Origin of the sequence: Escherichia sp. F1, assembly GCF_046764225.1 — a bacterium.
Taxonomy (GTDB): domain Bacteria; phylum Pseudomonadota; class Gammaproteobacteria; order Enterobacterales; family Enterobacteriaceae; genus Escherichia; species Escherichia coli.
On record NZ_CP177202.1, the window covers coordinates 3,793,719 to 3,851,389 of the forward strand.

49 protein-coding genes, 1 tRNA gene and 4 pseudogenes (2 of these 54 cut by a window edge) are annotated in these 57,671 nt (G+C 49.7%); 33 read left to right on the forward strand and 21 right to left on the reverse strand.

Going from position 1 to position 57,671, the window contains the following annotated elements; all coding sequences use genetic code 11:
• The 4 genes from ACK8NJ_RS18240 to rclR all read right to left on the reverse strand — a co-directional run.
• Positions 1–308: the 5' portion of a LutC/YkgG family protein gene (locus ACK8NJ_RS18240; RefSeq protein WP_024216461.1), read on the reverse strand. The gene continues 388 nt to the left of window position 1, outside the view; 308 of the gene's 696 nt are visible here — the first part of the coding sequence; the start codon lies at positions 306–308; the stop codon falls past the left edge of the window.
• Complete coding sequence (locus ACK8NJ_RS18245) at positions 301–1,728, reverse strand: LutB/LldF family L-lactate oxidation iron-sulfur protein (RefSeq protein WP_000023924.1); 1,428 nt, start codon at positions 1,726–1,728, stop codon at positions 301–303. The genes ACK8NJ_RS18240 and ACK8NJ_RS18245 overlap by 8 nt, the downstream gene beginning before the upstream one ends.
• A 10-nt stretch (positions 1,729–1,738) precedes the next feature.
• On the reverse strand, positions 1,739–2,458 hold the full coding sequence (locus tag ACK8NJ_RS18250; RefSeq protein WP_411961858.1) for a (Fe-S)-binding protein: 720 nt from the start codon (positions 2,456–2,458) through the stop codon (positions 1,739–1,741).
• A gap of 525 nt (positions 2,459–2,983) precedes the next feature.
• Positions 2,984–3,838 carry a reactive chlorine-specific transcriptional regulator RclR gene (gene rclR, locus ACK8NJ_RS18255; RefSeq protein ID WP_411961859.1) on the reverse strand — a complete coding sequence of 285 codons (855 nt, stop codon included), beginning with the start codon at positions 3,836–3,838 and terminating at the stop codon, positions 2,984–2,986.
• A 225-nt stretch (positions 3,839–4,063) separates the two neighbouring features.
• Here rclR and rclA point away from each other — a divergent pair, with 225 nt between their 5' ends.
• The 3 genes from rclA to rclC all read left to right on the forward strand — a co-directional run bounded on the left by rclA (position 4,064) and on the right by rclC (position 6,339).
• Positions 4,064–5,389 (forward strand): reactive chlorine resistance oxidoreductase RclA, encoded by a 1,326-nt coding sequence (gene rclA / locus ACK8NJ_RS18260; RefSeq protein ID WP_411961860.1) that lies wholly within the window; start codon positions 4,064–4,066, stop codon positions 5,387–5,389.
• A gap of 108 nt (positions 5,390–5,497) precedes the next feature.
• The gene (gene rclB, locus ACK8NJ_RS18265) at positions 5,498–5,734 is read left to right on the forward strand and encodes a reactive chlorine resistance periplasmic protein RclB (RefSeq protein WP_000474084.1); all 237 of its coding nucleotides are present in this window, start codon (positions 5,498–5,500) and stop codon (positions 5,732–5,734) included.
• Positions 5,735–5,745: 11 nt separating this feature from the next.
• On the forward strand, positions 5,746–6,339 hold the full coding sequence (gene rclC / locus ACK8NJ_RS18270) for a reactive chlorine species resistance protein RclC (protein ID WP_001306921.1): 594 nt from the start codon (positions 5,746–5,748) through the stop codon (positions 6,337–6,339).
• 159 nt (positions 6,340–6,498) lie between these two features.
• On the opposite strand, the gene ACK8NJ_RS18275 is transcribed toward rclC, so the two are convergent.
• Positions 6,499–7,368, reverse strand: a complete 870-nt coding sequence (locus ACK8NJ_RS18275) for an aldo/keto reductase (RefSeq protein ID WP_048970461.1) — start codon at positions 7,366–7,368, stop codon at positions 6,499–6,501.
• Positions 7,369–7,615: 247 nt separating this feature from the next.
• Here ACK8NJ_RS18275 and ACK8NJ_RS18280 point away from each other — a divergent pair, with 247 nt between their 5' ends.
• Positions 7,616–8,473 carry a helix-turn-helix domain-containing protein gene (locus tag ACK8NJ_RS18280; protein ID WP_001558643.1) on the forward strand — a complete coding sequence of 286 codons (858 nt, stop codon included), beginning with the start codon at positions 7,616–7,618 and terminating at the stop codon, positions 8,471–8,473.
• A 119-nt stretch (positions 8,474–8,592) separates the two neighbouring features.
• On the opposite strand, the gene fdeC is transcribed toward ACK8NJ_RS18280, so the two are convergent.
• The gene (gene fdeC, locus ACK8NJ_RS18285) at positions 8,593–12,846 is read right to left on the reverse strand and encodes an inverse autotransporter adhesin FdeC (RefSeq protein ID WP_411961861.1); all 4,254 of its coding nucleotides are present in this window, start codon (positions 12,844–12,846) and stop codon (positions 8,593–8,595) included.
• A 565-nt stretch (positions 12,847–13,411) separates the two neighbouring features.
• Between fdeC and ACK8NJ_RS18290 the strand changes: the two genes are divergently transcribed.
• A complete protein-coding gene (locus ACK8NJ_RS18290; protein WP_411961862.1) occupies positions 13,412–14,263 on the forward strand; it encodes an aldo/keto reductase in 852 nt (283 codons plus the stop codon).
• A gap of 26 nt (positions 14,264–14,289) precedes the next feature.
• Positions 14,290–15,279, forward strand: coding sequence for an aldo/keto reductase (locus ACK8NJ_RS18295; RefSeq protein ID WP_089703838.1), 990 nt, complete (start codon positions 14,290–14,292; stop codon positions 15,277–15,279).
• 30 nt (positions 15,280–15,309) lie between these two features.
• Here the strand turns inward: ACK8NJ_RS18295 and ACK8NJ_RS18300 are convergent, their stop codons facing one another.
• Both ACK8NJ_RS18300 and ACK8NJ_RS18305 read right to left on the reverse strand, forming a co-directional pair.
• Positions 15,310–16,203 (reverse strand): LysR family transcriptional regulator, encoded by an 894-nt coding sequence (locus tag ACK8NJ_RS18300; protein ID WP_000910713.1) that lies wholly within the window; start codon positions 16,201–16,203, stop codon positions 15,310–15,312.
• 199 nt (positions 16,204–16,402) lie between these two features.
• Positions 16,403–17,329, reverse strand: coding sequence for a LysR family transcriptional regulator (locus tag ACK8NJ_RS18305; protein ID WP_247792809.1), 927 nt, complete (start codon positions 17,327–17,329; stop codon positions 16,403–16,405).
• Between the two features lie 156 nt (positions 17,330–17,485).
• On the opposite strand from ACK8NJ_RS18305, the gene ACK8NJ_RS18310 reads away from it, so the two are divergent.
• The 5 genes from ACK8NJ_RS18310 (at position 17,486) to ykgO (ending at position 21,135) form a co-directional block, all read left to right on the forward strand.
• Positions 17,486–18,406 (forward strand): alpha/beta hydrolase, encoded by a 921-nt coding sequence (locus ACK8NJ_RS18310; RefSeq protein ID WP_000860029.1) that lies wholly within the window; start codon positions 17,486–17,488, stop codon positions 18,404–18,406.
• A 244-nt stretch (positions 18,407–18,650) separates the two neighbouring features.
• Positions 18,651–19,793 carry an NADH-dependent flavin oxidoreductase gene (locus ACK8NJ_RS18315; RefSeq protein WP_411961863.1) on the forward strand — a complete coding sequence of 381 codons (1,143 nt, stop codon included), beginning with the start codon at positions 18,651–18,653 and terminating at the stop codon, positions 19,791–19,793.
• Positions 19,794–20,266: 473 nt separating this feature from the next.
• Positions 20,267–20,368, forward strand: a complete 102-nt coding sequence (ykgR, locus tag ACK8NJ_RS18320; protein WP_000662258.1) for a small membrane protein YkgR — start codon at positions 20,267–20,269, stop codon at positions 20,366–20,368.
• Between the two features lie 363 nt (positions 20,369–20,731).
• Positions 20,732–20,995 carry a type B 50S ribosomal protein L31 gene (locus ACK8NJ_RS18325; protein WP_000803997.1) on the forward strand — a complete coding sequence of 88 codons (264 nt, stop codon included), beginning with the start codon at positions 20,732–20,734 and terminating at the stop codon, positions 20,993–20,995.
• The gene (ykgO, locus tag ACK8NJ_RS18330) at positions 20,995–21,135 is read left to right on the forward strand and encodes a type B 50S ribosomal protein L36 (protein ID WP_000866436.1); all 141 of its coding nucleotides are present in this window, start codon (positions 20,995–20,997) and stop codon (positions 21,133–21,135) included. The genes ACK8NJ_RS18325 and ykgO overlap by 1 nt, the downstream gene beginning before the upstream one ends.
• Positions 21,136–21,169: 34 nt before the next feature.
• Here ykgO and ykgL read toward each other — a convergent pair.
• A pseudogene (ykgL, locus tag ACK8NJ_RS18335) lies at positions 21,170–21,395 on the reverse strand (protein YkgL).
• Between the two features lie 823 nt (positions 21,396–22,218).
• Here ykgL and ecpR point away from each other — a divergent pair.
• The 7 genes from ecpR to ACK8NJ_RS18370 all read left to right on the forward strand — a co-directional run bounded on the left by ecpR (position 22,219) and on the right by ACK8NJ_RS18370 (position 29,653).
• Positions 22,219–22,761: an ECP biosynthesis operon DNA-binding transcriptional regulator EcpR gene (gene ecpR / locus ACK8NJ_RS18340; RefSeq protein ID WP_001305433.1), complete on the forward strand. Its 543-nt coding sequence runs from the start codon at positions 22,219–22,221 to the stop codon at positions 22,759–22,761.
• A 74-nt stretch (positions 22,762–22,835) separates the two neighbouring features.
• Positions 22,836–23,423, forward strand: a complete 588-nt coding sequence (gene ecpA / locus ACK8NJ_RS18345; RefSeq protein WP_000730982.1) for a common pilus major fimbrillin subunit EcpA — start codon at positions 22,836–22,838, stop codon at positions 23,421–23,423.
• 56 nt (positions 23,424–23,479) lie between these two features.
• Positions 23,480–24,148: a fimbrial chaperone EcpB gene (gene ecpB / locus ACK8NJ_RS18350; RefSeq protein WP_001366495.1), complete on the forward strand. Its 669-nt coding sequence runs from the start codon at positions 23,480–23,482 to the stop codon at positions 24,146–24,148.
• 25 nt (positions 24,149–24,173) lie between these two features.
• On the forward strand, positions 24,174–26,699 hold the full coding sequence (ecpC, locus tag ACK8NJ_RS18355) for a fimbrial usher EcpC (protein WP_411961864.1): 2,526 nt from the start codon (positions 24,174–24,176) through the stop codon (positions 26,697–26,699).
• Positions 26,689–28,332 carry a fimbrial adhesin EcpD gene (gene ecpD, locus ACK8NJ_RS18360; protein WP_001314501.1) on the forward strand — a complete coding sequence of 548 codons (1,644 nt, stop codon included), beginning with the start codon at positions 26,689–26,691 and terminating at the stop codon, positions 28,330–28,332. The genes ecpC and ecpD overlap by 11 nt, the downstream gene beginning before the upstream one ends.
• Entirely contained in the window at positions 28,301–29,011 is a 711-nt protein-coding gene (gene ecpE, locus ACK8NJ_RS18365; protein WP_328115049.1) for a fimbrial chaperone EcpE, read from the forward strand. The genes ecpD and ecpE overlap by 32 nt, the downstream gene beginning before the upstream one ends.
• 312 nt (positions 29,012–29,323) lie before the next feature.
• Complete coding sequence (locus tag ACK8NJ_RS18370) at positions 29,324–29,653, forward strand: YkgJ family cysteine cluster protein (RefSeq protein WP_001303809.1); 330 nt, start codon at positions 29,324–29,326, stop codon at positions 29,651–29,653.
• 248 nt (positions 29,654–29,901) lie between these two features.
• Here the strand turns inward: ACK8NJ_RS18370 and ACK8NJ_RS18375 are convergent, their stop codons facing one another.
• Positions 29,902–30,516 carry a YagU family protein gene (locus tag ACK8NJ_RS18375; RefSeq protein WP_001019920.1) on the reverse strand — a complete coding sequence of 205 codons (615 nt, stop codon included), beginning with the start codon at positions 30,514–30,516 and terminating at the stop codon, positions 29,902–29,904.
• Positions 30,517–30,921: 405 nt separating this feature from the next.
• Between ACK8NJ_RS18375 and paoA the strand changes: the two genes are divergently transcribed.
• The 4 genes from paoA to paoD are packed head-to-tail and all read left to right on the forward strand — an operon-like array spanning position 30,922 to position 35,725.
• Entirely contained in the window at positions 30,922–31,611 is a 690-nt protein-coding gene (gene paoA, locus ACK8NJ_RS18380; protein ID WP_001589762.1) for an aldehyde dehydrogenase iron-sulfur subunit PaoA, read from the forward strand.
• Positions 31,608–32,564 carry an aldehyde oxidoreductase FAD-binding subunit PaoB gene (gene paoB, locus ACK8NJ_RS18385; protein WP_087890993.1) on the forward strand — a complete coding sequence of 319 codons (957 nt, stop codon included), beginning with the start codon at positions 31,608–31,610 and terminating at the stop codon, positions 32,562–32,564. Before paoA ends, paoB begins: the two co-directional genes overlap by 4 nt.
• Positions 32,561–34,759 carry an aldehyde oxidoreductase molybdenum-binding subunit PaoC gene (gene paoC / locus ACK8NJ_RS18390; RefSeq protein WP_411961865.1) on the forward strand — a complete coding sequence of 733 codons (2,199 nt, stop codon included), beginning with the start codon at positions 32,561–32,563 and terminating at the stop codon, positions 34,757–34,759. Before paoB ends, paoC begins: the two co-directional genes overlap by 4 nt.
• 9 nt (positions 34,760–34,768) lie before the next feature.
• Complete coding sequence (paoD, locus tag ACK8NJ_RS18395; RefSeq protein WP_000122398.1) at positions 34,769–35,725, forward strand: molybdenum cofactor insertion chaperone PaoD; 957 nt, start codon at positions 34,769–34,771, stop codon at positions 35,723–35,725.
• Between the two features lie 179 nt (positions 35,726–35,904).
• On the opposite strand, the gene ACK8NJ_RS18400 is transcribed toward paoD, so the two are convergent.
• Positions 35,905–37,032: an MFS transporter gene (locus ACK8NJ_RS18400; RefSeq protein ID WP_000171074.1), complete on the reverse strand. Its 1,128-nt coding sequence runs from the start codon at positions 37,030–37,032 to the stop codon at positions 35,905–35,907.
• 141 nt (positions 37,033–37,173) lie between these two features.
• Positions 37,174–38,232 (reverse strand): alpha/beta hydrolase, encoded by a 1,059-nt coding sequence (locus tag ACK8NJ_RS18405; protein WP_001586705.1) that lies wholly within the window; start codon positions 38,230–38,232, stop codon positions 37,174–37,176.
• Positions 38,233–38,496: 264 nt separating this feature from the next.
• Between ACK8NJ_RS18405 and ACK8NJ_RS18410 the strand changes: the two genes are divergently transcribed.
• Both ACK8NJ_RS18410 and ACK8NJ_RS18415 read left to right on the forward strand, forming a co-directional pair.
• The gene (locus ACK8NJ_RS18410) at positions 38,497–39,381 is read left to right on the forward strand and encodes a LysR family transcriptional regulator (protein ID WP_001119037.1); all 885 of its coding nucleotides are present in this window, start codon (positions 38,497–38,499) and stop codon (positions 39,379–39,381) included.
• A 211-nt stretch (positions 39,382–39,592) separates the two neighbouring features.
• Positions 39,593–39,661: pseudogene (locus tag ACK8NJ_RS18415) on the forward strand (hypothetical protein); the annotation flags it as partial.
• 153 nt (positions 39,662–39,814) lie between these two features.
• On the opposite strand, the gene ACK8NJ_RS18420 reads toward ACK8NJ_RS18415, so the two are convergent.
• Together ACK8NJ_RS18420 and ACK8NJ_RS18425 are read right to left on the reverse strand one after the other, a co-directional pair.
• Positions 39,815–40,735 carry a nucleotidyl transferase AbiEii/AbiGii toxin family protein gene (locus tag ACK8NJ_RS18420; protein WP_000365806.1) on the reverse strand — a complete coding sequence of 307 codons (921 nt, stop codon included), beginning with the start codon at positions 40,733–40,735 and terminating at the stop codon, positions 39,815–39,817.
• Positions 40,722–41,504 carry a type IV toxin-antitoxin system AbiEi family antitoxin domain-containing protein gene (locus ACK8NJ_RS18425; protein WP_411961866.1) on the reverse strand — a complete coding sequence of 261 codons (783 nt, stop codon included), beginning with the start codon at positions 41,502–41,504 and terminating at the stop codon, positions 40,722–40,724. Before ACK8NJ_RS18425 ends, ACK8NJ_RS18420 begins: the two co-directional genes overlap by 14 nt.
• 283 nt (positions 41,505–41,787) lie before the next feature.
• Here ACK8NJ_RS18425 and ACK8NJ_RS18430 point away from each other — a divergent pair, with 283 nt between their 5' ends.
• The 6 genes and pseudogenes from ACK8NJ_RS18430 to ACK8NJ_RS18455 form a co-directional block, all read left to right on the forward strand.
• Positions 41,788–44,886 (forward strand): type I restriction endonuclease subunit R, encoded by a 3,099-nt coding sequence (locus tag ACK8NJ_RS18430; protein WP_411961867.1) that lies wholly within the window; start codon positions 41,788–41,790, stop codon positions 44,884–44,886.
• On the forward strand, positions 44,880–46,517 hold the full coding sequence (locus tag ACK8NJ_RS18435; RefSeq protein ID WP_411961868.1) for an HsdM family class I SAM-dependent methyltransferase: 1,638 nt from the start codon (positions 44,880–44,882) through the stop codon (positions 46,515–46,517). Before ACK8NJ_RS18430 ends, ACK8NJ_RS18435 begins: the two co-directional genes overlap by 7 nt.
• Positions 46,507–47,775 carry a restriction endonuclease subunit S gene (locus tag ACK8NJ_RS18440; RefSeq protein WP_411961869.1) on the forward strand — a complete coding sequence of 423 codons (1,269 nt, stop codon included), beginning with the start codon at positions 46,507–46,509 and terminating at the stop codon, positions 47,773–47,775. Before ACK8NJ_RS18435 ends, ACK8NJ_RS18440 begins: the two co-directional genes overlap by 11 nt.
• A gap of 340 nt (positions 47,776–48,115) precedes the next feature.
• Entirely contained in the window at positions 48,116–48,586 is a 471-nt protein-coding gene (locus ACK8NJ_RS18445) for a hypothetical protein (protein WP_411961870.1), read from the forward strand.
• A pseudogene (locus ACK8NJ_RS18450) lies at positions 48,583–48,685 on the forward strand (helix-turn-helix domain-containing protein). The gene ACK8NJ_RS18445 and the pseudogene ACK8NJ_RS18450 overlap by 4 nt, the downstream one beginning before the upstream one ends.
• Before the next feature lie 46 nt (positions 48,686–48,731).
• Positions 48,732–48,934 (forward strand): annotated as a pseudogene (locus ACK8NJ_RS18455) (integrase); the annotation flags it as partial.
• 14 nt (positions 48,935–48,948) lie between these two features.
• On the opposite strand, the gene ACK8NJ_RS18460 reads toward ACK8NJ_RS18455, so the two are convergent.
• From ACK8NJ_RS18460 to proB, 3 genes are all read right to left on the reverse strand, one after another.
• Positions 48,949–49,024 (reverse strand) — tRNA-Thr (locus ACK8NJ_RS18460).
• Between the two features lie 114 nt (positions 49,025–49,138).
• On the reverse strand, positions 49,139–50,392 hold the full coding sequence (gene proA / locus ACK8NJ_RS18465) for a glutamate-5-semialdehyde dehydrogenase (protein ID WP_247840799.1): 1,254 nt from the start codon (positions 50,390–50,392) through the stop codon (positions 49,139–49,141).
• Between the two features lie 11 nt (positions 50,393–50,403).
• On the reverse strand, positions 50,404–51,507 hold the full coding sequence (proB, locus tag ACK8NJ_RS18470; protein WP_001285288.1) for a glutamate 5-kinase: 1,104 nt from the start codon (positions 51,505–51,507) through the stop codon (positions 50,404–50,406).
• A 287-nt stretch (positions 51,508–51,794) separates the two neighbouring features.
• Here proB and phoE point away from each other — a divergent pair, with 287 nt between their 5' ends.
• Positions 51,795–52,850, forward strand: coding sequence for a phosphoporin PhoE (phoE, locus tag ACK8NJ_RS18475; protein WP_000749881.1), 1,056 nt, complete (start codon positions 51,795–51,797; stop codon positions 52,848–52,850).
• Between the two features lie 38 nt (positions 52,851–52,888).
• On the opposite strand, the gene crl is transcribed toward phoE, so the two are convergent.
• The 3 genes from crl to gpt form a co-directional block, all read right to left on the reverse strand.
• Complete coding sequence (crl, locus tag ACK8NJ_RS18480) at positions 52,889–53,290, reverse strand: sigma factor-binding protein Crl (RefSeq protein ID WP_000174681.1); 402 nt, start codon at positions 53,288–53,290, stop codon at positions 52,889–52,891.
• A 57-nt stretch (positions 53,291–53,347) separates the two neighbouring features.
• Positions 53,348–54,592 (reverse strand): esterase FrsA, encoded by a 1,245-nt coding sequence (gene frsA, locus ACK8NJ_RS18485; RefSeq protein WP_328115035.1) that lies wholly within the window; start codon positions 54,590–54,592, stop codon positions 53,348–53,350.
• A 91-nt stretch (positions 54,593–54,683) separates the two neighbouring features.
• On the reverse strand, positions 54,684–55,142 hold the full coding sequence (gpt, locus tag ACK8NJ_RS18490) for a xanthine phosphoribosyltransferase (protein WP_001291990.1): 459 nt from the start codon (positions 55,140–55,142) through the stop codon (positions 54,684–54,686).
• Between the two features lie 260 nt (positions 55,143–55,402).
• On the opposite strand from gpt, the gene pepD reads away from it, so the two are divergent.
• Both pepD and ACK8NJ_RS18500 read left to right on the forward strand, forming a co-directional pair.
• A complete protein-coding gene (gene pepD, locus ACK8NJ_RS18495; protein WP_001293009.1) occupies positions 55,403–56,860 on the forward strand; it encodes a cytosol nonspecific dipeptidase in 1,458 nt (485 codons plus the stop codon).
• Between the two features lie 47 nt (positions 56,861–56,907).
• Positions 56,908–57,150 (forward strand): hypothetical protein, encoded by a 243-nt coding sequence (locus tag ACK8NJ_RS18500; protein ID WP_032157404.1) that lies wholly within the window; start codon positions 56,908–56,910, stop codon positions 57,148–57,150.
• Between the two features lie 16 nt (positions 57,151–57,166).
• Here the strand turns inward: ACK8NJ_RS18500 and ACK8NJ_RS18505 are convergent, their stop codons facing one another.
• A protein-coding gene (locus tag ACK8NJ_RS18505; protein WP_328115033.1) for a metal-dependent hydrolase crosses the window boundary here: on the reverse strand, positions 57,167–57,671 show its 3' portion. It continues 5 nt past the right edge of the window; 505 of the gene's 510 nt are visible here — the last part of the coding sequence; its start codon lies off the right edge, out of view; it ends in the stop codon at positions 57,167–57,169.

Sequence of the window (57,671 nt, forward strand, 5' to 3'; positions counted from 1 at the left end):
AAACGTTCGCTAATCCCCAATTCCTCCAGCCTCGTGTCACCGCTAATCACGACCGACTGATCTCCCAGCTCTTTACACAGACGTATTGCAGCTTCTGCCGCCTTCGCCTCGCTGGTCAGCTCACAGCGCGTCAACATAACATCGCTGGCAAACTGAATAAACGCGTCACAGCGCTGCTGTTGGGTAAGTTGGGTAAGCCGCTCGTTAGCATAGTTGTTAAGCGGCGCATCTTCTGCTTGCGGTTCAAGTCGCAGCGGGCGACCCAGTGCCTGAGCAACGTTATTCAAAAATTCGCTCCGATTATCCATTCTTTTTCTCCTGCGCCTGATGTTTCTTAAACCAACTACGGAAACTCTCTCCGTCAGCTTCAGGAAGATCGCGTGCTTCCATCCAGTCGCTAATCGCGCCAAATTTGAGTGGTGTTTTGCCGCCATTGATAAACCAGCTTGCCGCATGAGCACCGGCCATCATCCCGACTTTCCACAATCCTGGATGACTATTGGCATAAGCGAACATTTTTATCGCCCGTTGCTCTGCTTTTGCGGTGATCCCTTTTTCAGCCATCACCCGACGATGACGCAAAATCAGTTTTGACAGCGGAATACGCACCGGACACACGCTGTCACAAGCAGTGCATAAAGAGCAGGCGTAGGGTAAATCTTTAAAATCTTTATAGCCGCCAAGTAGCGGAGAAATCACCGCACCAATTGGCCCTGGATAAATAGAGCCATATCCATGACCGCCAATATGGCGATATGCCGGACAAGTATTCATACAAGCCCCGCAGCGAATACAGCGCAGCACATCCCGAAATTCAGAGGCCAGCACCTCAGAACGCCCGTTATCGACAATAACCAGATGAAACTCTTCAGGACCATCAACGTGCCCCGCTTCGCGCGGTCCTGTCAGCCAGGTGTTGTATCCCGTCAAACGTGCACCAACGGCACTGCGCGCCAGCATGGTGATCAATACATCTACCTCGGCAAACGTGGGGGCAATACGCTCCATTCCCATCACTGCAATATGCGTTTTAGGCAGCGTGGTACACATTCGCGCATTACCTTCATTGGTCACCAGGCATACCGAACCGGTCTCTGCCACCGCGAAATTACAGCCGGTAATACCTATTTCAGCACTGAGGAAATCTTCGCGGATTTTTTGCCGGATGAATAAGGTCATTGCTTCAGGCGTTTCCGACCCCTCATAGCCCAGACGTTCGTGTAGCACCCGACGGATCTGATGGCGATCTTTATGAATTGCCGGGACCACAACATGAGAGGGCGGATCTTGATCCAGCTGGAGAATGTATTCACCCAGATCGGTTTCAATCACCTGAATGCCAGCATCCTGCAACACATGATTGACACCAATCTCTTCGGTTACCATCGATTTAGATTTCACCACCTTCCGGGCATTTTTGCGTTGGGCAACCTGTAAAATGTAGCGGGTAGCGTCTTCTTTGGTTTTTGCAAAATAGACGTGACCGCCGTTTTGCGTCACTTTTTCTGAGAGCTGGTACAGATAAGCGTCGAGATTACTCAGAACATGATCACGTATCTGGGCGGCCCGATCGCGCCACTCCTCCCAGTGCCCCAATTCATCGACCATTTTTTGCCGATTTGCCCCGATACGCTGCTGCGCGTTTGCCACCGCTTTGCGCATGATCGGATCTTCAATTTGCTGACGGATGCGTGTCTTAAAATCTGTATTACTGGTTTTGATCGACATCTTTATATCCTCAGCGGCTCATCAGCACTTCAGCAATATGCATCACTTTGACTTTCTGCCCTTCCCGTTGTAATCGCCCACTGATGTTCAGCAGGCAACTCACGTCAGCACCAATTAAATACTCAGGGCGGACTTCCATCAGGTGCACAACCTTTTCTTTCACCATCTCGCCGGATATTTCGGCCATTTTGACCGAGAACGTGCCGCCAAATCCGCAGCAGGTATCCTGTTCAGCAAAGGTCAACAGCTCCAGTCCACGCACATTTTTCAGCAACGTAAGTGGCTCGTCCTTCACCCCCAGCTTACGGGCCAGGCTACAAGATGGGTGATACACCGCTCTCCCTTGCAAACTGGCACCTACATCGACTACCCCTAATTTATTAACAATAAAAGAGGTGAGATCCTGCATACGCGCGGCAACCTTTTCGGCTCGTGATGCCCATTCAGGTTTATCCGCCAGATACGTCGGGTAACTTTTTACGGCATAGGTGCAAGAGCCAGCCGGTGAAATAATGGGATCGTCGTTATCCTCCAGTGCGGCGATCAGATTTTTCATCCCTGGAATCGCTTCTTTGATATAACCACTATTGATCGCAGGCTGACCGCAGCATCCCTGTTTCTCCGGGAAATTTACGCGACAGCCGAGTTTTTCCAGTAGCAGCACAGAGTCTCGTGCCATTCTTGATTTCAGGGCGTCACCAATACAGGTGACAAAGAAATTGACATTCACAACTAATACTCCATTACTTCATGCCCATTTATGCCCGATGGTTCCCCCCACCGGGGGATCAATCATCAATAAATATGGCGTTCTTTTTTAATTGGCTAGCAACATACCACCCCTCATTTGTATGACAAATGATAATCTTTCATCCAAACTTCAAATGCAATAACTAATTTTATTTCTTTCGGCATCGCTCACATTTTATGGGGAGATCGACGATCATTTTTAGCATAAGAAATCCATTTAAAAATGGCTACATCCCTTATACCTATTCAGAGCTACTTATTCAGGGGTTATTGAGATATACACTGATGGTGTACAAAAAAATCACCGACAATAATCACGTATCAAGTAATAGTCGGCATTTTATTTAATTAAAGAAATTTAGTTTGCATTTTTATTTAAAAACTGAGCTAGAGTCTATCAGAAAAAATATATAAAGCCCAAACCACCGTTGGAAATAGAAATAGTTGAAAGGCTCACAACTCCCGGAATGCGGATTATCTTTTCCCTGATTTCTGGCGGTTTTATTCAGGGTGCAAGCTGTCTGACCCTTTCCCGATATTCTCCCGGGGTACAACCAAACTCGCGAACAAACGCCTTGTGAAAAGATGATTCACTGGCATAGCCTACTGACTCAGCGATCACCACAACAGGGAGCATTTCCCGGGAAAACATCTGGGCCGCTATTTGTAGACGCAACTTTGTTAATACAGCCAGCGGCGTGGTTCCGGAAACATCACGGAAAAGCTGGGCAAAACTTGCCCGGGACATGTGGGCGATGCTGGCCAGCGATTCGACGGTCCAGGCGTGTCCTGGCATTTCCAGCATTTGCTGTATTACCGCACCAAGACGTGGATGCAGAAGCAAACTGAGAATGTTTTTCTCAGTATTAACCTGTGCAATCCACTCACGCACCGCGAGGGTAAAGAATGTAGCGCAGATCTGGCTACACAGTGCATCCACTCCCGGCATCGCCGATCTGGATTCCTGTTGTAAAAACGGGATCGCCTCCCTCAGCCAGTTATATTCCACGCTGTGGTTAACCGGTGCTAAAAACAGCGTTTCCGGCAAAGACGTTAAAAAATAACGCGCCGAATGTTGCAGCCGAAGAGTGCCGCAGACAATACAGGTCGATTCATTATCGACATGACTCAGGCGATGAGCTGAATTTTGTGGTAGCAGGACCACATTTCCCGGGCGTAATGTAAAAATCTCTCCCGTCGGCATTTCCAGCTCCGCCGCTCCTTGCGTTAACGCATGCCAACGAATAACCGACAATTCCCCGGCACCATGTGGAAGCTGCCAGTCACTTCCTAACACGCAATTCTTATCGATCGTTCCTTGTGGAGCGTTAAGTATCAACAAACGGCTAAGGGCATCCATATCAGACTCCTGAGTGGTTTTTGATTACAAACACCAACAATCTTAGACAATAATTAATCTAATACCATCAAATGGTTAATCATGATTTTTGTTTTGTGATTCTGATTATGAAAAAGAAAATACCAGACGATAAGACAAAATATCAAGCGTTGTGAAGAAATGTTATTTGCTCTTTTGCGTCTATAGTCATGATGTCAAATGAACGCGTTTCGACAGGAAATCATCATGAATAAATATCAGGCAGTGATTATTGGTTTTGGCAAGGCTGGAAAAACATTAGCCGTCACGCTGGCAAAAGCAGGTTGGCGTGTGGCTCTCATCGAACAATCAAATACAATGTATGGCGGGACCTGTATTAATATCGGCTGCATCCCAACCAAAACATTGGTTCATGACGCACAGCAGCACACAGATTTTGTCCGTGCCATACAGCGTAAAAATGAAGTGGTTAATTTTTTACGTAATAAGAATTTTCATAATCTTGCGGATATGCCCAATATCGACGTGATCGACGGCCAGGCGGAGTTTATCAATAATCATAGCCTGCGTGTTCATCGGCCTGAGGGAAATCTGGAAATTCATGGCGAGAAAATTTTTATTAATACCGGTGCACAAACCGTGGTTCCGCCAATTCCTGGAATTACCACCACGCCAGGAGTATATGACAGCACCGGATTACTTAATCTAAAAGAATTGCCTGGGCATTTAGGTATTTTGGGCGGCGGATATATTGGCGTTGAGTTCGCCTCTATGTTCGCTAATTTTGGCAGCAAGGTAACCATTTTAGAAGCAGCTTCGCTGTTTTTGCCTCGGGAAGATCGGGATATTGCTGATAATATCGCGACGATTTTACGCGATCAGGGCGTCGATATAATCCTCAATGCCCATGTGGAGCGAATCAGTCACCATGAAAATCAAGTGCAAGTGCATAGCGAGCACGCCCAACTGGCGGTGGATGCACTGTTAATAGCTTCCGGTCGTCAACCGGCTACCGCTTCGTTACATCCAGAAAATGCCGGTATCGCAGTAAACGAGCGCGGGGCAATTGTCGTTGACAAGCAATTACATACCACCGCAAACAATATTTGGGCGATGGGAGATGTTACCGGCGGGCTGCAATTTACTTACATTTCACTGGATGATTACCGCATTGTGCGTGATGAGTTGCTGGGAGAAGGCAGACGTAGTACTGATGATCGGAAAAATGTGCCTTATTCCGTATTTATGACACCGCCCCTGTCCAGGGTTGGTATGACAGAAGAACAAGCCAGAGAGAGTGGTGCTGATATTCAGGTGGTGACATTGCCTGTAGCTGCAATTCCCCGCGCCAGAGTGATGAACGATACCCGTGGGGTATTAAAAGCGATTGTTGATAATAAAACCCAACGTATATTAGGGGCATCACTGCTGTGTGTTGACTCCCACGAGATGATTAATATAGTGAAAATGGTGATGGATGCCGGGCTGCCTTATAGCATATTACGCGATCAGATATTTACTCATCCGTCGATGAGCGAATCACTCAATGATCTATTTTCATTAGTCAAATAAACTCAAAATCAGACGCCAGAACAAATATTCTGGCGTCTCAGAGAAAAGAATCTTATTAATTCGCTGTTACTCTATAACTTCTTAATCACTTCATTGATGGTATTTTATATGTTTAAAAAATCTGTTTTATTTGCAACACTATTATCTGGCGTTATGGCATTTTCCACCAATGCAGATGATAAAATAATTCTGAAACATATCAGCGTCTCGTCAGTATCAGCATCACCGACAGTTCTGGAGGATACCATTGCTGATATAGCCAGAAAATATAATGCTTCATCCTGGAAAGTCACATCGATGCGAATTGATAATAATTCAACCGCAACAGCAGTATTGTATAAATAAGGATGTTCACAATGGAAAAATACCTGCACCTGTTAAGTCGGGGAGATAAAATTGGCCTGACATTGATTCGTCTGAGTATTGCGATTGTTTTTATGTGGATTGGGTTATTAAAGTTTGTCCCTTACGAGGCAGACAGCATTACACCATTCGTCGCAAACAGTCCACTAATGTCGTTCTTTTATGAACACCCGGAAGACTATAAACAGTATCTGACTCACGAAGGCGAATACAAACCAGAAGCAAGGGCATGGCAATCGGCCAATAATACCTATGGTTTTTCCAACGGTCTTGGCGTCGTGGAGGTGATTATTGCTCTGCTGGTTTTGGCTAATCCTGTCAATCGCTGGTTAGGTTTATTGGGAGGGCTGATGGCATTTACCACACCGTTGGTAACACTCTCATTTTTAATCACCACCCCGGAGGCATGGGTACCCGCATTGGGTGACGCTCATCATGGTTTCCCTTATTTATCCGGTGCTGGTCGCTTGGTATTGAAAGATACTCTGATGCTGGCAGGTGCTGTCATGATAATGGCAGATTCGGCGCGGGAAATTCTTAAACAACGCAGTAATGAATCCAGTTCAACGTTAAAAACTGAATATTGATAATCCGAACACTGTCTGTTGTTCACTTTTTCAGGCGTCAGGCTCCCTTTCTGATGATGAAGCCTGACGCCATATTACCGGAGATATGACAGAGTGAAGATCAATATCACTCCCCTGTTAAAAAATTCTTGTCGTCTCAGGTAAAATAAGTGATTAATATCAATCATGTATTTTTACAGCAAGACAACCACGAACAAACTCAGGATTAAAATGTTTTACCGATTCCCCAACATAACCCAAATCAAGCGAACTAATTTGCGCCATTTCTTTCTCTGTCAGTGAGAAATCCCAAATAGCAAAATTTTCTTCGATACGCTGTTGATGTGTCGATTTCGGAATAACGACCACTCCCCGTTGAATATTCCAACGCAGAATGACCTGAGAAATCGATTTTTGATGGGCATCTGCAATACTCTGAAGCAGATTATTTTCAAAGGGTTTATGTCGTCCACCACCTAACGGAGCCCATGCTTCAGGCTGCACGTTATAATACTTCATGGTTGCCAGCGCCTCTGGTTGGGCAAAATAGGGATGCAACTCGACCTGGTTGACCATCGGTTTAACTCTTACCGTTTCACAAAAGTTCGCCAGAACATGAGGGTAGAAATTGGAAACCCCAATTGCTTTTAATTTGCCCTCTTCATAGGCATCTTCGAGTGCACGCCACGCACTGAAATAATCGCGCATAGCCTGGTGCAATAAATAGAGGTCGAAGTATTCTAGTCCCGATTTTTTTAATGACGCTTCAATACCTGCTTTTGCCGTATCCTGATTCAACATATCCTGCACCCACAATTTAGACGTTATAAATAACTCATCTCGGGTACATAAACCTTCAGATATAGCTTCACGAACGGCTTCACCGACGGCATCTTCATTACCGTATACCGCTGCAGTGTCGATGAGTCGATAACCCGTGCGGATAGCGTTCAACACTGACTGTTTGCACACGTTTTTATCGGTAACCTGAAAAACACCAAATCCCATCATCGGCATTTTCAGATTGTTACTTAATACGGAAAATTCCACTGTCAGTCCCTCCATTAGGCATGAACAATGAGTCTACGTTAAAACGTAACCTCAAATTAGTATGTGGATTTTGATATCACTTATGCAAAAAATTCATTAATAATGTAGGACTGAAACCTCTCTATTTTTGGGGCAATGAAGCAGACGCTATCAGTGCTTTTGCCTTCGCCCTTGCTGTTTTTGATACACTTAGGGCCCAGGGCATAACGAAAATGTGCGATATGACAAAGAATTAACGGAGAATGTGATGATCAGGCAGAAGATTCTACAGCAGCTCCTGGAGTGGATTGAGTGCAATCTCGAGCACCCTATTTCAATCGAAGATATCGCACAGAAATCTGGCTACAGCAGACGCAACATCCAGCTTCTGTTCCGAAATTTCATGCATGTGCCTTTAGGAGAATACATTCGCAAACGAAGGCTTTGTCGTGCCGCCATTCTTGTCCGACTCACCGCGAAATCTATGCTTGATATTGCACTCTCTTTGCATTTTGACTCACAGCAGTCATTCAGCCGCGAATTTAAAAAGTTATTCGGCTGCTCTCCCCGTGAATACCGCCACCGTGATTATTGGGATCTCGCAAATATCTTCCCTTCTTTTTTAATACGTCAACAGCAAAAGACGGAGTGTAGATTAGTCAACTTTTCTGAGACACCTATTTTTGGCAATTCATTTAAATATGATATTGAAGTGTCGAATAAATCACCGGATGAAGAAGTCAAACTGCGACGTCATCATTTAGCCAGATGTATGAAGAATTTTAAGACGGATATCTATTTCGTCTCCACGTTCGAACCGTCAACAAAATCGGTCGATTTGCTCACAGTTGAAACTTTTGCCGGTACGGTATGCAAACAAACCGATTCAGAGATGTCGAAAGAGTGGACAATTAACCGAGGACTGTATGCCTCTTTCCGCTATGAAGGTGAGTGGGAGCACTACCCTGAATGGGCGCGAAACCTCTATCTGATGGAATTACCTGCCAGGGGGTTAGCCAGAGTGAACGGCAGTGATATTGAGCGATTTTATTACAATGAAAACTTCGTCGAAATTGATAGCAATAACATTGTTTGCGAAATTTTTATCCCCGTTCGCCCGGTTTAGCTGTAGCGATGTTTACATGAATTTATAACGAGCTACTGTCAGGCAATTCAATAAATAATGGCGTTGAAGATGTCAACGCCATTAATGTTTATTAGAATGCTACTTTCATATTCTTAAAATTATTTCATCGCCTCCTCGTCCTTTGCCGTATCGGCATCCACCGCGGTTATGGTCACCGTCACTGGCTTCATTTCGTACCCGCCATACGTCAGGGCGTTAAATGTAAACGTATAGACACCTGGCTTGTTGGTACTAAATTTACGCGTGATTTTTCCGCTCACGAAATGGTCATTTTTCGACGGCAGGAATTGATAATCCTTCTCCGTCACTCCTTCCGGAGCCTCAATGTCGACCCACACATTCCCCCCAACAGGGTTATTTGCCGAGAACAGGGTAACCGTCATTGTTGCGGTCTGTACCCCATCCGCCACCAGAGAAGTCACATCAGATGATGCGGCGAGCACCGCGTTTTTATCATCCGCGACGAATTTAGATTCAGCAGTTTTCGTCGATTCCTGACCGTTGGCCTGTTCCACTTTCGCCGTGAGTGTATATTTCGCTGCGACAGTGGTCGTGGCGGTGAAAATAGCCTGCCCTTGCTCATTAGTTTTCGCCGTCCCATCGGGATCCAGAGCTAAATTTGCCGGGCTGGCAGTCAGCGTCACCTCGCTATCTTTCAACAGGTTGTTATTGGCATCAGTCACCGTAACTTTATACGTCTGTTTGGCTTTGCCGTCCGCCAGTGCATAGTTGCCAATCACCTCAATACTGGAAACGGTTGCGGTAGCCTTATCGGCTACAAACGTTATAGTCTGCGTATTCGAAGGCTGGCTATTCCCTGCCGATGCCGTGATCTCATACGTTCCGGCAGTCACTGAAACCACCTGCAACTCTGCTTTCCCCTCATCGTTGGCTTTCACCCAGACATTATCGCCAGTAAGCGGCTTGACACCCCGGGGCAGATTAAAGGTCACCAGAGTGCCTGGAACAGGGTTACCGTTTTTATCCTCAACGGTCGCCGTCAGCGTAAAGGCATCTTTGCCGTTTGCCACTTTTTGAGCAGCGGCGTCTACCTCCAGGCTCGCCTGACCGGTGCTGGCATCCGCGTTGAATTTCACCGTGACCGTCTTCTGAGAGTTTTTCACCGCGGCCGCGATTTCAAGTTCCCCTGCAACGGTTGATATCAACTCAATATCCGCTTTACCTGCCGCATCGGTTGTTACCGTATTCCCCGTCTTGCTGGTCACACCTTTCGGCAGGGTCAGCGTCACATTTTGCCCCTGCAACGGGTTACCATAGCTGTCCACAACGGTCAGGGTTATCTGGTTAGCAGACTGTCCATTAGCCAGTTGGTTATTAACCTTCACTGTCATATCACGAATCTCAGCCTTAGATGCGTCACCTGCAACATTCAGCACCAGTGGCTGAGCAACGGCATTTTGGCCGTTCACTCGCGGCATCACAGACAACTGACCCGCGGCAGATCCCAGCGTTAAGGTCGACACGTAGACCCCATTACTTTTCTCTGTCCAGCTTCCTGCTGAAGGACGCTCACTCCCCGTGCTGGCGGCACCGCTAAACACTGGTGCATCTGGCTTCAGCCCGGTGACCGGGTTCCCGTACGCATCCTTCACGGTGAAGGTGAGTTCCGTCGTCGTTTTGACGACCGGAGCCTTATTGTCCGCAACAAGCGTAGAGTTCGCTGATGACATCTCTCCGGCGATGACCGTCAACTGCGCGGCTTCGGTGGCTGCTGGCTGGCCGTTGAAGAGAGGCATGACGCGAAGCTCGCCCGTCTTTCCACCTGTAGTCAACGTAGCAACATAGGAACCGTTACCTTTTTCGGTCCAACTGGAAACGGTCGCCCCTTCAGACGCAGCACCCGTCAGGCTTGCCGACAGGGAAAGACCACTGATAGCGTTGCCATGTGCATCTTTTGCAATAAGCGTTACGGTTGTGCTTTCACCGGCTTTTACGTGATCTTCTGCGACAGAGACTTTCGACTGGTTTGAAGATAATGCATCAGCCACCACGGTTACTTTTGCCGCATTTGCTGCCGCATCCTGTCCATTTAGCTTCGGCATAACTTCTAATTCACCCGCCGTAGAGCCAAGAGTAATTTGCGCAGTCCACGTCCCATCACCATTATTTGTCCAGCCAGATGCCGTAGAACCAACAGCAGCGGCACCCGCTAATGACGGCGCTTCCGGCGTGAGGCTGGTCACAGGGTTGTCATTGGCATCTTTTGTCGACCAGATTGCCGTAAGCGTACCGCCGACCACCGGTTTATCCGGATTCAGGGTGATGGACGAATGTGCTGCATCAAGCGGCCCGGCAACAAACTTCAGCGTTTGTTGTAATGTGCCCAGCTGATACTGCTCGCTGAAGGCGCGCACAACAACGTTTCCGGCACGGGTCGAAGAAACCGTGGCGCTGTAAACCCCTGGTTTTATTTCCGAAATGGCACCAACGGTAACACCATTAGTGTCTTGCGGAACAAGTCGCAGGCGGCTGGCTTCTCCCGTCACCGGATTACCTTCGGAGTCCACCGCAGTCAGCGTCAGCGTGTAGGCTTGCTGACCATCAGCAACCACGTCACCTGACGGCTCGTTAGCGCTCAGGGTGGAGTTTGCCACATCCATCATCGTGGCCCGCAGTTCTGCAGTGACGGTTTTGCTCATGCCATCAACGCTAACAGTAATCGTTGCCTCACCTGACTGCGTTCCGGTAGTAAAGACAGACTGATACACCCCTGCTTCAGTTTCGGTGAACTCACCCAGTGTTGGCTTTGCCTGTGATTTAGTGGCCTTCAGGGAACGAGTCACAATATTTCCAGCCGGTTTGAAAGTTAGTTCAGTCTTGATCTGATCTTTCATGCCCGTGACTGGCTGGCCCTCGGCGTCGCGCAGAGACAGCACCAGCGGTTTTTGCTCATTACCGTTAGCAAGCATTTGAATACGGCTCTGACCGTCAAGCGTTAACGCCGTGCGATCGGCGCTCATACCAGCTCCGGTAATAACCACTTCTGTCTGCACGCGTTTTGAGGTATTGCCTTTGTTATCGTAGGCAACCGCAGAAATCGCATAATAATTGTCTTTGCCTGGACGATAAGCCGGGAGCGTTACTTGCCACTGACTACCCTGACCGGTAATTTTGCCACCTTCAGCCAGTAATGACGGCGCTTCCCACTGCACATTTTTCAGTCCGTGAGTTGCTTTGCTCACCACAAGTCCCAGGGAAAGTGTCTGACCGCCCTTGCCTTCAATACGCTCAGGCAGAGCAATACGAATCACTTCAGATTTGCGGTACTCAAGAACGATGTTGTTATTACGCTCAACCAGGTCATAGCGGCTGCCTGCCAGCATTCGACGCTCGCGAATGCTGTCTGTATCGAGTTGTTTTTCCAGAGGTTCGCCAATTCGGTAGTTAACTTCCAGGCCAAAGCGAGTGTCATTCTCACCACTCTTGCCCTGCTTATGCCCGGCGCTCAGTGTCAGAAGAGGCACTGGTGTATAGGTTACCTCGGCAGAAATAGCATGCGGGTCTTTCTGGCGTTTATCTTTACCAAACAGCCCGACTTCATCGCCATAATACTGTTCATACATCAGGCTTGCGCCAAGCTGCGGCCAGGCAGGTAAATAGCCCTCAGCACGAATATCCCAGCCATTCGCCGGGCGTTCCTGATAATCCTCAACATCCGGTGATTTTTTCCAGCCAGAAGCCCGGATATAACCATTGGCGCTCAGTTTCAAATAATCACGCCAGTATTCCGCACCAACACCAATGCGGGTATGACTACGGGATAAATCATGATCGATAAAAGTATTCACCCCCGCCATCCAGTCATTTCCTGAAAAATGACGCCAGCCAAAACCAATATTTGACTGAGTACGATCGTCTGTACGATGTATTGCCCCCTGAGTGAACAACATATTTGTCGGCGTATCATAAATAGGATAAAGCATTTCCAGCGAAGAATCCTTCAGCGAGAAATCTTTATCGACATTCAGTTTGACGCGCGCAGTACCATATTTCCCGAGCCACTCCTGTATTTCCTGGTTAGCTTTAGCGGTGGCCATTCCGGTAATAAAGTTACGTGTCGCATCGCTATCTGGCTGACTGCTTAAAAATGTCCCGGCATTTGCGGCAAACGACGCGACATTTTTCTCCACGTTATTATCAGCAGTTACCGTAGTATTTCCCATGCTCAAACGTGGCTGAACCGTATGCTGCGCACGTGCTGCCATTACTGGCGTAAAGGTGACAGCGAGTGGAAAAAGAACCTGAACAGAGATATTTGCCCACGCCACGCAGCGGGCCAGAACTGAATAACGAAATCGTGGTTGTTTATGACCTGTTTTATAACGTGACATTGAGATAATTTCCTGATGAACGAATTAACGAACATAGGCAGACACAAATAATGGCGTCTGCTTGTCAGAAAAACCGGGGATTTCCCGGTTTCCTTTTCCGCAGAAAAGGAAATACCTTTATGTAAGAAAGTACACCGCCACCTAATATATCCAGTGTCTGTAGCCACTCATCAGGTGGTTGGGCGCGGGATTATATTTTTATTTATGGGTAAAAATTTAGCTTTTTGTGCAAGTTATTAAATAGATACTTAAGTTATATTTCTTACTCTGCGGGCAGTGAATAATTCATTATTAAGAGTGAATAATAATGACCCATCTTTAATTAACTGCTATTGGGAGTACGTCGAAGTGAGTATATACGCCAGGATAAACCAATATATTTTTTATGGACATTCATTTATATTCATCGGACTGTAAATTGCAGGGATATCGAACTTGCACGACTAATCTCAACCCTCAAACAGATTTATGAATTTTGTTCATAACCCCTGACAAATCCTGCCGTCTAATCGAGCTTTTCCCTTTACGTTATGCTTCTCATGAACGATAACGGAAGGATAACACCATGCAAAAAGTAAAACTGAACAACGGTATTGAAATGCCCCTGTTGGGCTTTGGTGTATTTCAGATGACCGATGCCGCCGAATGCGAAAGAGCGGTCATTGACGCTATTAACACCGGTTATCGACTGATTGACACCGCCGCCTCCTATCAAAATGAAACCCAGGTCGGGAACGCACTGAAACAAAGCGGTATCGCCCGTAACGAACTCTTTGTCACCACGAAACTCTGGTTGCAGGATACCAGTTACGAAGGGGCCAAAGCCCAGTTCGAACGCTCTCTGAATCGACTGCAACTTGATTACGTTGACCTGTACTTGATTCACCAGCCATATGGCGATGTCCACGGAGCCTGGCGTGCCATGGAAGAGCTGCAACAGGCAGGCAAGATCCGCGCTATTGGCGTCAGTAACTTCCATCCTGACCGACTGGCTGACCTTATCGCCTTTAATAACGTCGTTCCAACGGTAAACCAGGTTGAAGTTAACCCTTTCAATCAGCAGCTACACGCCGTTCCGTGGATGCAAAGTCGTGGTATTCATCCAGAAGCCTGGGCACCGTTTGCGGAAGGGAAAAATGGTCTGTTCCAGCATCCTGTTCTCACGGCAATTGGCGAGAAGTATGGCAAAAGCGTAGGCCAGGTTGTTCTGCGCTGGATCTACCAACGAGGCATTGTTTCGCTTGCAAAATCAGTACGCAGAGAACGCATGGAAGAGAACATCAACATTCTCGATTTTGAACTCAGTCCTGAAGATATGCTGCAAATTACCGCCCTGGATACCGCAACCAGCGCGTTCTTCTCTCACCGCGATCCCGCAATGGTGGAATGGCTGACTGGCCGCAAACTTGATGTTTAAGCCGCGATAAAAGAGGTATTCATTCAATGCAAAAACGTTATCTGGGTAAATCCGGACTCGAAGTCTCCGCCCTTGGGCTCGGTTGCATGGGCTTAAGCCACGGCTACGGCCCGGCGACCGATACCCGTCAGGCTATCGAACTTATTCGTGCTGCGGTTGAACGTGGCGTCACCTTCTTCGATACCGCCGAAGTGTATGGTCCGTATCTGAATGAAGAAGTGGTCGGCGAAGCCTTAAAACCGTTTCGTGACCGCGTGGTGATCGCCACTAAATTCGGTTTTACCTTCGGCGATGATAATAAGCAGCAGATTTTAAACAGCCGTCCGGAACATATCCGTGAAGCCGTTGAAGGATCATTACGTCGTCTGAAGACAGATGTTATTGACCTGCTGTACCAACACCGTGTTGATCCGGATGTTCCTATTGAAGATGTTGCAGGAACGGTGAAAGACCTCATCGCAGAAGGTAAGGTCAAACATTTCGGTCTGTCCGAGGCTGGCGCACAAACCATTCGTCGTGCGCATGCGGTACAACCTGTCACCGCCCTGCAAAGCGAATATTCCATGTGGTGGCGTGAGCCTGAACAGGAAATTCTGCCGTTGCTGGAGGAACTGGGGATTGGTTTTGTCCCCTTCAGCCCACTAGGTAAAGGTTTCCTGACCGGGTCGATTAAGCCGGGAACCACTTTCGGCAAAGATGATTACCGCAGCACCGTACCGCGTTTCGCAGCACAAGCCATTGAAGCCAATGAAAAACTGGTCACCTTGTTAGGTGAACTGGCTGCGGAGAAAGGGGTAACGTCTGCACAAATCGCACTGGCATGGCTATTAGCACAAAAGCCGTGGATTGTTCCCATCCCTGGCACCACTAAACTGAACCGGCTGGAAGAAAACCTGGCCGCTGCTGACATTGTTCTTTCGCAGAAAGATACGCAGCAGATAACCGAGGCGCTGGAAACAATTAAAATCGTCGGTGAACGTTACTCGCCTGAACATCAGGCACGCGTAGGCCGCTAATACCCAAACGGGTCCAGGATAAAGGACCCGTTATTCGGTGTAGCGAAGCGCATCGATCAACAGCGCAAAAGCTGGCGGATGCTGCTTGCGGCTGGGGTAGTAAAGATAATATCCGGGAAAAGTTGGACACCACTCCTGTAACACCTGAATAAGCTTGCCTGACTTTATATACTCCTGAACCATGTCTTCAGGGACACAAGCGATCCCAAACCCTGATAAGGCGGCATCAATTCTTTCTGGCAACGGACTACACGTCAGCTGCCCATCAACCTTAACGCGAAGCGGTTTCCCTTCTCGCTCGAACTCCCAGTGGTAAAGCCCACCGGCAGTTGGCAAACGCATGTTGATGCAGCGATGATTTTGTAGCTCATGAGGCGTTTCAGGCGCAGGGTTTGCAGCAAAATACGCCGGAGCTCCCACCACAGCCATCCGCATATCTGGTCCAATCCTGACTGCAACCATATCTTTATCAACATTTTCACCCAGTCGTATCCCGGCATCAAAACGGCCTTCAACAATATCGACAAAACCGTTATCCACCACCAGTTCGACATTGATTTCGGGATACTCTCTGAGAAAAGGTTTTAGCTTCGGCCAGACCAGACTTCGCGCGGCATGTTCCCCGGCAGATAAACGAATATTCCCGGAGGGCGTGCCGTTCAATTGAATAAGTGATTCCAGTTCCTGTTCAAGCTCGTCAATACGCGGTTCAAGGCAGGCAATGATTCTCTCCCCCGCTTCTGTGGGAGCCACACTGCGGGTAGTCCGTGTCAGGAGGCGGATATTGAGCCTTTCCTCCAGAGCCTTCATTGCATGGCTAAGTGCAGACTGAGAGACGCCGAGTTTGCCCGCTGCTTTGGTAAAACTTCGCTCTCTTGCCACCACAAGAAAGATTTGCAGTTCGTTGAAGTTTTCTTTGAGCATTGGCGATTTCCTTGTAGAAGCATCCTCTTCACAGACACTCATGAAGGGGGGCATAGATGCTATTATTTTAACCACATTATTAGTAACAATGATAATCTGGCTGTATCGAAAATAATTCTAAACTTTCAGGAGATTTATTATGAATAAACGTATCCTCACGATTGTGCCATTCTTCTTACCGATATTCTGACACACATCATTAACTTTCTATTTTTACTCTTTTCTCCACCATAAAATCAATAAAAGCACGAACTTTAGAGGGCATTCTCACCCGTGATGAAACATATATATAAAACCCAGGAAATGAAACGGCCCAATCCTCAAGAATCGGCTGTAACTTGCCCGCATTGATATGTTCAGCGATTGCAAAATCCAGATGTTGAATGATACCCGTTCCATTCAGCGCCATTCGTATCATGCTTTCGTCATCATTAGAAATATACTTACCTGAAACCTCTATTTCGAACTCTTCATTCCCGCCCGCAACATTAGAAAACTCCCATGCAGAGAGTGCACCGCTACTTTTATGCCGCAACCGAAGGCAATTATGGTTACTCAGTTCCTGAGGCGTTTCAGGAATACCGTGTTCTTTTAAATAATCTGGCGATGCCACAGTAACCAGTTTAATAAGCGGAGAAACAGGAACGGCAGTCATATGCTCATCCAGTCCTTGCTCAAGACGTATGCCCACATCACAGCCGTCCGCAATAATGTTAGATAAACCGTCATCCATAATGAGTTCTATCTTTGTTTTGGGGTAACGAGTAAGAAACTCGCCAATATGAGGCTCAATAAGCATCCTTGCTGCAACACGGGAGGAATTTATTCTCAACAGGCCTGTAGGTTCAAGTTGGGTATCACCAACATCTTTCAAAGCATCATCAATTTGCCCCAAAGCCGACACCAGCACTTCATACAGACGCTGTCCTTCCTCAGTAAGCGACATATTGCGGGTCGTACGGTATATCAGCTTGGTGTTAAGACGTTCCTCAAGAGATTTTAAATTCTGGGACAATGCGGCCCGCGTAATACCCATTTCAGAAGCGGCTCTGGAAAAACTGCCGGCACGAACAATATGCGCAAACCAGGCAAGAGAAGGCAAAATTGAAGGCTCTATTTTCATCATTGTAAACCTTAACTTAACACTGTGATAGATATTAGACCATTGATGATAACCAATACAAGTCATACTATTACGCCGTTCTCGATATGAACACGAATGCCAGTTGCGGATAATAGAAATGATATTTAAATCTGTTTAGGCAAATCCCCGGAGCTTGAAATGAAAACTGTTTCGATAAAACACACTTACTGGGATATAGCTGCTGATATCTATTTCCCTGACGATTTTAATAGTGAAAAAAAGTATCCTGCCATTATCAGCGCCCATCCAATTGGAAGCTGCAAAGAACAGACATCGGGTAGTGTGTATGGTGCCGCCCTGGCAAAAGCTGGCTTTATCGTCATTGCTTTTGATGCCAGTTTTCAGGGAAGCAGCGGTGGGGAACCGCGTTATCTGGAAGATCCAACAATGCGAGTAAAAGACTTCAGCATTGTCGTTGATTACCTTACCACCTTACCTTACGTTGATGCCGGGCGTATTGGTGTACTGGGTATTTGTGGTGGAGGTGGATATGCCATTAATGCCGCAATGACAGAACGTCGAATTAAAGCTATTGGTACTGTCACGGGTGCAAACTACGGGCGTCTTATGCGTGAGGGATTTACAGCGTTTAATCCTATCGGAGCACTCGAAGCAATGGCGCAACAAAGAACAGACGAAGCTAACGGCGCAAAACTTCGCGTAGATGATTTACTCCCCTCTTCTCCGGATGCAGCTCTTGAAGCGGGATTAACAGAAATAGACCTTTTTGAAGCCACAGAATATTATCGTTCGCCACGAGGCTGTGCACCTAATGGGGTAAATCGTTCGCTATTCTCACATCAGACTGTTGCCGTGGGTTGGGATGCATTTCATCTTGCAGAAGTCCTGTTAACTCAACCAATAATGGTTGTGGTGGGCGATAGAGTGGGCGCATTTGGTGCCTACCGTGACGGCTGCGAAATTATTGGCCGCGCTGCCTCAAAACATAAAGAGCTGGTCGTGGTTGAAGGTTATTCACATTACGACCTGTATGATAAGCCAGAACCTGTGAAACAGGCACTCGATAAATTAATTCCTTTTTATAAAACACATTTGTAATAATTTTACAGGGAGATTCCTTATCTCCCTGACATTTATCCTTTATTGACTACACAACAATAATAAAATTACTCAAAAAGAAATTTCATTAAAGAAACAAAAAAGCAGCAACTCAATTATTAAGATTATTAGAAACCCTTTGAAGGGATTATAAATAAAGCCAGAAATCTTGGTTCCAAAGCTGGCAACAACTAACCAGTTAAAACATACGCATCAAAATCAGATAAACATTTGAGGTATTGTTATGACAAATAAACACCCATCATTGTTTTCTCCTTTTATGCTGACAGAAAAAATAAAGCTACGTAATCGTATCGTTATGGCTCCTATGACAACCTGGTCAGCGAATCCTGATGGAACCATCTCTGAGCAAGAACTCGAATTTTATAAACGTCGCTCACAAAATGTTGGTTTAGTAATAACAGGATGTACCTATGTCACGCCAACCGGCATTGGGTTTACTCATGAATTTGCCGCGTATGACGACCGTTTCATTAACAGCCTTGAAAAGTTAGCAGCGGCAGCCAAAAGTGGCGGTGCTCCGGCTATTTTGCAGATTTTCCACGCCGGTAATAAAGCCATCCCGGAGCTTGTACCAAATAACGATGTTATTAGTGCCAGCGCATCAAGCGTAAAATCTGGTGACTTTATGAATAGAGTGGTACAAAGCAGGGAAATGACTGAAAACGAAATTCAGGAAACCATTAGAGCATTCGGAGATGTCACAAAAAGGGCGATTAAAGCAGGTTTTGATGGCGTTGAACTTCATGGTGCGCACGGATTCCTTCTACAGAATTTCTTCTCCCCTCTATTTAACCAGCGTAATGACCGATGGGGAGGAGATCTCGAAGGACGTCTGCGCTTCCCGCTGGCCGTATTACAGGAAGTAAAAAATGTAGTCTATGAATATGCGACAAAGCCCTTTGCCATCGGTTACAGAATATCTCCTGAAGAATCTGCAACAGGGGGGCTGCGGATAGAGGATACTTATAAACTCCTTGATCGGCTCATTTCATCCGGTATTTCGTATATACATACCTCGCTGGTCAGTATTAACGATAGCTACCCTGTTGAGTCGCCAAATGGCCCCCGAACTATTGAATTGATTTTAAATCATATTGCAGGCAGAGTGCCGATAATCGCCGCAGGTAAAATACGCACACCGTCTCAGGCTCAAGAAGCAATTTCCGCTGGCCTGCCACTTGTTGCGATCGGTAAAGGGCTGGTGATAAATCCAGAATGGGTGACTTTAGCTGAATCAGGTAGAAGTCATGAAATTCAAACAACCCTTAATCCACAACTTGTTCCTGAATTAACCATTCCGGATAAACTATGGGATCAAATTCAGGCATCTAGAGGAACTGGCTGGTTTCCGTTAATGGATTAAATGTCTATTACTCTCCCGAGAGTAAAACTATCAAATCAATGAGTAACCGATACAGCCTCACAAATTCTTTCAGATAATTAACCCGTCACTGCGGCACGTTCTCTCATAAGGCGTGCCTGCAGTGTAATCCAGTATGTATCCGGCATAGTTGACTGTTTAATAAAGCTCAATTCCTCGCCCAGGTTACCAACAACGATATCTTGTATAACACCCCAGGAGATACGACATTATGATGAGATGCGATATGCTCCTCAGCGCCAATCAACTCGAGGACTGGGCCAGTCTTGAGATCAGACTCATTCCCGGAACTGACTTCAGGCGACATATATCAATGACGTTGGGGCAATAAAAGATAGCCGATGTAATACATCTATTCAAATTTGTGATACATGTCAAAAAATTGGTTGACCAAACTCGTTATTTATATAAGGGCACTTACGAAGTGCGCTCTTTTTTAAAGCGAGGAAGTACCAATGAAAGAGAATAAAGTACAACAAATCAGTCATAAACTGATTAATATCGTTGTTTTTGTCGCAATTGTAGAATACGCCTATTTATTTCTCCATTTCTATTAATAACGGCAATAAACTGTTCACTTCAGTGATATTTAAAATATGCATCCTCTCCCTTTTTTGTAAGTAATTATTATATCCGTGGGAGAGGAATACACGCTGTCAGGTAATCAATCATACTGCGATAAATCATCGGCCAGTAAAGTGGAGATAACCTCCATTCTCGAAAAATCCATACTCTCAGCAAAACCATCATCAATCACTCATCCAGGCGTTTATGGGAGCGTCACCAATGGCTGCTAACAATGCCAGAGTTCCCCGTTGCGGAAATTCCACATCCACAAAGGGTCACAGGGATTGGGTGTTGAAATGATCCGGATGAGCATGTATCTTTATGGTTATGTTATAACATAACAGGTGAAAATAATGAAACCCAATATCCATCCTGAGTATCGTACTGTGGTGTTCCACGACACCAGTGTTGATGAGTACTTTAAAATCGGCTCGACTATCAAAACAGACCGTGAGATTGAGCTGGATGGCGTAACGTATCCGTACGTGACAATTGATGTCTCTTCGAAATCGCACCCGTTCTATACAGGGAAGCTGAGAACAGTAGCATCAGAAGGAAATGTTGCACGGTTCACCCAACGTTTTGGTCGTTTTGTTAGCACGAAAAAGGAGGCGTGATGAAAGTCCTTAACTCTCTGCGTACCGCAAAAGAACGCCATCCAGACTGTCAGATTGTGAAGCGAAAAGGACGGCTGTATGTGATTTGTAAATCTAATCCACGTTTTAAGGCCGTTCAGGGGCGTAAGAAAAAGCGTTGATTCATAATTCGCCGGATTAACGATATTTGTCTGATTAATAATCAGACCGGATTAATGTTGGTGTATTTATTACACCAGCATTAATTTTCCTGGGGATGTATCTTCCTGTTCATTTAAGGTCAACTGCCTGACGTTTCTCTCCGAATATTCCATTATATTAATGTTGACTTGTTGACCAGCTGCGCCCTGTATGCTGGCATAAACTCTCTTTTAGACTGAACACGCCACTCAGTTTCCTCCCTTTGCGACGCAGCCTGCATTTACACTCAAACGGTTAAGATGATAAATGTGGTAAATCTGTTGGTACTGACATAAAAACGTTTACGCCACAGGAACGGCCTGATCCACCGGTAACCCCATCGCCGACGTTCGAGAGCCAGTTAGAGTAACGCGCACAGATGACTGAATGCAGTGCCCTGGCAAAGAGGCCATCGTTCCTGTGACAACTGGCAGTCTTCGTTTAACTTCACTTAATTTGGCTCTTAGGGGGCTTACCGGACAGATGACGTACTTACACCTGTTTAATTTTTCATCACTTATTGGGATGAACACCCATAACCATTTTGTGCGGCATGTTAATCCATTAAAACACCTTACTGATTGGCAAATCATCTTTAATTATGACTCATGATAGCTTTATATTCTATTTCTTATCATTTAAACTTGTTTTTTTACTAGTCCATTACACAACACATTAAGACTATTCCTAACACCTCAGGGCAAAGTTCCTGGCTAATATAAAATGCAAGTAAGAATTGAACGTTATATTGCCAATAACCTTATGAAACTGAATGTCTTTTTCTTCTTATCAAAAAAGCAATATTTTCATTTTTTGTAAATATTGACTTAACCATGGAATTCCTTTTCTGTTCACATATTGACACTCATCAGGAAAAAAACATAAATTTAAACCTAATCGAAATAATTAAAACTTAATCTCGTTTAACCTATATTGATATGTGCTACGTATCTTATTTACTTCCGATTTACTAAAGAAACTGAATGTACCTGTAAAAATTACAGGTTTGGAAAGTAGTGACATGGCAAAATGATTACAGCAGGGACTATGAGGTTAAAAACCATATGGAATGTCAAAACCGTTCTGATAAATACATCTGGTCTCCCCATGACGCCTACTTCTATAAAGGACTATCTGAACTGATTGTGGATATCGACAGATTAATTTATCTATCGCTGGAGAAAATCAGAAAAGATTTCGTGTTTATCAATCTCAATACGGATTCTTTAACTGAGTTTATAAACCGTGATAATGAGTGGTTATCCGCGGTAAAGGGGAAACAGGTCGTATTGATTGCGGCCAGAAAGTCAGAAGCCTTAGCAAATTATTGGTATTACAACAGCAATATTAGGGGCGTGGTATACGCTGGACTGAGTCGTGATATTAGAAAAGAACTGGCCTATGTGATTAATGGCAGGTTCCTGAGAAAAGATATTAAGAAAGATAAAATCACGGACCGGGAAATGGAAATTATCCGCATGACGGCTCAGGGAATGCTGCCTAAATCGATTGCCAGAATTGAAAATTGTAGTGTGAAGACAGTGTATACCCATCGGCGTAATGCTGAGGCCAAGCTGTACTCAAAAATATATAAGTTGGTTCCGTAAACTCCAGGCAAGTTAGTTTTAAAAAATGACTCACCGGGACATCACGTCCTCAATTCAACTCGGGAAGAAAAGCAATGAAAAAAAAGGTTCTGGCAATAGCTCTGGTAACGGTGTTTACCGGTACAGGTGTGGCGCAGGCTGCTGACGTAACAGCTCAGGCTGTAGCGACCTGGTCAGCAACAGCCAAAAAAGACACCACCAGTAAGCTGGTTGTGACGCCACTCGGTAGCCTGGCGTTCCAGTATGCCGAAGGCATTAAAGGTTTTAACTCACAGAAAGGTCTATTTGATGTGGCTATCGAGGGTGACTCAACGGCTACCGCCTTTAAACTGACCTCACGTCTTATCACCAACACCTTAACCCAGTTGGATACCTCAGGTTCCACACTGAATGTGGGCGTGGATTATAACGGCGCGGCAGTCGAAAAAACTGGCGATACCGTGATGATCGATACCGCCAACGGCGTACTGGGCGGCAACCTTAGCCCACTGGCTAACGGTTACAATGCCAGCAATCGTACCACCGCACAGGATGGTTTCACTTTCTCCATCATCAGCGGCACCACCAATGGTACCACCGCAGTAACCGATTACAGCACTCTACCGGAAGGCATCTGGAGCGGCGACGTTAGCGTACAGTTCGACGCGACCTGGACCAGTTAATCTCTCTGATGTACCAGCAGGGGTACCCCCCTGCTTTATTCCTGGACGGAATTGTTATGAAAAAGCACCTTCTGCCTCTCACTCTGCTGTTTTCCGGAATATCTCCGGCCCAGGCGCTGGATGTCGGCGATATATCATCGTTTATGAACAGTGACAGCAGCACGCTGAGCAAAACGATCCAAAACAGTACCGACAGTGGCCGCCTCATCAATATCCGTCTCGAACGGCTCTCTTCACCGCTTGACGACGGGCAGGTTATCGCAATGGACAAGCCGGATGAGTTGCTACTCACTCCCGCCAGCTTGCTGCTACCCGCCCAAGCCAGCGAAGTGATCCGCTTCTTCTATAAGGGACCCGCAGATGAAAAAGAGCGCTACTACCGCATTGTCTGGTTTGATCAGGCCCTCAGTGATGCGCAGCGCGATAATGCCAACCGTAGCGCTGTGGCCACTGCTTCCGCCCGCATCGGCACCATTCTGGTCGTCGCACCCCGCCAGGCGAACTACCACTTTCAGTACGCCAACGGCTCCCTGACAAATACAGGAAATGCGACGCTGCGGATCCTCGCCTACGGCCCCTGCCTGAAAGCCGCCAATGGTAAGGAGTGTAAAGAGAATTACTACCTGATGCCGGGCAAGTCGCGTCGTTTTACCCGCGTGGACACGGCGGATAACAAAGGACGGGTTGCACTTTGGCAGGGTGATAAGTTCATTCCCGTGAAATAGATAGCTGTGCAGATGGATAACGACAATGCCTTTACGACGGTTCTCCCCAGGACTGAAAGCCCAGTTTGCCTTCGGCATGGTCTTTTTGTTCGTTCAGCCCGATGCCAGCGCTGCTGACATAAGTGCGCAGCAAATAGGTGGGGTGATTATACCGCAGGCCTTCAGTCAGGCGCTTCAGGACGGCATGAGCGTCCCACTCTATATTCATCTCGCCGGTAGCCAGGGTCGCCAGGACGATCAGCGAATCGGCAGCGCTTTTATCTGGCTGGATGATGGACAGCTACGCATCCGGAAAATACAGCTGGAAGAGAGTGAAGATAACGCCAGTGTCAGCGAACAAACTCGACAACAGCTGATGGCTCTGGCGAACGCCCCGTTCAATGAGGCCCTTACCATCCCCCTGACTGACAACGCGCAGCTGGATCTCAGCTTGCGCCAACTGCTGCTGCAGCTGGTGGTCAAGCGCGAAGCGCTGGGCACTGTACTACGCTCACGTAGCGAAGACATCGGGCAGTCCAGTGTTAACACCCTCAGCAGTAATCTGAGCTATAACTTCGGCATCTATAACAACCAGTTGCGTAACGGCGGGAGCAACACATCCAGCTATCTGTCGCTGAATAACGTTACAGCACTGCGCGAACATCATGTGGTGCTCGACGGCTCGCTGTATGGGATCGGTAGCGGTCAACATGACAGTGAATTATATAAAGCGATGTATGAACGCGATTTTGCTGGTCACCGATTTGCCGGTGGAATGCTCGACACCTGGAACTTGCAGTCCTTAGGGCCGATGACCGCCATTTCAGCAGGGAAGATTTACGGCCTTTCCTGGGGAAACCAGGCCAGCTCCACCATCTTCGACAGCAGCCAGTCGGCCACGCCAGTGATCGCCTTTTTACCGGCGGCGGGCGAAGTACATCTCACCCGTGATGGGCGGCTACTAAGCGTTCAGAACTTCACCATGGGCAATCATGAAGTGGATACCCGGGGTCTACCGTACGGTATTTACGATGTGGAAGTTGAGGTAATCGTTAACGGTCGCGTGATCAGCAAACGCACTCAACGGGTCAATAAGCTGTTTAGCCGGGGGCGCGGCGTCGGTGCACCACTGGCGTGGCAGATATGGGGCGGTAGCTTTCATATGGATCGCTGGTCGGAAAACGGGAAAAAGACGCGACCAGCTAAAGAGAGTTGGCTGGCAGGTGCCTCGACCTCCGGCTCACTGAGTACGCTTAGCTGGGCGGCAACGGGATATGGATACGATAATCAGGCGGTGGGTGAAACCCGTCTGACGCTGCCGCTTGGGGGGGCGATCAACGTTAACCTGCAAAACATGCTGGCCAGTGACAGCTCATGGAGCAACATCGCCAGCATCAGCGCCACTCTACCGGGAGGCTTCAGTTCGCTGTGGGTTAACCAGGAAAAAACCCGCATTGGCAATCAATTGCGACGTAGCGATGCCGACAACCGTGCTATCGGCGGCACACTCAACCTGAACTCACTGTGGTCGAAGCTGGGCACATTCAGCATCAGCTACAATGATGACCGCCGTTACAACAGCCATTATTACACGGCAGATTACTATCAAAATGTCTACAGCGGTACCTTTGGTTCGCTTGGCCTGCGGGCCGGTATTCAGCGCTATAACAACGGCGACAGCAACGCCAATACAGGGAAATATATCGCTCTCGATCTCTCGCTACCACTGGGCAACTGGTTTAGCGCAGGGATGACTCATCAAAACGGCTACACCATGGCAAACCTGTCAGCACGCAAGCAGTTTGATGAAGGGACCATTCGCACTGTTGGTGCCAATCTGTCACGAGCCATCTCCGGCGATACCGGTGATGACAAAACCCTCAGCGGTGGGGCGTATGCACAGTTCGACGCTCGTTACGCCAGCGGAACGCTGAACGTTAATAGCGCGGCGGACGGCTACATCAATACCAATTTGACCGCCAACGGCAGCGTCGGCTGGCAGGGTAAAAACATCGCTGCCAGCGGGCGGACCGATGGCAACGCTGGGGTGATATTCGACACTGGCCTGGAGAACGATGGTCAGATCAGCGCCAAAATCAACGGGCGGATTTTCACGCTTAACGGCAAGCGTAACTATCTCCCGCTCTCTCCCTATGGAAGATATGAGGTGGAGTTGCAGAACAGCAAAAACTCACTCGACAGTTACGATATCGTCAGCGGTCGCAAAAGTCATCTGACTCTCTATCCAGGCAATGTCGCTGTCATTGAGCCAGAGGTGAAGCAGATGGTTACCGTCTCCGGTCGTATCCGTGCGGAAGACGGCACACTGCTGGCTAACGCACGGATTAACAACCATATCGGCCGAACCCGAACCGATGAAAACGGCGAGTTTGTCATGGACGTGGATAAGAAATACCCCACTATCGATTTTCGCTACAGTGGCAATAAAACCTGCGAAGTGGCACTGGAACTCAACCAGGCGCGCGGTGCCGTCTGGGTCGGTGATGTGGTCTGCAGCGGCCTCTCATCGTGGGCGGCGGTGACGCAGACAGGAGAAGAGAATGAGAGTTAACCTACTGATAGCGATGATAATCTTTGCGCTAATCTGGCCTGCAACCGCGCTCAGAGCGGCAGTGAGCAAAACAACCTGGGCGGATGCTCCGGCACGCGAGTTTGTGTTTGTCGAAAACAACTCAGACGACAACTTTTTCGTCACGCCTGGCGGGGCGCTGGATCCGCGCCTGACCGGTGCCAACCGCTGGACCGGTTTAAAATACACTGGCTCAGGAACCATCTATCAGCAAAGCCTCGGCTACATTGATAACGGTTACAACACCGGCCTTTATACCAACTGGAAGTTTGATATGTGGCTGGAAAATTCACCAGTTTCATCTCCTTTAACTGGCTTGCGCTGCATCAACTGGTACGCTGGGTGTAATATGACCACCAGTCTTATCCTGCCGCAAACCACCGACGCCAGTGGATTTTATGGCGCGACGGTGACCAGCGGCGGCGCGAAGTGGATGCACGGCATGTTGTCAGACGCGTTTTACCAGTATCTGCAACAAATGCCCGTCGGCAGCAGCTTTACAATGACCATCAATGCCTGCCAGACCTCTGTGAACTATGACGCCAGCAGCGGCGCACGCTGTAAGGATCAGGCCTCCGGCAACTGGTATGTTCGCAACGTCACCCATACGAAAGCAGCAAATCTACGGTTGATAAATACCCACTCGCTGGCGGAGGTGTTTATCAACAGCGACGGAGTACCGACTCTGGGCGAAGGGAACGCCGACTGCCGGACGCAAACCATCGGCAGCCGTTCAGGATTAAGTTGTAAGATGGTTAACTATACCCTGCAAACAAACGGACTCAGCAACACCTCAATCCATATATTCCCGGCGATCGCCAACTCGTCGTTAGCCTCGGCCGTCGGGGCGTACGATATGCAGTTCAGTCTGAATGGCAGTTCATGGAAACCGGTGAGCAATACTGCCTATTACTACACCTTCAACGAGATGAAGAGCGCAGACTCGATCTATGTTTTCTTCTCGAGCAACTTCTTTAAGCAGATGGTGAACCTCGGGATCAGCGATATCAACACCAAAGATCTATTCAACTTTCGCTTTCAGAACACCACATCACCGGAGTCTGGCTGGTATGAATTTTCTACCTCCAACACGCTGATTATCAAACCCCGTGATTTCAGCATCAGTATTATCTCCGATGAATATACTCAGACACCGTCGCGGGAGGGATATGTTGGCAGCGGCGAGTCGGCACTCGATTTCGGCTATATCGTAACCACCAGCGGTAAAACAGCTGCCGACGAAGTGCTGATCAAGGTGACCGGACCCGCGCAGGTGATTGGCGGGCGCTCCTATTGTGTCTTCAGCTCCGATGACGGTAAGGCGAAAGTACCGTTCCCGGCGACACTTTCCTTTATTACCCGCAATGGAGCTACAAAAACCTACGATGCCGGGTGCGATGATAGCTGGCGGGATATGACCGATGCGCTGTGGTTGACCACACCGTGGACTGATATCTCTGGCGAAGTGGGGCAGATGGATAAGACCACAGTCAAATTTTCGATTCCAATGGATAACGCCATTTCGCTGCGTACGGTAGATGATAACGGCTGGTTTGGCGAAGTCAGCGCTTCAGGAGAAATTCATGTTCAGGCGACGTGGCGTAACATTAACTAAGGCCCTGCTGACAGCGGTCTGTATGCTGGCGGCACCTTTGACACAGGCGATTTCGGTCGGCAATCTGACATTTTCGCTGCCGTCCGAGACTGACTTTGTCAGCAAACGTGTAGTGAATAACAACAAAAGCGCACGGATATACCGTATTGCCATCAGTGCTATTGATAGCCCGGGCAGCAGTGAATTGCGCACCCGACCGGTGGATGGTGAACTGCTTTTCGCCCCCCGCCAGCTGGCGTTGCAGGCTGGTGAGAGCGAGTATTTTAAATTTTACTATCATGGTCCACGGGATAACCGCGAGCGCTACTACCGGGTCTCATTTCGCGAGGTCCCCACTCGCAACCAGACAAGACGCAGCCCAACCGGCGGCGAGGTCAGCACGGAGCCGGTGGTGGTGATGGATACCATTCTGGTAGTACGACCTCGTCAGGTTCAGTTTAAATGGTCCTTCGACAAGGTGACAGGAACGGTAAGTAACACTGGCAACACATGGTTTAAGCTACTGATTAAGCCAGGATGTGATTCGACCGAAGAGGAAGGCGATGCCTGGTATCTACGTCCGGGAGACGTGGTTCATCAGCCTGAGTTACGTCAGCCGGGGAATCATTATCTGGTCTATAACGACAAATTCATTAAGATTAGCGATTCCTGTGCGGCTAAGCCCCCTTCGGCGGACTAAGACTTATCCATCGGTCGAGGGAAGAATTCCACCTCAAAGCCCCAAAAATCGTTTAAATGATGTGGACGCGATCGTCAATATCACCTGTAACGATGGGCTTTCTCATATGCACACCATAGTGTTCAGGAGACACGGAAAGGTGCCAGGCAGCCTGCTAACGAGTGGTTTCTTCACGAATTAGTACGTAAAATCGGTAACGGCTGGAAATCATTCAATACTCACACTATCGAAAGTTCTCCAGCCAACCGCGGTACGTTCTTACATACGATGTACCGCTGTTCTCTTTACGATTTATAGCTGTACTGGTGAATTATGAGCAATCTGAATCCATGCATGACGTGTGGTGCCTGTTGTGCATTTTTCCGCGTCTCTTTTTACTGGGCCGAAGCCGACGATGCTGGCGGTACCATTCCCGCCAGGCTCACTGAACAAATATCCCCTTTTCACCGATGCATGAGCGGTACCAATCAGAAAAACCCCCGATGTATTGCCCTTGCAGGAACACCGGGCAAAAATGCCTGCTGCACGATATATAAAAATCGATCGTCCACGTGCAGAGAATTCGCCATGTCTGGTGAGAACGGAGTCGTCAATGAGGCTTGCAATCGTGCAAGAGCTAAATACGGGCTGACACCGTTATAAATATGCAATAATTAATTGCACTGCCCCGCCAGCTATAATCGCGGGGCTTCGTTTTTCAGGGATAACAAAACCCGAAACTTCTTCCATCTGCCAGCAACAATGCCTCTTCCTCTATAGTGTTCTCCGGATCTACAGCATCCTGAAGTAGCGCGATGTACTCACGGGCTATCTGCTTCAGAAAGTAAAAAGCAATGTTTTTAACCTATAAAAATGGCGCTGCATTTGCGCCATTTTTATTATTCAATGCATTATCTGTTTGAGCCTAAAGGGATCTCAGGGTCTGGCTCATGAGTAATTCTGTTTCGTAAATCTCTGCGAATAATTTCAATGGACCAGAACCAGACTAAATGTCCAAAAATTTCAGAAACATTCTCATACCACGGGAGATCAAACAGAGGTGGCGTCAGTCCCATGAGAGGGAATGAAATCATATGAACAAAAAGTTGGGCTAAAGCACCTGCCAGTAAGCCCTGCCAGAGTTTAATTTTTGGAAATACTTCAGCGACCACACAATAACCGACAGCAAACACTATCGAAAAGATAATGTGCGTAACACCAACCCAGTTAAAGACATGCCCGGCAAAGGTATAAACAGCCGCATTGGGATCTGTCAGCCCCAACCAGTCTCGAAGAAAAATATACGGAGGATTGAGAAAATTACGGGAGCAATCAATTTGCCCAGCAGCCCTGATTAATGATTCCGGGCCACACGCTGCATTAAACATATCCACCGGGCTACGTGGCGGCAATGGAACTTCAGCCCCCCACTTCACAAATGCGGAAACAACGCCAGCAATCAGCCCAATGAATGCAGCAAGACCATAACGTCTGCGGTTCGGTGGAGTTTGTTCAAATATATTCATATCTACCCTGCTTGTACCATTATGTTATACATCTCTTCAGGAGTATTCATAAAATAAGACAAATGTAAAGAACTGTATTGTTTTGTATAATGCAATGGTGACTAATCGCCAATGAATATAAGCACCATCATTTCTCCCTATTTTTATATTAAAAGTGACAACGATTTACAGGGTGATGCTGAGCTGACAATCACAGGTTTCCTTATCGGTTTTTGCATCGCACAACTAAAGCAATAAACGAGCTCCCGTCATCGGCGAATATGAATTAATTAGCCGGGCTCATAGCTGCATTCGCGTTTTAAGAATAATCCTCCTGCTCTCACCGACTATGCTTAACGTTTAAAAAAGCATCAGCACTCTCGCAACGCATTCTTATTTTCCCCTTTAGAATACCGGAGGCCTGGTATGAGCAACCAAGGCGAATACCCCGAAGATAATCGGGTTGGGAAGCACGAGCCGCACGATTTTAGTTTGACCCGTCGCGATCTGATTAAAGTCAGCGCCGCAACGGCGGCGACCGCCGTGGTTTATCCTCATTCTACGCTTGCGGCAAGCGTTCCGGCAGCTACACCCGCGCCAGAGATAATGCCCCTGACACTTAAGGTGAACGGCAAAACCGAGCAGTTGGACGTTGATACCCGAACCACGCTACTGGACGCTTTGCGTGAAAATCTGCATCTGATCGGTACCAAGAAAGGTTGCGATCACGGACAGTGCGGAGCCTGTACCGTGCTGGTCAATGGTCGAAGGCTTAATGCCTGCCTGACGCTTGCAGTCATGCATCAGGGGGCCGAGATCACCACCATTGAAGGCCTGGGTTCACCAGACCATCTTCATCCTATGCAGGCGGCCTTTATCAGACATGATGGCTTCCAGTGCGGCTACTGCACCTCCGGGCAAATTTGCTCATCAGTAGCGGTGCTAAAAGAGATTCAGGACGGCATTCCCAGTCACGTCACGGTCGATTTGGTTTCCCCTCCAGAAAGAACTGCCGATGAGATCCGTGAACGTATGAGCGGCAACATCTGTCGCTGTGGTGCATACGCTAACATCCTTGCCGCCATTGAAGACGCTGCGGGGGAGATAAAATCATGAAGGCGTTTACCTATGAACGTGTGAACACCCCTGCCGAGGCGGCACTTAGCGCTCAGCGCGTACCCGGCGCAAAATTTATCGCTGGCGGGACCAATCTGCTGGACCTGATGAAGCTGGAAATTGAAACGCCCCCCCACCTTATCGATGTGAACGGGCTCGGGCTCGATAAGATTGAAGTGATCGACGCGGGTGGGCTGCGCATCGGCGCACTGGTACGGAACACCGACCTGGCGGCTCACGAGCGCGTGCGTCGTGATTACGCGGTACTCTCCCGCGCCCTGCTCGCTGGCGCGTCTGGTCAGTTACGTAATCAGGCAACCACCGCAGGTAATCTGCTCCAGCGCACGCGCTGCCCCTATTTTTACGACACCAATCAGCCCTGCAATAAGCGCCTGCCCGGGAGCGGCTGCGCGGCACTTGAAGGCTTTAGCCGTCAGCACGCGGTGGTAGGCGTAAGCGAAGCCTGCATTGCCACCCATCCGAGCGATATGGCGGTCGCAATGCGGTTGCTGGATGCGGTGGTGGAAACCATCACGCCGGAGGGAAAGACTCGCAGTATCACACTGGCTGATTTTTATCACCCTCCGGGAAAAACGCCGCACATTGAAACCGCCCTGCTTCCCGGTGAGCTTATCGTTGCGGTGACGTTACCTCCGCCGCTCGGCGGAAAACATATTTACCGTAAGGTGCGCGATCGCGCCTCCTACGCCTTTGCCCTGGTATCGGTCGCAGCGATTATTCAGCCTGACGGCAGCGGGCGCGTCGCGCTGGGCGGAGTAGCACATAAGCCCTGGCGCATTGAGGCTGCGGATGCTCAGCTATCCCAGGGGGCGCAGGCCGTATATGACGCGCTGTTCGCCAGCGCCCATCCCACCGCTGAAAACACCTTTAAACTCCTGTTGGCGAAGCGAACGCTTGCCTCCGTACTGGCTGAAGCGAGGGCACAGGCATGAAATTTGATAAACCCGCAGGGGAAAACCCGATCGATCAGCTGAAGGTTGTCGGTCGTCCCCATGACCGCATCGACGGACCGCTGAAAACTACCGGCACGGCACGCTACGCCTACGAATGGCATGAAGAAGCCCCCAACGCCGCCTATGGTTATATCGTCAGTTCTGCCATTGCCAAAGGACGCCTCACCGCCCTTGATACGGACGCCGCGCAAAAAGCGCCGGGCGTACTGGCTGTCATTACCGCCAGTAACGCTGGGGCACTCGGCAAAGGCGACAAAAACACCGCCAGGCTGTTAGGCGGCCCCACTATTGAGCACTATCATCAGGCCATTGCGCTGGTAGTGGCCGAGACCTTCGAACAGGCACGAGCGGCGGCCTCGCTGGTGCAGGCGCACTATCGCCGTAATAAAGGAGCTTACTCCCTGGCGGACGAGAAACAGGCCGTCAGTCAGCCGCCGGAAGACACGCCCGATAAAAATGTTGGTGACTTTGACGGGGCTTTCACCTCCGCTGCGGTGAAGATTGATGCTACCTACACGCCCCCGGACCAGAGCCATATGGCGATGGAGCCGCATGCCTCGATGGCCGTCTGGGATGGAAATAAGCTTACCCTCTGGACCTCAAATCAGATGATTGACTGGTGCCGCACCGATCTGGCAAAAACGCTGAAAGTGCCCGTGGAGAATGTGCGTATTATCTCCCCGTATATCGGTGGAGGGTTTGGCGGCAAGCTGTTCCTGAGAAGCGATGCGCTGCTGGCGGCCCTCGCCGCCCGTGCGGTGAAACGTCCGGTTAAAGTGATGCTCCCCCGCCCCACTATTCCCAATAACACCACGCACCGCCCCGCCACCCTTCAGCACTTGCGTATCGGTGCCGACCAGAGCGGGAAAATCACTGCTATCTCACATGAAAGCTGGTCCGGAAACCTGCCCGGCGGCACGCCGGAAACGGCGGTACAGCAAAGCGAATTTCTTTACGCAGGGGCGAATCGTCATACCGGCCTGCGGCTCGCCACGCTTGATTTGCCGGAAGGGAACGCCATGCGTGCGCCCGGCGAAGCCCCCGGTCTGATGGCGCTCGAAATCGCGATCGACGAACTGGCGGAAAAAGCGGGCATCGATCCCGTCGAGTTTCGCATCCTGAATGACACTCAGGTTGACCCCGCCGACCCGACGCGCCGCTTCTCTCGCCGTCAGCTTATCGAGTGCTTGCGCACCGGAGCGGATAAATTTGGCTGGAAGCAGCGCAACGCCACACCCGGACAGGTACGCGACGAAGAGTGGCTAGTCGGCCACGGCGTCGCGGCGGGCTTTCGCAATAATCTGCTGGAAAAATCGGGGGCTCGGGTTCACCTCGAACCAAACGGCACCGTTACCGTGGAAACGGACATGACCGACATTGGCACCGGCAGCTACACCATTCTGGCCCAGACGGCAGCGGAAATGCTTGGCGTACCGCTGGAGCAGGTTGCGGTTCACCTCGGCGATTCCAGTTTCCCGGTTTCTGCGGGGTCTGGTGGACAATGGGGCGCAAATACCTCCACCTCCGGCATTTACGCCGCCTGTGTGAAGCTTCGCGAAATGATTGCCTCGGCAGTCGGGTTTGATCCTGAGCAGTCGCAGTTTGCCGACGGCAAGATTACCAACGGTACCCGAAGCGCCATGCTACATGAGGCCACCGCAGGCGGCAGACTGACAGCGGAAGAGAGCATTGAATTCGGAACACTGAGCAAGGAGTACCAGCAGTCGACCTTTGCCGGGCATTTTGTGGAGGTCGGCGTGCATAGCGCGACGGGAGAAGTTCGGGTCCGGCGTATGCTCGCTGTGTGTGCTGCAGGACGCATCCTGAATCCGAAAACTGCACGCAGCCAGGTCATTGGCGCAATGACTATGGGCATGGGTGCGGCACTGATGGAGGAGCTGGCGGTGGATAACCGTTTGGGCTACTTCGTTAATCACGATATGGCGGGGTATGAGGTGCCGGTTCATGCGGATATCCCAAAACAGGAGGTGATTTTCCTGGATGATACCGACCCCATCTCCTCCCCGATGAAGGCCAAAGGTGTCGGTGAGCTGGGCCTGTGCGGCGTGAGCGCGGCTATCGCCAACGCGGTGTATAACGCCACCGGTATTCGGGTACGGGATTATCCCATCACTCTGGATAAGCTGCTCGATAAACTGCCGGATGTGGTTTAAGGAGGAACAATGTCATACTCGCTTTTTGACAAAGACGAGCACTGGCATAAGCCAGAGCAGGCGTTTCTCACCGATGACCACCGGACCATTCTGCGCTTCGCCGTAGAGGCGCTAATGTCCGGTAAAGGAGCGGTGCTGGTGACGCTGGTGGAGATACGCGGCGGCGCGGCGCGCCCGCTCGGGGCGCAGATGGTGGTGCGCGAAGATGGTCGTTACTGCGGTTTTGTCTCTGGCGGCTGCGTGGAGGCCGCTGCCGCTTTTGAAGCGCTGGAGATGATGGGCTCAGGCCGCGATCGCGAAATTCGCTATGGTGAAGGTTCGCCGTGGTTTGACATCGTTCTGCCCTGCGGCGGTGGGATCACGCTGACGCTCCATAAACTACGCTCGGCACAGCCTCTGCTCGCCGTGCTGAACCGCCTGGAACAGAGAAAACCGGCGGGTCTGCGCTACGATCCGCAAGCTCAATCGCTGGTGTGCCTGCCCACGCAAACCCGGACAGGCTGGAATCTCAATGGCTTTGAGGTGGGGTTCAGACCATGCGTCAGTCTGATGATTTACGGACGTTCTCTTGAGGCGCAGGCAACCGCGAGTCTTGCAGCAGCCACAGGCTATGACAGCCATATCTTCGATCTTTTTCCGGCCTCAGCCAGCGCTCAGATCGATACCGATACGGCGGTCATTTTGCTGTGCCATGATCTCAACCGGGAGCTGCCAGTGTTGCAGGCCGCGCGAGAGGCAAAACCCTTTTATCTCGGCGCATTGGGCAGCTATCGAACCCACACTTTACGTCTGCAAAAGCTCCACGAGCTGGGATGGTCCAGGGAGGAGACAGCGCAAATCCGGGCACCCGTCGGGATATTCCCCAAAGCCCGGGATGCGCATACTCTGGCACTCTCCGTGCTGGCAGAAGTCGCCTCTGTACGTCTCCATCAGGAGGAGGATTCATGCCTGCCCCCGTCGTCCTGATCCTTGCGGCCGGGCGTGGAGAGCGCTTTCTCGCCTCCGGGGGAAATACCCATAAATTAAGAGAAAAATCTGCAGTAGCCGTTTTAGAAAATCACCTAAATCGTTTAAAAGAGCACCCAACCCATAGTGGGCGCTCATCGCCTTGTGTAACTTATTCAGCAACGCGCGCCCTCGCCGGACTAAAGCGCACCGGCCTTCTGGCGTGCGGTAACAAAGGTCAGTACGCCAGCGCAAAGGAGCAGCACGCTACTCATAGCAAACGTGCTCTGCCAGCCAAGGCGGTCAAATACGATGCCTCCTGCTGTTGATCCAAGGGCGATGGAGAGCTGAATCACCGCGACCATGAGCCCGCCTCCGGCTTCGGCGTTGTCAGGCAACGTACGCGCAATCCATGTCCACCATCCGGTTGGCGCGGCGGTGGCCAGCATGCCCCAGAGTCCTAACAGCAGCGAGACCGTCCAGACGTGATGCCCGGTCAGCATCAGACCGATAGCAATGACGGCCATCAGTCCGGGTATGGCCATCAGCGTGGGGTAGAATTTTCTGTTGAGAAATGCCGAAACAACCAGCGTGCCAATAAAACCGGCCACGCCGATAATCAGCAAAATCAACGACAAGCCTAAGGAATTAACCCGTGTCACCGACTCCAGAAACGGGCGCACATAGGTGAATAGTGCAAACTGCCCCATGAAAAACAGGCAGCAGGCTATCATGCCGACCACAACCATGCGGCGGCTAAATAAGCGGAATACCGCGCCACATGAAGTGTGGCTTTTATTCGCATCCATGCTTGGCAGGCTGATGCACTGCCAGATAAAGGCGACAACCGCGATGGGCACCAGGCACAAGAAAGCGCCTCGCCATCCGACCGTAGCCCCCAGATAGCTTCCCAGCGGTGCGGCCACGACCGTCGCCAGCGCATTACCGGCGTTGAAAATTGCCAGCGCACGCGTGACCTGATGCTGCGGCACCAGACGAATCGCCGTTGCCGCTGACATCGACCAGAATCCGCCAATAGCCACACCAATCATCGCACGACCGACCATATACATCAGATAACTGGAAGCCAGCGCAATAATAAGCCCCGATACGGCCATCAGAACCGTCATCCCCAGCAGCAGGAACTTACGATTCATCTTTCCAGCTAGCGTTGAAAGCGTCAGGCTGGTCAGAACCGCCAGCGCGCCGGAGATAGCAATCCCCTGCCCTGCCAGCCCCTCCGTCACGCCTAAATCGCGGGTAATCGGCGTGAGCAGGCTGACGGGCATAAATTCAGAAGCAATCAGCACAAACACGCACAGGGTCATGGCAAAAATACCGCCCCAGTATGCGCGCTGATGATGAGGTGATAGTGTTTGGCTTAGTGTCGACATAGTGAAATTTCACAAAGATCAGGATAAAAGCCACCAGCCTATGGCCGGTGGCTTTGCATCAATTCAGGAGAGGTTTTATTTCAGTTTGGTCTGGAAAAATTGTTCGAACTTCGCGAAAGGTATTTTTCCGGCCACGTTATCGTACAGGTCCACGTGATTTGCCCCTGGTACCACCACCAGCTCTTTGTCTTTACTGCCAACCGCCTTGTAAGCATCTTCAGCAAAATAGCGTGAATGCGCTTTCTCACCGGTCACAATCAGCGTCGGGATGGTGATTTCACTGGCGTAGCTCAACAGCGGCATATTCATAAATGACAGCGGCATCGTTGCCGTCCACGCCCCGGTAGAGTTAACGGAACGTTCGTGGAAGCCGCGCGGCATGCGATAGTAGTCAAAGAACTCTTTCAGTACCGGATGAGGATTTGCCGGCAGCGTTTCTGGCAGAATGCGCTCGCCCGCACTGACCTTGCCGTTGCTATCGACATTAATATCATGACCACCGTGAGCGAACGTTCCGCTCTGCGCATCCTGCCAGCGCTGTTCATTCAGATATTGCAGAACGGCACGACGGTCGGCGGTAGAATAACGGTCTTTGCCATCCCCCACACCATGACCCATCGCCCGGCTCATGTCATACATCACGCTGGTAGCTACCGCTTTAACGCGGGTATCCATCGCCACGTCGTTCAGCGCCATGCCGCCCCAGCCACAAATACCGAGCAGCCCGATACGGTTGCGATCTACCTCTTTTTGCAGCCCTAAGAAATCCACCGCCGCGCTGAAATCTTCAGTGTTGATATCCGGTGAGGCGACGTTTCGCGGATAGCCGCCGCTTTCCCCGGTGTAAGAAGGATCGAACGCCAGGGTAACAAACCCTCGTTCCGCCAGCGTCTGCGCATACAGGCCGCTGGATTGCTCTTTCACCGCGCCAAATGGCCCACTGACCGCAATCGCCGCCAGCTTGCGATCGCCACGGTCTTTAGGCAGGTAAAGATCGCCCACTAAGGTGATGCCATATCGGTTCGGGAACGAGACTTTACGGTGATCGACTTTCTGGCTCTCGGCGAACGTTTTATCCCATTTATCTGTCATGGACACAGGGGCATTAGGATTGGTTGAATCAGCATAACTCATTGTCGTGACTCCAATTAATGATGCGAAAAGCAGCATGGTCGGCATCGCGGTTTTTAGCGTTCGGGTGAAGGCTTTCATAAAAATCCCCATAAAAAACAATAGAGAGATACAGGTTTCCGACGGAAAACGCTGCGGTGCTTTGCTTTGATGGGGTCATTATAATGAGCAGAATTAGTGCTGATTAGGGGGCGATTAATGCTAAGATTAATACCATATTGTTATAAATTAATGCGGAGATTGCCGGCATGAAGGGGGGATGTTTCAATGGCGAAAAGGGAGAACTATAACGAGCTGTACCTGTTTATGCAGGTGGTGCGAGAAGGCAGCTTTACCGCAGCGGCTCAGCGGCTGGGTCTTGCTCAGTCAGGAGTCAGCCGTTCTGTTCGCGAGCTTGAAGAAAGGCTGGGCGTCCAGCTGCTAGTGCGCACCACGCGTAAACTGTCGCTGACACAAGCAGGCGAGCAGCTCTACCAGAAGACGGCATCTGGATTTGAAATGTTAGATCTTGGGCTTGCCACGCTGGCGCACTATCGAGAGACGCCCTCCGGCACGGTGCGTATCAATGCCAGCCAGCACGCGATTGATAAATGCCTGCTGCCAAAGCTGGCGGTATTTAAACAGCGATATCCTGATATCCGGCTTGAACTGATAAATGAGAGCCGGTTCGTCGATATCATCGAGGAAAGATTCGATGCAGGTGTCCGCCTGGGGCCTGAAGTCGGCCAGGGTATGGTCGCGGTACGCATCACGCCCGATATGGAGATGGCAATTGTGGGGACTCCGGAACATTTTCGTCGCTATGGTTTTCCGCAAACCCCGGCGGATTTAAAGGCGCATCCCTGTATCGCCTATCAGTTTGCCGACGGCAGCGTATACCAGTGGGAACTCAATCAGGATGATAAAAAAATCACTCATCGCCCTGAAGGGCAATGGGCCTTATCCGACAGCTATATGGAAGCAGAAGCAGCCCGGCTGGGCCTCGGATTGGCCTATGTTCCTGTTGAACTGGTCGCGGATGATTTAGAACACGGTAAGCTTATCAGGGTGTTGCAGCGTTACAGCCTGCGAATGGAGGGATTGTTTCTCTATTACCCTCATCGCAACGTCTCCCCCGCCCTGCGGATGGTCATTGATACATTGAAAATCTGAACGTTAACAACGACCGACTCTTTACTGTGCAATATTGTGTCAGGTAGTCCCTCTGCGTTCAATTCCAGGGTCTGCTTTGAGCGAGAAAGAGGGGACTATCCAGCAATGGAGATCACCCAAAAGAAAAAACCACCTGGCTCCCTCGACAACCTTCATCCGGGCATTGAGCCTCAATCAACATTTTTATATCTGTCAGGTTACTTCATTATGAAAACTGATCATCATCGTTGTTTTTGTTGCAATAGTAGAATACGCGTATTTATTCCTCCATCTCTATTAATAACGGCAATAAACTGTTCACTTCACTGATATTTAAAATATGTATCCTTTTCAAGCTGTTCAGCGGCGTAAGAAAAAGTATTAATTATGAATTCGACGATTTAACCATTTCTGGCTGATTGGTAATCATCTGTGATTAATGCTGGTCTATTGATTACGCCAGCACCCTCTCTAGCTTATTCACCGCCGCCACATACTTCGCCGGATTTTTATCTTTCAGCACCGCCAGATTACGTTGCTTCCAGCGAATAGCCGGAAGATGCTGAATTTCAGGATAGCGATACCGCGACCAGTCAGGGCTGTTTTGCTTAAAACTGAGCAAGAACTCGCGATCCAGATCCGTAAGATGTGACTTCAACGCCTGCGGCAGCAAAGTCGTTACTGACAGCAGCGATTCCAGCGACGTTTCCTGCTGAGTCATCCCCGAAAATTCCTGAGCATACAGCGTCGTGATCCGCTCTGTATCCCAGTTTGGGGCCAGCAACTCGGCAATGGGGCGGGGATGGCCTGCCAGATAACAAAGAAAACCGTCAAAGATCTCCCGCATCAGTCCCGGTTTCTCCAGCATATTCAGCACATCAAACAGATCGCGCGGGTGCTGACGATCAAGCGCTGCGCAGATTTTACCGCCATAAAGATCCGCCAGCGAGACGACACTCATGGTGGTGAAGCCATACTCCATTTCCACACGTTCGCACACAGGCATTTCTGCCGGAGGCAACAACAGCCCGCGCCAGACCGGGCTAACCTCGATCTTAATCTTTGCATCAGCGGTATTCACAATGATGCGCTTTTCATCCGCTTTATTTTCCTGCCGAATCGCGGTGATCCCCGGTCTGCCGTTCAGCGATGCAGTAATCCTCTTCAAAGCGTCGTTGATAGCCGCCAGATCAGTATCGCGATCCGCAAAGCTCTTATACGCCAGATCAATATCCACCGACAGACGGGGAAAATCCTGCACAAACAAATTGATTGCCGTGCCGCCTTTCAACGCGAAACAGGACTCCTTCGCCACATGCGGCAGAGCAGCCATCAACAGCTTAACCTGCCGGGCATAACTATCACGCAGATCCATCTTCGACTCCTTCCGGTTTAAATGCGCGTGGAACAGTAATTTGATAATCCGGCTCCAGCCAGCCGCCGGGTATGATTTGCCGCTTTCCCGTACCTGTTTCTATACCGCTTTGATCAATATACTGAAAATAAGGGTGTCCATTACGCCGGGCAAGGTAAAGCATCACCCGGTTGGTTTTAACCGAATGACTGGCGCAGAGTAACGCCTGCAATTTACGCGGGCTGAGAAGATTCATCCCCTGAAACAGAGCATCGGCATGTTCGAACGATATCAACGAAGGAACGCCGCAGGCGATCTCATACGCGGCCAGTTCCGGGGCACTGCCTGCTAACTGGCGGTCGCCAATTTTCAGTTCCGTAGTCAATGACGTTACATCTACGGTAAGCCCCGATGTATACAGCATGATAAATGTTGCAGATTGTTCGAAGGCAGCAAACCATCCCGGCAGCTTAACGTAAGCCGGAAGCGCGAGCCAGACCTGCGGCTTACCCGGTTCGGTATAGTGCGCATGGCCCTGAAGCGCAAGGCTGGTTAGCCCCGCCACCCGTACTGGCTTTTCCCACTGTGTTTGCAGGCAGTAAACCGCGTCCACCCAGTCCGGTTCACGACCCGTCCGGCAGTATACGCCGTGAGCGATCCGCCTGAGCCAGCCATTCTGGACATAGAGGTAAGAGAGCTTACGATCTACGCCGTTGCGGGTAAGCCATGACTGGAGCAGCACTTGGCCGGGTAGCGTGTTTTGCATCAACCAGTTTATATAATTTGGCAAATGTCGCTCCTGAATAGACATTAGTACGAATATTTAAACCAGTGTAGGTTCAGGGATACCCCACAGCAAGAAATAGTTTACTTATTCCTCATTTTGTCTACTTAAAATCGACATTAAACAAAAAATTCAAACTTACCCCCATTCGGGCAAAGTGCGACAAATATGCTCGGTCGGTTTAAAGAGAACGTGTAACATAGATGCAAATCGAATAGACATTGTTGCCAGCCGTTCCAAGGTTGTGGGGCGCTGCATGGCCTGAGACGTGATAAATACAGGGAACACAATGAAATTCACTGAAGATACCCGAGTAAAAATCCCCGTCATCCTCCACCTGATACGGCTGGGCTACCACTACCTGTCCCTTAAAGAACAACGCTGGGACAAAGAAACCAATATCTTCCCTGACCTCTTCACCGCTGCGATTGGCAGAATAAATCCCGGACTTGCGCCAGACGACATCGGACGCCTGTTAAAAGACCTCACGCTGCTTCTCGACAACGATGATCTGGGCCGCGCCTTCTTCGAAAAACTCAGCGACCGTTCCGGCATCAAGCTGATCGACTTCGACGACTTCAACAACAACAGCTTCCATGTTGTCACCGAACTGACCTGCGAAAACGGTGATGAAGAGTTCCGCCCGGACATCACGCTGCTGATCAACGGCATGCCGCTAATCTTTATCGAAGTGAAAAAACCCAACAATCGGGAAGGCATCGTCGCAGAACGCAACCGCATCAACGAACGCTTTAAAAACCCCAAATTCAAACGCTTCGCCAACATCACCCAGTTCATGATCTTCTCCAATAACATGGAGTATGACGACAGCGACCCGGAGCCGATTCAAGGGGCATTCTACGCCAGCAGCTCTTACAGCAACCCGGTATTCAACTACTTCCGCGAAGAAGAACTCTTCAACCTGACCAACTTACTGAAACCGCTGTCAGAAGAAACCGAAATCGCCGTCCTGAAAGACAACAACCTGGAAGTGATCCGCACCAACCCAGAATTTCAGACCAACAAAGATCACAACCGCCCGACAAACCGCCTCTGTACCGCGCTGTTGAGCCGGGATCGGCTGGCATTTATCCTGCGCTATGCGCTGGTGTATGTAGCCGAACCGGGCGGCATCCAAAAACACATCATGCGCTACCCGCAGCTCTTCGCCACCAAAGCGATTGAGCGCAAACTGAACGCTGGCGTGAAAAAAGGCATTATCTGGCACACCCAGGGCAGTGGGAAAACCGCATTGGCATACTACAACGTGCGCTTCCTGACAGATTACTTCCAGAATCAGCAGGTGATCCCGAAATTCTACTTTATTGTCGATCGTCTTGATCTGCTCCAGCAGGCGCAGCGTGAATTCACCGCCCGTGGCTTAATCGTTCACCTTATCGACTCCCGCGAAGCCTTCACCCGCGATATCAAAGCGACGCAGGCGCTGCACAACCACCACGGCAAAGCGGAAATCACCGTCGTCAACATTCAGAAATTCCGCGATGACCCGGATGTCGTCACCACCAAAGACTACGACATCAACATCCAACGCGTGTACTTCCTCGATGAAGTCCACCGCAGCTACAACCCCAAAGGGAGCTTCCTGGCGAATTTAAGCCAGTCGGACACCAACGCCATCAAAATTGGCCTGACCGGTACGCCTCTGCTGGGCACAGACTACAACTCCCGCGACCTCTTCGGCGACTACATCCACAAATACTACTACAACGCCTCCATTGCCGACGGCTACACGCTGCGCCTGATCCGCGAAGAGATCGCCACCAACTACCGGATGATCCTGCAACAGGCGCTAAAAGACGTAGAAGTCAGAATGGGCGATGTGGATCGCAAATACATCTACGCCCATCCCAGTTTCGTCAAACCGATGCTGAACTACATCGTCACCGACTTTGCCAAAAGCCGGGGCGCACTGAATGATGACACCATCGGCGGCATGGTGATTTGCGACAGCTCAGAACAGGCCAAGCAGATGTTTGAGATATTCAACACTGACTACGCCGAATCGCCCACCGCTGCCGATGAAGTCGCCGAAGAAATGCCGGTATTACAGGCCGCAGAGCCTGCCGCCGTTTACCAGATCCACGCCAAAGAAACGCGGAAAATCAAACGCGCCGCCCTGATCCTGCACGACGTCGGCAGCAAGCAGGAACGCAAAGAGTGGGTGGAGCAATTCAAAGCGGGCGAGATTGACCTGCTGTTCGTCTACAACATGTTGCTCACTGGCTTTGACGCCAAACGGCTAAAAAAACTCTACCTCGGGCGGGTGATCAGAAAGCACAACCTGCTCCAGGCGCTGACCCGCGTCAACCGAACCTACAACCACTTCCGCTACGGCTATGTGGTGGACTTCGCCGACATCCGCCAGGAATTTGACGCCACCAACAAAGCCTACTTCGAAGAACTACAGGCTGAACTGGGCGATGAAATGGAGCATTACTCCCGCCTGTTCAAATCGGCGGATGAGATCCGCGAAGAAATCGAACACATCAAAGACGTTCTGTTTAGCTTCGATACCGAAAACGCGGAAATCTTCACTGACCAGATAAACCAGATCCAGGACCGGGAAACCGCGCTGGTACTGAAAAACGCGCTGGCCGACGCCCGCAGCCTGTACAACCTGGTTCGCCTCCAGGGCAACACTGAGTTTCTCCAGGCGCTGGATTTCAACAAACTCAACATCCTTTACCGCGAAGCCAGCCGTCGCCTCGACTTACTCAACCTGAAAGCGGATCTGGAACAGGGTGTTGACCTCTCCGGCCTGCTGAACCGGGCGCTGGAAGAGGTGATCTTTGAATTCCACAAAGTGGGCGAAGAAGAGCTGGTACTGGCCGACGAGCTGAAAGAGACGCTGCGCCGCACCCGCGAAGCGCTGGCCGCCAACTTCGACCAGCAGGACCCGCAGTTCGTCAGCCTGAAAGACGAACTGGAGCGTCTGTTTAAGAAAAAGAAACTCAGCGAAGTCACCCAGCAAGAAATGGTTGCGAATATCGGCACACTCAATAAAATTCATGGCCGCATCAAAGAGCTAAACCGCCAAAATAACCTGCTGCGCCAGAAATACCGGGGCGACGTGAAATACGCGCGTACCCACAAACGCCTGCGCGAGCGCGGCGGCCTGAGCGAGCCGGAGCGTAAAATCTTCGAAGCACTGCTTAGCGTTAAGCTGGATGCGGATGAAAAAGTGCTGAACAACAGCCAGATACTGAACAATGAAAGCTATTTTGAGCGACATATGGAGTCATGCGTCATCACGCACTTTGAGGATGAGCACCATATCACTCTGACCTCCAGTGCGGTAAGCGACATCAACCGCCTGATTGTGGCGGAATACCTGAACGAATTTAATACCGGAGCACGAACGTGGTAGAACTGGAATTTAGAGACAAAACCAAAGCCCTGATCGACAGCCTGAAAAGTATCTGTGCGAACTACGGCCTGGGCAACGACGGTAACGAATTCAAAATTATCACTCAGGCATTCCTGTACAAATTCCTGAACGACAAATTCGCTTTTGAGGCCAAACAGAAAGATAAAAGTATCGCCAGCGCCGAAAGCTGGGAAGATGCGCTCAGCGCAATGAGCGAAGATCAACTGAAAAAGCTGCAACAGCGGATGGCCCCGGATACCGCCCGCCTGAAGCCGCACCATTTTATTCGTTACTTGTATAACCGACAAAACGCAGCGGACTTTGCCAGAACTTTTGACGACACCCTGATGGACATCGCCGCCACCAACAACGACGTCTTCGCGGTCAAAACCGACGGCGGCGCGAAAGTGGTGCTGTTTGAACGCCTCAGCCAGTACATCGCCGACGAATCAAAGCGCGATGACTTCTGCCGCGCCATTATCAACAAACTGGCCGATTTCAGCTTCGAACGCATCTTCACGCAGAAATTCGACTTCTACGCCACCATCTTTGAATACCTGATCAAAGACTACAACAGCAACTCCGGCGGCAAATACGCGGAATACTACACGCCCCACGCCGTGGCGCGCATCATGGCGGAAATCCTGGTGCCGAAAGCTCAGCAAGGCGTGGTGCGCAACGTAAGCTGTTACGACCCGTCCGCCGGTTCTGGCACGCTGCTGATGAACGTGGCGCACGCCATCGGGGAAGATCGTTGCAGCATCTTTGCGCAGGACATCTCGCAGAAATCCTCCAACCTGCTGCGCCTGAACCTGATCCTCAACAATCTGGTGCATTCGATCCCCAACGTGATTCAGGGCAACACCATTCTGCACCCGTTCCACAAGGACGGCAGCGCGCTGAAACGCTTTGACTATATCGTCTCTAACCCGCCGTTTAAGATGGATTTCAGCGATTTCCGCGACGATTTGGATAGCAAGGAAAACCAGCAACGTTTCTTTGCCGGGATACCAAAAATCAAAGCCAAAGCCAGGGACAAAATGGAAATTTACCAGTTGTTCCTGCAACACATCATTTTCTCGCTGAAACCGGGTGGCAAGGCGGCGGTCGTGGTGCCGACCGGCTTTATCACCGCGCAGTCGGGCATTGATAAAGGCATTCGCGAGCATCTGGTGAAAAACAGGATGCTGGCGGGCGTGGTTTCCATGCCGTCGAATATCTTCGCCACCACCGGCACCAACGTGTCGATCCTGTTTATTGACGCCAGCAACAAAGAGAAAGTGGTATTGATCGACGCCTCAAATTTAGGTGAAAAGGTCAAAGACGGTAAAAACCAGAAAACGGTACTGACCGAAGAAGAAGAGCAGCGCATCTGCGAAGTGTTCAACAATAAGTGGAGCGAAGAGGATTTCTCGGTGGTGGTCAGCTATGACAAGATCGCCGCGAAAAACTACTCGTTCAGCGCCGGGCAGTATTTTGATGTGAAAATCGAATACACCGATATGACGCCTGAACAGTTTACCGCGAAGATGAAAGGATTTACGGAGAATCTGGAAAGTTTGTTTAGCCAGTCGCACGAGCTGGAGGTGGAGATTAAAAAGCAGATGGCGGGGCTGAAGTATGACGCATAGTTATATGACTACCATTGGAGAAATTGCTGAAGTTTTTGATGGGCCACATGCAACACCTAAAAAACTTCCTTCCGGCCCATACTTCCTAAGCATCTCAAGCCTGGATAAGGGGAGATTGGATCTTACGAAGTCAGCCTTTTTAAGCGAGGAAGATTTTAAAAAATGGACCAAAAGAGTTACACCTGAAAAGGGAGACCTTCTTTTCTCTTACGAAACCAGACTTGGTGAGGCGGCACTCATGCCTGCTGGCGTAAGGGCGTGTCTTGGTCGACGCATGGGCTTGTTGAGGTTCAATAAAGCTAAAGCTATGCCAGAGTATGTTTTATATGCATATTTGTCGCCAGCATTCCAACAAACAATAAAAGCAAATACGCTCACAGGCGCTACTGTAGATCGTCTTTCGATAAGTGAATTTCCAAATTTTCCAATTCGCATACCGCCTCTTGAAGAACAGAAAAAAGTGGCGAATCTATTAGGTAGTATCGATAAGAAAATCGCCCTCAACAACCGTATCAACGCCGAACTGGAAGCGATGGCGAAAACGCTGTACGACTACTGGTTTGTACAGTTTGATTTCCCTAATGCCAACGGAAAACCGTATAAAACCTCCGGCGGTAAGATGGAGTATAACGCCACGCTGAAACGGGAAATTCCGGCGGGGTGGAATGACTCCATTCTTGGTAAGTTTATTGAGTTAGATCGTGGCGTTACTTATAGCAAAGAGGATGTTCGAACTCAGGATGATAAAGATACGATAGGCATTCTTCGCGCTACAAATGTGACGGGAAATAATGTTGATATTGATGATTTAGTCTTCATTCCATCTAGTAGAGTAAACGTTAATCAAATGCTAAATAAATTTGACATATTGATCGTGATGTCAAGTGGTAGTAAGGAGCATGTAGGGAAGAATGGCGTGTATTATTTCGAAAAAAAACATGCATTTGGCGCATTTTGTTCAAAAATTACACCCGTCAGAGAATACAGATATTTTATAAATACATTCCTGCAATCGAAATGGTTTAAGTCTTATATAAACAATCAGTGCTTGGGAACTAATATTAATAACCTGACCAATACGCATATCACTAAGTGTGAAATCATATGCCCCACTCCTGATGTTGTGGCGTTATTCGAGAATAAAATGATGCCAATTTATAATAAACTGGCATCAAACACTCAAGAGAATAGTCATTTAATCCAACTCCGCGACTGGCTCCTCCCTCTACTTATGAACGGACAGGTCACGGTCAAATAATCCCCGGCGTGGTTTTGCGAGGCGCATTCCAGATCCGCATTGCGCCGCACTCATCGTAGCAAAACCGCTTGCCGTTCATAACCGATCGCAGTATCTTTCTCCCGCGCCTGCAAAATCAGGCGTCGGGATTGGAACCCTGAATTACTTCATCGACGACATATGGCGCGTTAGCGCTTTTTTTGTGTCGTGCGTTCGGCTACACCTCAATGGCGGGCCGGGCGGGGGCGTCGCAAGACGCGCCGGTGTCGATGAGGCCGGTAGTTCCAACCCCGTCCGGTTCCGCCACCCAAGAGATTGGAACCTCTGGTGGTGGTAAACATTACTCATCGGAGGTTGCCCTATGGCTACAATCCTCACCCCTGACTGCGATTTACTCGATCTGTTGTCCGTCCCCTTCAATGCCACCACGGATTTCACTGTCCTTGCTGACTACTGCACCCGCTTCGCCGAAACCCTGATAGAAACCGACGATCCCGCGCTGCGGCTGGCGCTGTGCGGACGGCTTCACGCGGCTCTTGCGCTACTGCAACCCACACTGCATGACCCCATCCCGCCGCATCTTACCGAAAGCCTGACCGTTGATACCCTTCCCGCCACACAAGAGCACTTTATTTCCGAACCAGATTCCTTGTGTGAATACTGCCTCGCACTACTCCAGCTTCTGCTGGAACGCCCGGCGGAGCCAAAAATGGAACAAACCCTGACCGGGCTGCTGTGTGAGCTGGTCTGGTATTTCACGGAAGGACTCAAATCCCCGCGCTGGCTGCGTACCGCCGACGGCGTAAAATTTATCAGTGAGGTGGCCGCATGATGCAACAGGACTGGCATTCCACCGACATTATCGCCACGCTGAAAAAGCGGGGAACGTCTCTGGCGGCACAGAGAAAAACTCATTGCGGAAGCGCTGTAAATATCGCCAGAAATCATCTGGCCTTCAAGGTACTTTGATAGCAAAGGCAAGCAGGCTGGTTCAGTCCAGTGTTTCTCTTCTTGCATTTTCAGAAATGGGAGGCTGGGAGTCTATCGAAATGTTTCGTCGATATGCTCACCTCGCGCCTAATCACCTTACCGAACACGCACGGCAAATAGACTCAGTCCTGAACCCATCGGTCCCAAATTTGTCCCAGTCAAAAAAAAGGAAGGTATTAATTATGTGTAACTTATTGATTTAAATGGTGCCGATAAGAGGAGTCGAACCTCCGACCTTCGCATTACGAATGCGCTGCTCTACCAACTGAGCTATATCGGCCCTGAAAGGACATGTTCACGAACGTGAATCACGGTGGACAAGGTTAAAACTAACCAGGCGATGCGTCAATGGCCTTGTGAATCAAATGGCTACTTTTGCATCACCCGGTTTTATTTACGCACGAATGGTGTAATCACCAATGCCGATCCACTTGTAAGTGGTCAGTGCTTCCAGCCCCATTGGGCCACGCGCGTGGAGTTTTTGTGTACTTACCGCCACTTCCGCACCCAGTCCAAACTGGCCGCCGTCGGTAAAACGCGTTGAGGCGTTAACGTAAACAGCGGACGAATCCACTTCGTTAACAAAACGCTGGGCGTTGCGCATATCGCGGGTCAGGATCGCATCGGAGTGTTGTGTGCCGTGTTCACGAATATGGGCGATGGCATCGTCAAGATCGCTGACGATTTTGACGTTCAAATCTAATGACAGAAACTCATCGTCATACTCTTCCGCTTTCACAGCCACCACCTTCGCGGGGCCTGTCTGCAACTGCGCCAGCGCAGCTGCATCTGCGTGTAATGTCACGCCGCTTTCCGCCATTTGTTTGCTTAATGCGGGCAGGAAGCTATCGGCGATGTTTTTATTCACCAGCAACGTTTCAACCGTATTACATGTGCTCGGACGCTGGGTTTTCGCGTTGACGATTACTTTCAGGGCTTCAGCGATCTCTGCACTTTCATCAACATAAATATGGCATACGCCTATACCACCTGTGATCACCGGGATCGTCGACTGTTCGCGGCACAGTTTATGCAGGCCAGCGCCACCACGCGGGATCAGCATGTCGATGTATTTATCCATACGCAGCATTTCACTGACCAGCGCACGGTCAGGATTATCAATCGCCTGCACGGCACCCGCCGGTAAGCCGCAGGATTTCAGGGCGTCCTGAATCACCGCCACCGTTGCAGCGTTAGTGCGACACGTTTCTTTGCCGCCGCGCAGGATCACCGCGTTACCTGTTTTCAGGCACAGCGAAGCGACATCTACCGTCACGTTCGGGCGCGCTTCATAAATCACGCCAATCACCCCCAGCGGCACGCGACGGCGCTCCAGACGCAGACCACTGTCCAGTACGCCGCCATCGATTACCTGCCCCACCGGATCGGCGAGATTACACACCTGACGCACATCGTCGGCGATGCCTTTCAGCCGTGCGGGCGTCAGTGCCAGACGGTCAATCATCGCTTCGCTAAGGCCATTGGCACGCGCGTCAGCAACATCCTGGGCGTTAGCGTTGAGGATGATTTCGCTTTGTGCTTCCAGTTCATCGGCGATTTTTTCCAGCACACGATTTTTTTCGCAGCTGGAGAGTTGCGCTAATTTATACGAGGCTTGCTTTGCGGCAATGCCCATTTGTTCCAGCATCGGCCAGCTCCTTAACGGGTAATCATGTCATCACGGTGAACGGCAACCGGGCCGTATTCATATCCCAGTATTGCATCAATTTCTTGCGAGTGGTGTCCGGCAATACGGCGTAATGCATCGCTGTTGTAACGACTGACACCGTGGGCGATATCGCGACCTTCGAGGTTGCAAATGCGGATGACTTCACCACGCGAGAAATTGCCAGTCACGCTTTTAATGCCTTTCGGCAACAGGGAACTGCCGCGTTCAAGAATGGCGGCAGTTGCCCCTTCATCTACCGTGATTTCACCCGCCGGCGGCGCACCGAAAATCCAGCGTTTACGGTTTTCTAATGGCGTTGCCTGGGCATGGAACAGCGTACCGACGGAAATGCCTTCCATCACATCACCAATAACGCCCGGCTTGCTGCCCGCGGCAATAATGGTGTCGATACCCGCACGGCAAGCCACGTCCGCGGCCTGCAATTTGGTACTCATGCCGCCAGTTCCGAGGCCTGAAACGCTGTCGCCAGCAATCGCGCGCAGTGCGTCATCAATGCCGTAAACATCTTTAATCAGTTCTGCCTGCGGATTGCTGCGCGGGTCAGCGGTATACAAACCTTTTTGATCGGTCAGCAGCAACAGTTTATCGGCACCCGCCAGAATCGCCGCCAGCGCAGAAAGGTTATCGTTATCGCCGACCTTAATCTCTGCAGTAGCGACAGCATCGTTCTCATTGATTACCGGAACGATATTGTTATCGAGCAACGCACGCAGGGTGTCGCGGGCGTTCAGGAAGCGTTCACGGTCTTCCATATCAGCACGGGTCAGCAGCATTTGCCCGACGTGAATGCCATAAATCGAAAACAGCTGTTCCCACAGTTGAATCAGTCGACTCTGCCCTACCGCCGCCAGCAATTGTTTCGAGGCGATAGTCGCTGGTAGTTCTGGGTAACCCAGGTGCTCACGTCCGGCGGCAATCGCGCCCGACGTCACAATAACAATCCGATGCCCGGCGGCATGTAACTGCGCGCACTGGCGAACGAGTTCAACAATATGGGCACGGTTCAGGCGGCGCGATCCGCCTGTTAGCACACTGGTGCCGAGTTTTACCACCAGCGTCTGGCTGTCACTCATGATTCTCTGCCATTCAATTTTAGGAAAAATGATATCAAACGAACGTTTTAGCAGGACTGTCGTCGGTTGCCAACCATCTGCGAGCAAAGCATGGCGTTTTGTTGCGCGGGATCAGCAAGCGTAGCGGCAGTTGTTTACGCTTTTATTACAGATTTAATAAATTACCACATTTTAAGAATATTATTAATCTGTAATATATCTTTAACAATCTCAGGTTAAAAACTTTCCTGTTTTCAACGGGACTCTCCCGCTGAATATTCGCGCGTTAATTAAAATCAGGAATGAAAATGAAAAAGAGCACTCTGGCATTAGTGGTGATGGGCATTGTGGCATCTGCATCCGTACAGGCCGCAGAAATATATAACAAAGACGGTAATAAACTGGATGTCTATGGCAAAGTTAAAGCCATGCATTATATGAGTGATAACGACAGTAAAGATGGCGACCAGAGTTATATCCGTTTTGGTTTTAAAGGCGAAACACAAATTAACGATCAACTGACGGGTTATGGTCGTTGGGAAGCAGAGTTTGCCGGTAATAAAGCGGAGAGTGATACTGCACAGCAAAAAACACGTCTCGCTTTTGCCGGGTTGAAATATAAAGATTTGGGTTCTTTCGATTATGGTCGTAACCTGGGCGCGCTGTATGACGTGGAAGCCTGGACCGATATGTTCCCGGAATTTGGTGGCGACTCCTCCGCACAGACCGACAACTTTATGACCAAACGTGCCAGCGGTCTGGCGACGTATAGGAACACCGACTTCTTCGGCGTTATCGATGGTCTGAACTTAACCCTGCAATATCAAGGGAAAAACGAAAACCGCGACGTTAAAAAGCAAAACGGCGATGGCTTCGGCACGTCATTGACATATGACTTCGGCGGCAGCGATTTCGCCATCAGTGGAGCCTATACCAACTCCGATCGCACCAACGAGCAGAACCTGCAAAGCCGTGGCACAGGCAAGCGTGCAGAAGCATGGGCAACAGGTCTGAAATACGATGCCAATAATATTTATCTGGCAACTTTCTATTCTGAAACACGCAAAATGACGCCAATAACTGGCGGCTTTGCCAATAAGACACAGAACTTTGAAGCGGTCGCCCAATACCAGTTTGACTTTGGTCTGCGTCCATCGCTGGGTTATGTCTTATCGAAAGGGAAAGATATTGAAGGTATCGGTGATGAAGATCTGGTCAATTATATCGACGTCGGTGCTACATATTATTTCAACAAAAATATGTCAGCGTTTGTTGATTATAAAATAAACCAACTGGATAGCGATAATAAGCTGAACATCAATAATGATGATATTGTCGCGGTTGGCATGACCTATCAGTTTTAATGGATATTGCCGGATGTGATGCATCCGGCACATTTCACTCACGCCGTTAACTTCACCGGTTCATCACGAAAATCATCCGCCGGTTCCAGCTTCAGATTCAGCGTCGCCAGCAGCTCACGCAGCTTCTCATGAAACTCACGCAGGGTGTGCTCCAGTCGTTCAACCACTTCAGTGTCTTTTATCGGAACACTCGTCCAGTCGCCTGCTTTATCGAACAGACCAAACTGGTAACTGTAGGTAAAACGGGATTCCTGCGCTTCCAGTTCCATCCACCAGCCCCAGAACTCACGCACTTCCGGTGCCGGTTTCACGTTGACGCATACAGCCAGACAATCGAAAAAGAATCGATTATCTTCGCACTTACCTTCACGAATATACGGGCCTAGTGCGGTAAATTTTTTGATCAATCTGCTCTTCGGGTGTCCACTCGGTAACGTCATTGCAATCTCCTGTTGTGATGCAACTGTTTTACCAAATTGGTAAAATTTAGCAAATTTTTAACACAATCGTTTTTCGATCCAGTCGGTGATTTCCTGAAGACCTTTGTCAAAATTCCGATACACCGGGTTAAATGGGATCTCTAACAATTTACCGTCAGCAGATGATGAGGTGATTAAGCGTGAGTCCTCTTCCGGGCTGAACGGATCGTTCTTCCAGTAGCCTGATAACATTGGCGTTGGGCAACGACGTCCCAGCAATCCTTGCACTTTTAATGAATAGCGATTCAACTCCACGCGTAACGCTTCGTCGGAAGCATCATGCATACCCAAACGACTCGCCAGAACGTCAAGATACATTTCCGGCACCTGTTGCTGGCACTTAAAATCACTCAACAGGGTATGAACTACCGGACCAAGACAGGCAACCGCTTTCAGACGCGGCGATTCAAGGTATGCCAGACGTACGGCAACGTTAGCGCCGAAACGGAAACCAAAGGCCGCGACGCGAGTGTGATCTACCCACGGTACGTTAGGCAGCGCCTTTACGACGTGCTGATGCAACAGGCTGGAGTCCTGGGTGAGCTTCCATTTTGAAGAAAAGCCCACCGACGGCATATCAATAGTCAGCATCGCAATGCCGCGCGGCGCAAAATAACGTTCATACAGGCTGTAATAGTCCGTCTGCATCGCATCCAGACCACCACACATTAATACTGTCGGGAACGGGCCATCACCTTTCGGCATATGCAAAAAGCCGGTGATGGGCGCACCGCCGGGTACGGTAAACTCCATCTGCCGCATCGTGCCCGGCAGACGCTGAGCGGCCTCTTCATAGGCGCGGTTTGACAAAGCCTGCGCTTGCTCGGCCAGGTCATCTCCTTTCAGATGAGGATAGGCGGCAATGTTGTACAACGTAGCCGCATGCAGCCAGTGACGACCACTGAGTTGCGGATCTTCTTCCGCACAGGCTTTTTGTTGCCACACCATCGCCTGGGTGGCCCACTCATAAATCCAGTTGCCACCACGGTAGCCAATCACCGTATCGTATAAATCATCGTCGGTACGTTCGGCATCGCTCATCACAATACGCGCCTGGACGTCGAGGATTTCACGTGGGTCAATGCCGCGCCAGATCCACATCAGACGGTTAATCATGCGATACCAGTGAGGGATGGTTTTACCATCAAGGGCCGACTGCACAGGCGGTTGTGCGCCGTGATTAAAGCGGCGGACTAGCGTCGAGGTTTCAGGATGTTTAAAGCGGGGTTTGAACAGGGTTTCGCTCAGGTTTGCCTGTGTCATGGATGCAGCCTCCAGAATACTTACTGGAAACTATTGTAACCCGCCTGAAGTTAAAAAGAACAACGCCCGGCAGTGCCAGGCGTTGAAAAGATTAGCGACCGGAGATTGGCGGGACGAATACGACGCCCATATCCCACGGTTGTTCGATCCAGGTATCTTGCGGGATATCAACAACATAATCATCAACCAGCGGACGACCAGCCGGTTTTGCGAAGATGGTGACAAAGTGCGCTTTTGGATACATTTCACGAATCGCAACCGCAGTACCACCGGTATCCACCAGGTCATCAATAACGATGAAGCCTTCGCCATCGCCTTCTGCGCGTTTCAGCACTTTAAGCTCGCGCTGGTTGTCGTGATCGTAGCTGGAAATACAAACGGTATCGACATGACGAATACCCAGTTCACGCGCCAGTAACGCACCCGGTACCAGACCGCCACGGCTTACGGCAATAATGCCTTTCCATTGTTCAGAAGGCATCAGTCGGCTTGCGAGTTTACGTGCATGGATCTGCAACATGTCCCAGGTGACGATGTATTTTTCGCTCATGTGAAGTGTCCCAGCCTGTTTATCTACGGCTTAAAAAGTGTTCGAGGGGAAAATAGGTTGCGCGAGATTATAGAGATCTGGCGCACTAAAAACCAGTATTTCACATGAGTCCGCGTCTTTTTACGCACTGCCTCTCCCTGACGCGGGATAAAGTGGTATTCTCAAACATATCTCGCAAGCCTGTCTTGTGTTGACAACATTTTCTGCTAACCCTGTGACCTGCAATACTGTTTTGCGGGTGATCGACAAGGAGACTTAACGTGTCTGAACTGTCTCAATTATCTCCACAGCCGCTGTGGGATATTTTTGCCAAAATCTGTTCTATTCCTCACCCGTCCTATCATGAAGAGCAACTCGCTGAATACATTGTTGGTTGGGCAAAAGAGAAAGGTTTCCATGTCGAACGCGATCAGGTAGGTAATATCCTGATTCGTAAACCTGCTACCGCAGGTATGGAAAATCGTAAACCGGTCGTCTTGCAGGCCCACCTCGATATGGTGCCGCAGAAAAATAACGACACCGTGCATGACTTCACGAAAGATCCTATCCAGCCTTATATTGATGGCGAATGGGTTAAAGCGCGCGGCACCACGCTGGGTGCGGATAACGGCATTGGTATGGCGTCTGCGCTGGCGGTTCTGGCTGACGAAAACGTGGTTCACGGCCCGCTGGAAGTGCTGCTGACCATGACCGAAGAAGCCGGTATGGATGGTGCTTTTGGCTTACAGAGCAACTGGTTGCAGGCTGATATTCTGATTAACACCGACTCCGAAGAGGAAGGTGAAATCTACATGGGTTGCGCGGGGGGTATCGACTTTACCTCCAACCTGCATTTAGATCGTGAAGCGGTTCCAGCTGGCTTTGAAACCTTCAAGTTAACCTTAAAAGGCCTGAAAGGCGGTCACTCCGGTGGTGAAATCCACGTTGGCCTGGGTAATGCCAACAAACTGCTGGTGCGCTTCCTGGCGGGTCATGCAGAAGAACTGGACCTGCGCCTTATCGATTTCAACGGCGGCACACTGCGTAACGCCATCCCGCGTGAAGCCTTTGCGACCATTGCTGTCGCAGCTGATAAAGTCGACGCCCTGAAATCTCTGGTGAATACCTATCAGGAGATCCTGAAAAACGAGCTGGCAGAGAAAGAGAAAAATCTGGCATTGCTGCTGGACTCTGTTGCGAACGATAAAGCTGCCCTGATTGCGAAATCTCGCGATACCTTTATTCGTCTGCTGAACGCCACCCCAAACGGTGTGATCCGCAACTCCGACGTGGCAAAAGGTGTGGTCGAAACCTCCCTGAACGTCGGTGTGGTGACCATGACTGACAATAACGTAGAAATTCACTGCCTGATCCGTTCTCTGATCGACAGCGGTAAAGACTACGTGGTGAGCATGCTGGATTCGCTGGGTAAACTGGCTGGCGCGAAAACCGAAGCGAAAGGCGCGTATCCAGGCTGGCAGCCGGACGCTAATTCTCCGGTGATGCACCTGGTGCGTGAAACCTATCAGCGTCTGTTCAACAAGACGCCGAACATCCAGATTATCCACGCGGGCCTGGAATGTGGTCTGTTTAAAAAACCGTATCCGGAAATGGACATGGTTTCTATCGGGCCAACCATCACCGGTCCGCACTCTCCGGATGAGCAGGTTCATATCGAAAGCGTTGGTCATTACTGGACACTGCTGACTGAACTGCTGAAAGAAATTCCGGCGAAGTAATAACGATAACGTCCACGCCTGCGGGCGTGGACTACTGTTTGAAGCCAATGGCTATCTATATCGAAATAACAAAACATTATGAAACTCATGAAAAGGTCGCATATTTATATAGCTGCGACCATATTTCATGGGGAGAATTTCTGATCACCAAAGAAAGTTTTGCGCTGGAATCCGTGAAAGAACTTAAGGGTGAAAAGCAGAAATTTTATATGTTCAGAGCCTGGGGCAAAGTCAGGAGAGCATACTTAACCACGGGAGAATTCCCCCAGGAAACATGTTACGCCGCTTAAAGTCAGAATAATTTTTTCATGCATTTACCATTTTGGCATTACGCCTGCACCACATGGCAATGGCGGCAGCCACTAATGCCAGTTCCAGTAAAAACGACCAGTGTAATAAAAAATTGAGCCACCACGGATGATGTACCGCTGTAATATGAAAGAATGCAAAGGGTTGGTTAACGAAAGGCATCAGCCACCAGATATCACCGACCAGCGTATCGAGTAATAAATGGGTGATACTATTCAGGCAAAACACCACGCCCAACCACGCCGGAAGTTTATTCTTCGCAATTGCGGCCCAGACTAATGTCGCCGCCAGCGGAGCAAACCATAATAATGGCCAATGAGACGGGTAAAGATGATGATGGCGTTGCCCGTTATCAACCAGATAGCACCAGAAAAGATCAAAATCGGGCGCAATGGCCCCAACTAAGCCAATAACCATCGCCCAGCGCGCATGACGAGAAATCAGCGGTAGGCGTTTCACTAAAGTACAAGTTATTAAATAACCAGCCGGAAGATGACCGATA

Coding starts and splice junctions, on each gene's coding strand:
- ACK8NJ_RS18430 (WP_411961867.1), top strand. CDS start 41,788: ATGAAATTCACTGAAGATACCCGAGTAAAAATCCCCGTCATCCTCCAC.
- ACK8NJ_RS18440 (WP_411961869.1), top strand. CDS start 46,507: ATGACGCATAGTTATATGACTACCATTGGAGAAATTGCTGAAGTTTTT.
- gpt (WP_001291990.1), bottom strand. CDS start 55,142: ATGAGCGAAAAATACATCGTCACCTGGGACATGTTGCAGATCCATGCA.
- paoB (WP_087890993.1), top strand. CDS start 31,608: ATGAAGGCGTTTACCTATGAACGTGTGAACACCCCTGCCGAGGCGGCA.
- phoE (WP_000749881.1), top strand. CDS start 51,795: ATGAAAAAGAGCACTCTGGCATTAGTGGTGATGGGCATTGTGGCATCT.
- ACK8NJ_RS18305 (WP_247792809.1), bottom strand. CDS start 17,329: ATGATGAAAATAGAGCCTTCAATTTTGCCTTCTCTTGCCTGGTTTGCG.
- frsA (WP_328115035.1), bottom strand. CDS start 54,592: ATGACACAGGCAAACCTGAGCGAAACCCTGTTCAAACCCCGCTTTAAA.
- ecpC (WP_411961864.1), top strand. CDS start 24,174: ATGCCTTTACGACGGTTCTCCCCAGGACTGAAAGCCCAGTTTGCCTTC.
- rclA (WP_411961860.1), top strand. CDS start 4,064: ATGAATAAATATCAGGCAGTGATTATTGGTTTTGGCAAGGCTGGAAAA.
- ACK8NJ_RS18400 (WP_000171074.1), bottom strand. CDS start 37,032: ATGACCCTGTGCGTGTTTGTGCTGATTGCTTCTGAATTTATGCCCGTC.
- rclR (WP_411961859.1), bottom strand. CDS start 3,838: ATGGATGCCCTTAGCCGTTTGTTGATACTTAACGCTCCACAAGGAACG.
- ACK8NJ_RS18290 (WP_411961862.1), top strand. CDS start 13,412: ATGCAAAAAGTAAAACTGAACAACGGTATTGAAATGCCCCTGTTGGGC.
- crl (WP_000174681.1), bottom strand. CDS start 53,290: ATGACGTTACCGAGTGGACACCCGAAGAGCAGATTGATCAAAAAATTT.
- ecpB (WP_001366495.1), top strand. CDS start 23,480: ATGAAAAAGCACCTTCTGCCTCTCACTCTGCTGTTTTCCGGAATATCT.
- ACK8NJ_RS18245 (WP_000023924.1), bottom strand. CDS start 1,728: ATGTCGATCAAAACCAGTAATACAGATTTTAAGACACGCATCCGTCAG.
- ACK8NJ_RS18500 (WP_032157404.1), top strand. CDS start 56,908: ATGGCTATCTATATCGAAATAACAAAACATTATGAAACTCATGAAAAG.
- ACK8NJ_RS18295 (WP_089703838.1), top strand. CDS start 14,290: ATGCAAAAACGTTATCTGGGTAAATCCGGACTCGAAGTCTCCGCCCTT.
- proA (WP_247840799.1), bottom strand. CDS start 50,392: ATGCTGGAACAAATGGGCATTGCCGCAAAGCAAGCCTCGTATAAATTA.
- ACK8NJ_RS18310 (WP_000860029.1), top strand. CDS start 17,486: ATGAAAACTGTTTCGATAAAACACACTTACTGGGATATAGCTGCTGAT.
- paoC (WP_411961865.1), top strand. CDS start 32,561: ATGAAATTTGATAAACCCGCAGGGGAAAACCCGATCGATCAGCTGAAG.
- paoA (WP_001589762.1), top strand. CDS start 30,922: ATGAGCAACCAAGGCGAATACCCCGAAGATAATCGGGTTGGGAAGCAC.
- ACK8NJ_RS18300 (WP_000910713.1), bottom strand. CDS start 16,203: ATGCTCAAAGAAAACTTCAACGAACTGCAAATCTTTCTTGTGGTGGCA.
- ACK8NJ_RS18325 (WP_000803997.1), top strand. CDS start 20,732: ATGAAACCCAATATCCATCCTGAGTATCGTACTGTGGTGTTCCACGAC.
- ecpR (WP_001305433.1), top strand. CDS start 22,219: ATGGAATGTCAAAACCGTTCTGATAAATACATCTGGTCTCCCCATGAC.
- ACK8NJ_RS18280 (WP_001558643.1), top strand. CDS start 7,616: ATGATCAGGCAGAAGATTCTACAGCAGCTCCTGGAGTGGATTGAGTGC.
- ecpD (WP_001314501.1), top strand. CDS start 26,689: ATGAGAGTTAACCTACTGATAGCGATGATAATCTTTGCGCTAATCTGG.
- ACK8NJ_RS18375 (WP_001019920.1), bottom strand. CDS start 30,516: ATGAATATATTTGAACAAACTCCACCGAACCGCAGACGTTATGGTCTT.
- ykgO (WP_000866436.1), top strand. CDS start 20,995: ATGAAAGTCCTTAACTCTCTGCGTACCGCAAAAGAACGCCATCCAGAC.
- ykgR (WP_000662258.1), top strand. CDS start 20,267: ATGAAAGAGAATAAAGTACAACAAATCAGTCATAAACTGATTAATATC.
- proB (WP_001285288.1), bottom strand. CDS start 51,507: ATGAGTGACAGCCAGACGCTGGTGGTAAAACTCGGCACCAGTGTGCTA.
- ecpE (WP_328115049.1), top strand. CDS start 28,301: ATGTTCAGGCGACGTGGCGTAACATTAACTAAGGCCCTGCTGACAGCG.
- ACK8NJ_RS18405 (WP_001586705.1), bottom strand. CDS start 38,232: ATGAGTTATGCTGATTCAACCAATCCTAATGCCCCTGTGTCCATGACA.
- paoD (WP_000122398.1), top strand. CDS start 34,769: ATGTCATACTCGCTTTTTGACAAAGACGAGCACTGGCATAAGCCAGAG.
- ACK8NJ_RS18420 (WP_000365806.1), bottom strand. CDS start 40,735: ATGGATCTGCGTGATAGTTATGCCCGGCAGGTTAAGCTGTTGATGGCT.
- ACK8NJ_RS18445 (WP_411961870.1), top strand. CDS start 48,116: ATGGCTACAATCCTCACCCCTGACTGCGATTTACTCGATCTGTTGTCC.
- rclC (WP_001306921.1), top strand. CDS start 5,746: ATGGAAAAATACCTGCACCTGTTAAGTCGGGGAGATAAAATTGGCCTG.
- ACK8NJ_RS18410 (WP_001119037.1), top strand. CDS start 38,497: ATGGCGAAAAGGGAGAACTATAACGAGCTGTACCTGTTTATGCAGGTG.
- fdeC (WP_411961861.1), bottom strand. CDS start 12,846: ATGTCACGTTATAAAACAGGTCATAAACAACCACGATTTCGTTATTCA.
- ACK8NJ_RS18315 (WP_411961863.1), top strand. CDS start 18,651: ATGACAAATAAACACCCATCATTGTTTTCTCCTTTTATGCTGACAGAA.
- rclB (WP_000474084.1), top strand. CDS start 5,498: ATGTTTAAAAAATCTGTTTTATTTGCAACACTATTATCTGGCGTTATG.
- ecpA (WP_000730982.1), top strand. CDS start 22,836: ATGAAAAAAAAGGTTCTGGCAATAGCTCTGGTAACGGTGTTTACCGGT.
- ACK8NJ_RS18370 (WP_001303809.1), top strand. CDS start 29,324: ATGAGCAATCTGAATCCATGCATGACGTGTGGTGCCTGTTGTGCATTT.